This window comes from Pseudomonas sp. AK181, from assembly GCF_051122975.1.
Classification (GTDB): Bacteria; Pseudomonadota; Gammaproteobacteria; order Pseudomonadales; family Pseudomonadaceae; genus Aquipseudomonas; species Aquipseudomonas lactis.
On the sequence record NZ_CP146348.1, the window covers coordinates 3,083,133 to 3,140,463 of the forward strand.

Consider the following 57,331-nt stretch of genomic DNA (forward strand, 5'->3'; position numbering starts at 1 on the left):
GATGTGGGCGGCCTAGTGGGCAACGTGTCCATCGCCAAGGGCGTCACCATCGAGAACGCGTTCGGCGGCGCGGGCAACGACCTGATCATTGGTAACCAAGTCGCCAACACCATCAAGGGCGGGGCCGGCAACGACCTCATCTACGGCGGCGGCGGTGCGGACCAGCTGTGGGGCGGCGCTGGCAGCGACACTTTCGTGTACGGTGCCAGTTCCGACTCCAAACCAGGGGCTGCGGACAAGATCTTCGACTTCACCTCGGGTTCGGACAAGATCGACCTGTCTGGTATCACCAAGGGTGCGGGCGTGACCTTCGTCAACGCCTTTACCGGGCATGCCGGCGATGCTGTACTGAGCTATGCCTCGGGTACCAACCTGGGCACCTTGGCCGTGGACTTTTCCGGGCACGGCGTGGCGGATTTCCTCGTCACCACCGTTGGCCAGGCCGCTGCCAGTGACATCGTAGCCTGATGTAAAACGCGCGGTGCTTCGGCGCCGCGCTCCAGGCTGGAGTTGGATATGCCACGTTTTTCCCATTTGATCGCCTGTGTTGTACAGGTGTTGTTCGTGTCGGCAGGAGCCCACGCAATGGCTAGCAGTCTTGTATTACCCACCGCCGCGCAGCTTGCCGGGCAGTGGGAGCTGAAGCAGCAGGATCAGGTGTGCGCGCTCAAGTTAGTGGAGCAAGCCAACGCCCTGGAGGGCGATATCGCCTGTGCCGAGCAATGGCTGGGCGACAAGCCGCAGACATGGTCACCCACGCCGGATGGTATCTGGCTGTTTAACGCTGAAGGCTCAGGGATCACCCATTTGAATCGCCAGAAAGAGGGCGACTATCAAGCGCGCACTAAAGATGGCGAAGTTGTAACGCTGCAACGTAAGCCTTAATTAAAAGTTATAAGCATATAACTCGAGTTATTAGGTGGCCGTACCCTACTCGGTAGGGGTGACCCTTTTGCGTAATTCGCTGCAAGGAAAAACAATTAATATGGCGAAGTCCCGTGGGGTGGCGCCCTTATTCAGGGCGCTGGGTGAATACAAGAGTATTTTGATCAGCGTTGGCTGTTTCACGGCATTGATTAACCTATTAATGCTGGTGCCCTCGATTTACATGCTGCAAGTGTATGACCGTGTGTTGTCCTCCCAGAATGAAACCACTCTGGTGATGTTGACGCTGATGGTCGTAGGCTTCTTTGCGTTTATTGGCCTGCTGGAAGTGGTGCGCAGCTTTATCGTGATCCGCATTGGTAGCCAGTTGGAGCGACGGTTCAACTTGCGCGTGTACAAAGCCGCGTTCGAGCGCAACCTGCAGCGTGGCCAGGGGCATGCCGGGCAATCCTTGGGCGACCTGACCGCTCTGCGCCAATTCATCACGGGGCCGGCGCTGTTCGCGTTTTTCGATGCGCCGTGGTTCCCGATCTACCTGTTCGTGATTTTCCTGTTCAACGTGTGGCTCGGCGTACTGGCCACGGCGGGCGCGGTGCTGTTGATTGCCCTGGCGTGCCTGAATGAATACCTGACCAAAAAGCCGTTGGGCGAGGCCAGCGGTTATTCGCAGCAGTCCACGCAACTGGCTACCAGCCATTTGCACAACGCCGAAACCATCCAGGCCATGGGCATGCTCGGCGCGCTGCGCCAACGCTGGTTTGGCGTGCATTCGCGGTTCCTGGGCTTGCAGAACCAGGCCAGCGACACCGGTTCGATCATCACCTCCTTAAGCAAATCCCTGCGCCTGTGCCTGCAATCCTTGGTGCTGGGCCTGGGCGCCTACCTGGTGATCAAGGGTGACATGACCGCCGGCATGATGATCGCAGGCTCCATCTTGATGGGCCGCGTACTCAGCCCCATCGACCAATTGATTGCAGTGTGGAAGCAATGGAGCTCGGCCAAGCTGGCCTACCAGCGCCTCGACGAATTGCTGCGCGAATTCCCCCCAGAGGCTGAGCACATGGCTTTGCCGGCGCCCAACGGCCAGGTCAGTTTCGAACAGGTCAGCGCCGGCCCGCCGGGGCGGCGCATGGCGACCCTGCATCAGGTCAGCTTCAACCTGGCGGCCGGTGAAGTGCTGGGCGTGCTCGGCGCGTCGGGCTCCGGCAAGTCCACCCTGGCCCGCGTGTTGGTGGGCGTGTGGCCAACCCTGGCCGGCACCGTGCGCCTGGACGGCGCGGATATTCACCGCTGGAACCGCGACGATCTCGGCCCGCATATCGGCTATCTGCCCCAGGACATCGAGCTGTTCAGCGGCAGCATCGCCGACAACATCGCGCGCTTTCGCGAAGCCGACCCGGAACTGGTGGTCAAGGCCGCGCAACAGGCCGGTGTGCATGAACTGATCCTGCGCCTGCCCCAAGGCTACGACACGGTGCTGGGCGACAACGGCGGTGGTTTGTCCGGCGGCCAGAAACAACGCGTGGCCCTGGCCCGCGCCCTGTACGGCGGGCCGCGCCTGATCGTGCTGGACGAACCCAACTCCAACCTCGACACCGTCGGCGAAGCGGCGTTGGCCAGCGCCATCGTGCAGATGAAAGCCCAGGGCAGCAGCGTGGTGCTGGTGACCCACCGTTCTTCGGCGTTGGCCCAGGCCGACAAGCTGTTGGTACTCAACGACGGGCATCTGCAAGCCTTCGGGCCCAGCCAAGACGTGCTGCGCGCGTTGTCCGGCCAGCAGGAAGCGCCGAAGGAGAAACCCGGCGTGAGTTTCAGTCGTCAGTACCCGGCCGCAAGGAATCCAGGCGCATGAGCAGCCTTACTGTTGAACCTCGTAGCAAAGAACGTGATGCCGGCTTTTTCGTAAAAATGGGCTGGGTGATGACCATTGTCGGGGCCGGTGGGTTTTTCCTCTGGGCCAGCCTGGCACCGTTGGACCAGGGCATCCCGGTACAAGGCACCGTGGTGGTGTCCGGCAAGCGCAAGGCCGTACAAACCTTCAGCCCCGGCGTGGTCAGCCGCATCCTGGTAAAAGAGGGCGAACTGGTCAAGCAAGGCCAGCCGCTGTTTCGTCTCGACCAGACCCAGAACCAGGCCGATGTGCAATCGCTGCAAGCCCAGTACCGCATGGCCTGGGCCAGCGTGGCGCGTTGGCAGAGCGAGCGTGACAACCTCTCCAGCATCACCTTTCCCGCAGAACTGAGCGCCAATCCCGATCCCGCGCTGATGCTGGTGCTGGAAGGCCAGCGCCAACTGTTCAGCAGCCGTCGCGACGCGTTTGCCCGTGAACAAGCCGGGATCCGCGCCAGCATCGAGGGTGCTACCTCGCAGTTGAGCGGCATGCGCCGTGCGCGCAGCGACTTGACCGCCCAGGCCCAATCCCTGCGCGCGCAACTGAGCAACCTTCAACCCTTGGCCGACAACGGCTATATACCGCGCAACCGGCTGATGGACTACCAGCGCCAGTTATCCCAGGTGCAGCAGGACCTGGCGCAAAACGCCGGTGAAAGCGGCCGGATAGAGCAGGGCATTGTCGAGTCGCGGCTCAAATTGCAGCAGCACAGCGAGGAATATCAAAAAGAGGTGCGCAGCCAATTGGCCGACGCGCAACTGCGCAGCCTGACCCTGGAACAGCAACTGACCTCCGCCGGCTTCAACCTGCAACACAGCGAAATCAACGCGCCGGCCGATGGCATCGCCGTCAACCTCAGCGTGCACACCGAGGGCGCCGTGGTGCGTGCCGGTGAAACCCTGCTGGAGATCGTGCCTCAGGGCACACGTCTGGAAGTGGAAGGGCATTTGCCCGTGCACCTGGTGGACAAGGTTGGCACGCACTTGCCGGTCGACATCCTCTTCACTGCCTTCAACCAAAGCCGCACGCCACGGGTGCCGGGTGAAGTCAGTCTGATTTCCGCCGACCAGATGCTCGATGAAAAGACCGGTGCACCGTACTACGTGCTGCGTACCAGCGTCAGCGAAGCGGCGATGGAAAAACTCAACGGCCTGGTGATCAAGCCCGGCATGCCCGCCGAGATGTTCGTGCGCACCGGCGAGCGTTCCTTGCTCAATTACCTGTTCAAGCCGCTGCTGGACCGCGCCGGCTCCGCGTTGACTGAGGAATGAGCATGAAGCCAGTGTTCATTTCGCTGTTGCTGGTGTGTGGCAGTGCCCAGGCGGCCATGGGGCCCTTTGATGTGTACGAGCAGGCGCTGCGCAACGACCCGGTGTTCCTCGGCGCCATCAAGGAACGCGACGCCGGCCTGGAAAACCGCACCATTGGCCGCGCCGGCTTGCTGCCGCGGCTGTCCTACAACTACAACAAGGGCCGCAACAACTCCGAAGCGCACCTGCCTGACGGGCGCGGCGGCAGCTATCGCGACGACCGCAACTACAACAGCTACGGCTCGATCTTCAGCCTGCAACAGCCACTGTTCGACTACGAAGCCTATGCCAACTACCGCAAGGGCGTGGCCCAGGCGCTGTTCGCCGATGAAAGCTTTCGCGACAAGAGCCAGGCGTTGCTGGTGCGGGTGTTGAGCTATTACACCCAGGCACTGTTTGCCCAGGACCAGATCGACATCGCCAGGGCCAAGAAGAAGGCGTTCGAGCAACAGTTCCAGCAGAACCGCCATCTGTTCGAGCAAGGCGAGGGCACTCGCACCGATATCCTTGAAGCCGAGTCGCGCTACGAGCTGGCCACCGCCGAAGAGATCCAGGCCCTGGATGAGCAGGACGCCTCGCTGCGGGAACTGGGCGCGTTGATCGGCGTGCAAAGCGTCAACATCAACGACCTGGCACCGTTGAACCAGAGCTTCGCCGCGTTCACCCTGACCCCGGCCAACTACGACACCTGGCATGAACTGGCGCTGACCAACAACCCGGTGCTGGCCTCGCAGCGCCAGTCCCTGGAAGTGGCGCGCTATGAAGTGGAACGCAACCGCGCCGGGCATTTGCCGCGCATCACCGCGTATGCCACCTCGCGCAAGCAGGAGTCCGACAGCGGCAACACCTACAACCAGCGCTACGACACCAACACCATCGGCGTCGAAGTGAGCATGCCGCTGTATGCCGGTGGCGGTATCTCGGCCTCCACCCGCCAGGCCAGCCGTGCCATGGAGCAGGCGGAGTACGAGCTGGAAGGCAAGACCCGCGAAACCCTGATCGAACTGCGTCGCCAGTTCAGTGCGTGCCTGTCAGGCGTGAGCAAGTTGCGCGCCTATCAGAAAGCGCTGGCATCCGCCGAGGCGCTGGTGGTGTCGACCAAGCAAAGCATTCTCGGCGGCGAGCGCGTCAACCTCGACGCGCTGAACGCCGAACAGCAGCTGTACAGCACCCGCCGCGACCTGGCCCAGGCGCGTTATGACTACTTGATGGCCTGGACCAAATTGCACTACTACGCGGGCAACTTGCGTGACACCGACTTGGCCAAAGTGGACGAAGCCTTCGGCCCGGATGGAAAACTGTAGGAGCGAGCTTGCTCGCGAAAAACGTCAACGATGACGTGGACATCCTGGCTATACGCGTTGCCAGTGAGTTCTTCGCGAGCAAGCTCGCTCCTACAGGGGGAATAACAATAATAGGGAGTGTGCACATGATCACCGATTCACCGCGTTTCAAACCCTTCACCGCTGGTTCCTTGCTGCTGCTGTCCGTTGCGGCACAGGCGCAATACACCGAGACCGGCCAGCCGGGTAACCCTGCCAGTTGGCGCTCGGCCGAGTACCAGAGCGACTGGGGCCTGGGCCGCATGAAAGCCGATGAAGCCTACGCCGCCGGGATCAGCGGCCAAGGCGTAAAAATCGGCGCACTGGACTCAGGGTTCGATGCCAATCACCCCGAAGCTGCCAAAGACCGTTTCCACCCGGTCACCGCCACTGGCACCTATGTCGATGGCAGCGCCTTCAGCACCACCGGCGCGCTCAACCCGAACAACGATTCCCACGGCACCCACGTCACCGGCACCATGGGCGCCGCCCGCGACGGCGTGGGCATGCATGGCGTTGCGTACAACGCGCAAGTCTTTGTGGGCAACACCAACGCCAACGACAGCTTCCTGTTCGGCCCCACGCCAGACCCCAAATACTTCAAGACCGTGTACACCGCCCTGGTGGATTCTGGCGTGCGCGCCATCAACAACAGCTGGGGCAGCCAGCCCAAGGACGTCAGCTACCAGACCCTGGACAACATGCACGCGGCGTACGCCCAGCATTACAACCGCGGCACCTGGCTGGACGCGGCAGCGGACGTGGCCAAGGCTGGTGTGATCAACGTGTTCAGCGCCGGCAACAGCGGCTATGCCAACGCCAGCGTGCGTTCAGCCTTGCCGTATTTCCAGCCGGAATTGGAAGGCCACTGGCTGGCCGTATCCGGGCTGGATAAAGCCAATAACCAGAAATACAACAAGTGCGGCGTCGCCAAGTACTGGTGTATTTCAACGCCCGGCGCGCTGATCAACAGCACCATTCCCGACGGCGGTTATGGGGTGAAATCCGGCACGTCGATGTCGGCGCCCCATGCCACTGGCGCGTTGGCGCTGGTGATGGAACGTTATCCCTACATGACCAACGAGCAAGCCTTGCAGGTGCTGCTGACCACCGCCACCCAGCTCGACGGCTCGATCACCCAGGCGCCCAACGCCATCGTCGGCTGGGGTGTACCTGACCTGGGCCGGGCGCTGCACGGTCCTGGGCAATTGCTCGGGCCCATGGAGGTCAACCTGGCCGCCGGGCAGGGCGATGTGTGGAGCAATGGCATCTCCGACCAGGCGCTCATCCAGCGCCAGGCCGAGGACCGCGCCGAACACACGGCCTGGCAGCAAACCCTGATCGACAAGGGATGGCAAAACGGCGTGGGCGCCTCTGCCAGTCAGCAGGACCAGACCGATTACGCCATCGGCACTGCTCGCGACCAGGCCGCCGCCAACCGCGTGTACGAAGGCAGCCTGATCAAGGCCGGTGCCGGCAGCCTGGTGCTCAGCGGCGACAGCACCTATCGCGGTGCGACCCTGGTCAATGGCGGGCTGTTGGTCGTGAATGGCTCGCTGACCTCGGCGGTGACGGTGAATGACAGCGGCACCCTCGGTGGTTCCGGACGTATCGCCGCGTTGTCGGTGAACAGCGGCGGCCGTGTAGCGCCGGGCAATTCCGTGGGTACCTTGCAAGTGGCAGGGGACGTAAACCTCGGCGCAGGCTCGACCTATGCCGTGGAACTGACGCCCACCAGCAGTGACCGCATTGTTGCCGGCGGCCAGGCGATTCTGGGCGGCGGCACCGTCACGCTGGCGCTGGAAAACAGCCCGACCTTGCTCAGCCAGAGCGAGGCCCAGAGCCTGATTGGCCGCCAGTACTCGATTCTTCAGGCGGCGGGCGGTATCCAGGGCCAGTTCGGGCAAGTGCTGCCCAACTACCTGTTCCTCGGTGGCACCCTGGACTACGCCGCCAATGCCGTGCAACTGAACGTGGGGCGCAACGACGCCAGCTTCGCCAGCGTCGGCGCCACCCGCAACCAGCGCAACGTCGCGACGGCCGCCGAGCAATTGGGCGCCGGCAACCCGGTGTATGAAAGCCTGCTGCAGTCGCAATCGGTTGCCGTGGCCCAGCAGGGCTTGCAGCAACTGTCCGGGGAAATCTACCCGGCTGTGGGCGCGATGCTGATCAACGACAGCCTGCAACTGCGCAATGCCGTGGGCGAGCGCCTGCGCCATGTGCCAGTGACCGGTGAAAGCAACCTGTGGTTCAAGGCGCTGGGCGCCTGGGGCAAGACTGATAGCCGCACTGAAACAGCGGGTTCCACCACCTCTATCGGTGGCCTGTTGGCGGGCGTGGATGGCGCGCTGGATGAGCAGACCCGCGTGGGTGTGGTTGCCGGCTACAGCGACAGCTCCTTGAACATGGGCAGCGGTACCCATTCATCGGCGTCCATCGACAGCTACCACTTTGGCGCGTACGCCGGGCGCGAGCTGGGTGACTGGCGCCTGAGCGTCGGCGGTGCCTACAGCTGGCATCGCGGTGATGTGAAGCGCGACCTGCAATGGGGTGACGTCAGTGGCAAGCAAAAAACCAAGCTGGACGCGACCACGGCGCAAGTCTTCACCGAAGCCGCGTACCGCATCCGCCTGCAAGCGGTGGCCCTGGAGCCGTTCGCCAACCTGGCCTATGTGCATCTGAACAGCGAGTCTTTCCACGAAAAAGGCGATGCCGCGGCCCTGGAACGCGGCAGCGACCGGCGTGATGCGGTGCTCAGCACCCTTGGCGTACGTGCCATCAAAACCCTCGCCCTCAATGACCACCAGCAACTGGACCTGTCCGGTTCGTTGGGCTGGCAACACAGCCTGACCGCGGTGGAATCCGAAGAGCACCTGGCGTTTGTCGCAGGCGGCCCTTCATTTGCGGTGCGCAGTGCGCCATTGCTGCGCGATGCCGCCCTGATGGGCGTGCAGGCCAGCCTGGCGCTGAATGCATCGACGCGGGTCAACCTGGATTACAACGGCCAACTGGGTGGGCGCGCGAAAACCCAGGGCGTGGGTTTGAGCCTGAACTGGCAGTTCTAACCTGATCGTTCCCACGCTCCCCGTGGTAACGCCTCTTGTGACGCTCCGCGTCACGCTTTGGGACGCAGAGCGTCCGGGGCTGCATTCCCACGCGGAGCGTGGGAACGATCAGCGATCTGTGATTTACACACTGGCAATAAGAAAACTAAGGAAGGTCACCGTGAAAAAACGCAAGTCAGGGTTAACTACCGCCATCCACACAGGCCCGGGCTATCCGCTCAAGGCGCTGAGCTGCGTGCCATACGGCGCGTTGCTGTGTTGCCTGGCAAGCCTGGGGACCGCCCAGGCCGCACCCTATGTGGAAACCGGCAAACTGGGCGACGCCGCCAGCTGGCGCAGCAATGAGTTCAAGGCCGACTGGGGCCTGGGTGCCGTGCACGCCGACACCGCCTATGCGGCCGGCTACACCGGCAAGGGCGTCAAGCTGGGGATCTTCGACCAGCCGGTGTACGCCCAGCACCCGGAGTTCGCCAGCCCTGGCAAGGTGGTGACGATTGTCACCGAGGGCATTCGCCAATACACCGACCCGTATATCCCGGTGAAGGCGGGCGACGCGTTCCGCTACGACGGCACGCCGTCCAAAGACTCTAACGGCAAGCTGGGTAACCACGGCACCCACGTCGGCGGCATTGCGGCCGGTAACCGCGATGGCGGGCCGATGCACGGCGTGGCGTTCAACGCACAGATCCTCACCGCCGAAAACGGTGACCCGGGGCCGGAAGACGGGATCATCCTTGGCAACGACGGCGCCGTGTACAAGGCAGGTTGGGATGGGCTGGTCGCCAGTGGCGCGCGCATCATCAACAACAGCTGGGGCATCGGCATCGGTGATCAGTACGCCAAGGGTGGTCGTGATCCGGCGTTCCCCAACTTCACCGTCAACGAGGCCCAGGCGCAGTTCAATACCATCCGGCCGATCCTCGGCACCCTCGCAGGTGGTGCGTACCAAGGCGCCATCGACGCGGCCCGCAGCGGTGTGCTGACCATCTTTGCCGCAGGCAATGACTACAACCTCAACAACCCGGATGCGATTTCGGGCCTGGCGTATTTTGTGCCAGAGATCGCGCCTAACTGGCTGTCCGTCGCGGCCCTCCAGCAGAACCCGAATACCGCCAGCCCCGATCCTTACGTGATCAGTACTTTCTCCTCGCGTTGTGGCTATGCGGCGAGCTTTTGCGTGTCGGCACCCGGCACCAAGATCTACAGTTCGATCATCAACGGTACCGACCTGAGCAACCTCACCACCGATTGGGCCAACAAAAACGGCACTTCAATGGCCGCACCCCACGTGGCAGGCGCCGCAGCGGTGCTGATGGAACGCTTCCAATACATGAGCGGCGACCAGATCTCCACCGTGCTCAAAACCACCGCCACCGACCTCGGCGCGCCGGGCATCGACTCGCTGTACGGCTGGGGCATGATCAACCTGGGCAAGGCGGTCAACGGCCCGGGGATGTTTATCACCGCCGAAGATATCCCGGCCGAATTGCGCATCGACGGCGCCTATGGCAGCGGCCAGTTCGTCGCGGACCTGCCGGGTGTCGGTGCGGTGGTGGATGCCGGCAAACCCACCCAGCGCGTGTGCGATGACCTGCACTGCGGCCGGGATGTGTGGAGCAATGACATCTCGGGCCATGGCGGCCTGACCAAGCAGGGCATCGGTACCTTGGTGCTCACCGGCGCCAATACCTACAGCGGGCCGACGCGGGTCAACCAGGGTTTGCTGGCGATCAACGGTTCGGTCACCTCCGACGTCACTGTGAGCCAGAGCGGCGTGGTCGGGGGTTCGGGGCGTATCGCTTCGCTAAGCGCGAACAGCGGCGGCACCGTGGCGCCGGGTAATTCCATCGGCACCTTGAACGTGGCGGGCAACGTCAACTTTGAACCGGGCTCGACCTACGCGGTAGAGCTGTCGCCCACCAGCAGCGATCGCATCGTCGCGGGCGGCACGGCCACCCTCAACGGCGGCACCGTGACCCTGGCCCTGGAAAACAGCCCGACCTTGTTGAGCGCGACCCAGGCCCAAAGCCTGATCGGCCGTCAGTACAACATCCTGCAAGCGGCAGGTGGCGTCACCGGCAGCTTCGCGGCAGTGGTGCCCAACTACCTGTTTGTCGGCGGCACCTTGAACTACGCCGCCAACGGTGTGCAGCTGGATGTGGCACGCACCAACAGCTTCGCCAGCGTGGCCGCCACGCCGAACCAGCGCGCCGTGGCCGCCGCCGTCGAGCAATTAGGCGCGGGCAATGGTGTGTATGAAAGCTTGCTGCTGGCACCCACGGCCGCTTCGGCCCAGGGCGCGTTCCAGCAACTGAGCGGGGAGGTTTACCCGGCGCTGGAAACCGCACTGGTCAATGACAGCCGCTACGTACGCGAAGCGGTGGGCGAACGCCTGCGCAATGGCGAGATGGGCGCTACCAGCCAAGCCATCGACAGCCGTGGCAACGTGTGGGTCAAGGCACTGGGTGCATGGGGCAAGACCGACAGCCGCAACGACACGGCGGGCTACACCACCTCCATCGGCGGCATGCTCGCCGGTGTGGACGGTGCCCTTGATGAGGCCACACGCATTGGCCTGGTGGCCGGCTACAGCGACACGTCGCTGAATATGGGCAGCGGCACCCACAGCCGCGCCTCGGTCGACAGCTACCATTTCGGCGCCTATGCCGGGCATGAAATCGGCGCCTGGCGCTTGAGTGGCGGCGCGACCTACAGCTGGCACCGCGCCGATGTCAAACGTGACCTGCAATACGGCGACGTCAGCGGCAAGCAAAAGGCCAAGGTCGATGCCCACAGCACCCAGGTGTTCACCGAAGCTGCGTACCGCATCAACCTGCAACCGCTGGCCCTGGAGCCGTTCGCCAACCTGGCCTACGTGCACCTGGCAACTGACAGCTTCAAAGAGAAGGGCGACGCCGCCGCGCTGAAAAGTGGCGACGACAGCCGCGACCTGGTGCTCAGCACCCTGGGTATGCGCGCCTTGAAGACCTTCAATATCAACGACCATCAGCAACTGGAAGTCTCCGGCACCCTGGGCTGGCAGCACAACCTGAGCAGCACCGATTCGGAACAGCATCTGGCGTTTGCCTCGGGCGGCCCGTCGTTCACGGTGGAAAGTGCGCCGATGGTGCGCGATGCCGCGTTGGTAGGGGCCCGGGTCAGCCTGGCCTTGAGCAAGGATGCGCGGGTTAACTTCGATTACAACGGCCTGCTGGCCAGCAAAGAGAAGGTGCACGGCGTCGGCTTGAGCCTGGATTGGGCGTTCTAAAGCTTCAAAAACCCCTGTAGGAGCGAGCTTGCTCGCGAAGATCATCAACGATGACGCGTTCCACCTGAAGGAACGCGGCGCACTTGTGTTTTTCGCGAGCAAGCTCGCTCCTACAGGGGGGTAACGGATAACAGGTGTTTTGGCTTTCTCTACAAATCCAACAACAGAGAGGCACTACCAATGGGTATCTTTGACTATAAAAACCTCGGTACCGAGGACTCCAAGGCGCTGTTCGCCGATGCCATGGCGATCACGTTGTATTCCTACCACAACCTGGATAATGGCTTTGCCGTCGGTTACCAGAACAACGGCCTCGGCCTGGGTTTGCCGGCCACCCTGGTCAGCGCGCTGATTGGTGGCAGCAACGCCCAAGGGGTCATCCCTGGCATCCCCTGGAACCCCGACTCGGAAAAGGCCGCCCTTGAGGCGGTGCAAGCAGCCGGCTGGACGCCTATCAGCGCCAGTACCCTGGGCTACAGCGGCAAGGTCGATGCGCGCGGCACCTTCTTTGGCGAAAAATTCGGCTACGGCACGGCGCAGGCCGAGGTGCTGGGCAAGTACGATGACGCGGGCAAGCTGCTGGAGATCGGCATCAGTTTTCGCGGCACTTCGGGGCCTCGGGAAAGTGTGATCACCGACTCCATCGGCGATGTGATCAGCGACCTGCTCGCCGCCTTCGGGCCCAAGGACTATGCCAAGAACTACGCGGGCGAAGCCTTTGGCGGCTTGCTCAAGAACGTGGCGGACTACGCCACTGCCCAGGGCCTGGGCGGCAACGACGTCGTGGTCAGCGGCCACAGCCTGGGAGGCCTCGCGGTCAACAGCATGGCCGACTTGAGCGACAGTACCTGGTCGGGGTTTTATAAGGACTCCAACTACGTGGCCTACGCGTCGCCGACCCAAAGCGCCGGCGACAAAGTGCTTAACGTCGGCTATGAAAACGACCCGGTGTTCCGCGCCCTGGATGGCTCGTCATTCAACCTGTCGTCCCTGGGCGTACACGACAAACCCCACGAATCGAGCACCGACAACATCGTCAGCTTCAACGACCACTACGCCTCATCCCTGTGGAATGTGCTGCCGTTTTCCATCCTCAACCTGCCCACCTGGGTCTCGCACTTGCCCACCGGTTACGGCGACGGCATGACCCGCATCCTCGACTCGGGCTTCTACGAGCAGATGACCCGCGACTCCACGGTGATCGTCGCCAACCTGTCCGACCCGGCACGGGCCACCACCTGGGTGCAAGACCTCAACCGCAATGCCGAGGCACACAAGGGCAATACCTTCATCATCGGCAGTGACGGTGACGACCTGATCAAGGGCGGCAGGGGCGTTGACTTTATCGAAGGCGGCAAGGGCAATGACACGATCCGCGACAGCAGTGGGCACAACACGTTTTTGTTCAGCGGGCAGTTTGGCAATGACCGGGTGATTGGCTACCAGGCGACGGACAAGCTGGTGTTCAACGACGTGGCGGGCAGCACCGATTACCGCGATCACGCCAAGGTGGTGGGCGGGGATACCGTCATTAGCTTTGGTACGGATTCGGTGACGCTGGTGGGTGTGAGCAGTCTGTCGGGGGAGGGGATAGTGATCAGCTGATGCATTCGGTGTGGGAGCAGGCAAGCCAGCTCCCACATTTGAAGGATGTTGCTAGAGGATCACTTTTCCTTGCGCACCGTGGCCACATCATCGGCCTTGATGCGAATAAGCTTGCCGGCAATATCGGTGAACTCGTAGAAGCCGTCGGCCGTCTTGGCGTTGGGCGTGTCCTTGGTCAAATATTGCGTGCCGTTCTGCAAGGTCACTACGGTTTGCGTGGAGCAACCGGCCAATACCAGAAAAGTGAGTGCAACCAGTGGCAGACCCAAATTCTTCATGTTCATAACCCTTACCTTTAACCCTGAAAAGTCCCGCAGCGTCTGGCTGCGCGGCCATAAATATTACTTGATCAACCCCCTCATCAGATTGTTTTTTTGCAAAAAGTTGCAGGCGCCATTTATCTATTACTGATTGCAACAACCGTTTTGCCCCGGCACTCTGTATGCATAACCAGTATTTGATTGCTTTGCGCCATGGCCAACCCCCTCGAAGACCCCTTGTATTACCTGCATAACTTCCGCCAAGTGCTGGTGTGGTTGGGGCAACGCTATGCCGATTTGCTCGATGCGCACGAACAGCATTTCATTCAGCAATTTGACAGGTTGCCCCAGGCCTCCCAGGCGTTGTTGGTGCGCATGGTGATGCGCAAGGGCGTGCATTTTCGCGCCACTAAACTCCATTACCTGGAAATCGGTTGCCCCCATGCGGCGGCGGGGCCATTGCGTGAGCTGGGATGGGTGGAGGATCAAAGCCTGCTGCCGTTTGCCACCCTCTTCGCGCTGCTGCAAAAGAGTGAACTGCTCGGCGCCTTCAAACCCTGGATCGATCAACCCAAGGGCAACAAGGCCGACTGGCTTGAACCCTTGATGGCGCAATTTACCGAACCGCGCAGCTTTGCCCAGTGGTGTCCCGACGTGGACGATGTGCTCTATAGCCTGACGGTGATGGAGTTGTGTGATCGCCTGCGCCTGATGTTCTTCGGCAACCTGCACCAGGACTGGTCGGAGTTCGTGCTGGCGGACCTGGGTATCTACACCTATGAAAAAGTCGAGTTCTGCGCCGAGTCTCGCGGTTTACGCAGCCGTGACGATGTGCACGGGTTTGTGTTCCTGCACCAGTGCCAGCAAGCCTTTGAAGCCGGTGAGGCATTGGATACGGTGTTGGCGCAGGTCGCCACGCTGTGTATCGACAACCCCTGGCTGGAAAAGCGCCGCGCCAAGCTGCTGTTCCAGATCGGCCAGTATTGCGAACGTTGCGCCGAGCTGGCACTGGCCGAACAGATCTACCGCAATTGCACCCATCCCGGTGCGCGGGCGCGGCTGATCCGCGTACTGGAGCGCCAGGAGGATTACGCCCAAGCCATGGCCTTGGCGAGCGAGGCGCAACAGGCCCCACACAGCGCAGCGGAACAACAACACCTGCTACGGGTGGTGCCGCGCCTGCGGCGCAAACTTGGCGGGCCGGCGCTGCCCAGGGCCAAGCCCCAAGCGGTGGCGCGCCTGGACCTGGCGCTGGTGCAGGAGCCGCTGCTGTCGGTGGAGTCCTGTGTGCTGGCGCACCTGAGTGAACCGGATGCGCCGGTGCATTACGTCGAGAATGGCCTGATCAATTCGCTGTTTGGCTTGCTGTGCTGGGAGGCTATTTTCGCACCGCTGCCAGGGGCGTTCTTCCACCCGTTCCAGCGCGGGCCGGCGGACTTGCACAGCGAGGACTTTTATCCGCGCCGTGAAGCCGTGTTTGCCGCGTGTTTTGCACAACTGGAGGACGGTCGCTACAAGGCCAGCATCCGCCAACGCTACGTGGACAAATGGGGCATTCAGTCGCCGTTCGTGTTCTGGAACCTGCTCAGCGAAGAACTGCTGGAGCAAGCCCTGGCCTGCCTGCCCGCCGAACACTTGCGCCATTGGTTTACGCGCCTGTTGCAGGATATCCGTGCCAACCGGGCCGGGATGCCGGACCTCATCCAGTTCTGGCCGGCGCAAAACACCTATCGCATGATCGAGGTCAAGGGCCCCGGTGACCGCCTGCAAGACAACCAGTTGCGCTGGTTGGCGTTCTGCGGCGAGTACCAGATGCCGGTCACCGTTTGCTACGTGCGCTGGGCGGAGCAACCCGCTTGAGTTACAGCGTGGCCGTGCGGGCGCTGTGTGAGTTCACGGCCAAGGTCGGCGACCTCGACCTGCGCTTTACGCCGTCGCCCAGCGCCCAGGAAGGCATTGTCGGCCATCGTACGGTGGCGTCCCGGCGCAGCGCGCATTATCAGCATGAGGTTGCCCTGGAGGGTGACTACCAGCAGCTCAAGGTGCGGGGCAGGGCGGACGGCTATGACCCGGACGCCAATCGCCTGGAAGAAGTCAAAACCTACCGTGGCGACCTCAGCGCCCAGCCCGCCAACCACCGGCAACTGCACTGGGCCCAGGTCAAGGTGTATGGCTGGCTGATGTGCCAGAAACTCGGGCTTGATCACATTGACCTGGCGCTGGTGTATTTCGATATCGTCGGCGAAGGCGAAACCGTGCTGAACCAGCGATTCGATGCGCCAGGCCTTGAGCAGTTCTTCAATCAGCAATGCGCGCTGTTCCTAAACTGGGCGCGGCAAGAGATGCAGCATCGCGACGCACGCAACGCCGCTGCGCAGAGCCTGGCGTTTCCCCATGCCGACTTTCGTACCGGGCAACGCGACCTGGCCGAGTCGGTCTACAAAGCGGTGAGTACGGGCCGGTGCCTGATGGCCCAGGCGCCCACTGGCATTGGCAAGACCATCGGTACCATTTTCCCGCTGCTCAAGGCCTTGGCGCCGCAACAACTGGACAAGCTGTTCTTCCTTACTGCCAAGACGCCCGGGCGCAAGCTGGCGCTGGATGCCGCCCAGGTGCTGTACGACAGCAGCCCCGAGTTGTCACTGCGCGTGCTTGAGCTGGTGGCACGGGACAAGGCGTGCGAACACCTGGACAAAGCCTGCCACGGTGATTCCTGCCCATTGGCCAAAGGCTTTTACGACCGCCTGCCTGCCGCCCGCCAGGCCGCGTCCCAGGTGCGCCTGCTCGACCAGCGCAGCCTGCGCAACGTGGCGCTGGCCCATCAGGTATGCCCGTACTACCTGAGCCAGGAAATGGCGCGCTGGAGCGACCTGATCGTCGCCGATTACAACTATTATTTCGACTTCGGCGCCATGCTGTTCGGCCTGGCCCAGCTCAACCAATGGCGCGTCGCGGTGCTGGTGGACGAGGCGCACAACCTGGTCGAACGGGCGCGCTCGATGTACAGCGCCAGCCTGGACCAGTACAGCCTCAAGACCTTGCGCGATAGCGCGCCCGAGACACTGAAGAAACCCTTGCAGCGCTTGAACCGCGAGTGGAATGCGTTGCACAAGGACCAACTCGCGCCGTATCAGGCGTACGCGGCCAAACCAGACAAACTGCTCCAGGCCCTGAGCCTGTGCACCAGCGCCATGGGCGACTACTTCAACGACCACCCCGAAGCCCTCAACGGCGACCTGCAAGCCTTCTACTTCGACGCGCTGCAATGGGCCAAAGTGGCCGAGCTGTTCAATGAGCACTTTATCTTCGATATCACCAAGCGCCAGTTCAGCGGCAAGCGCAGCAGCTCGACCCTGTGCCTGCGCAACGTGGTGCCGGCCGAGTTCATTCGGCCCAGGCTGACCGCCGCGCGCAGCAGCGTGCTGTTTTCCGCGACCCTGAGCCCGCGCCATTATTACGCCGACTTGCTGGGCCTGCCGGCGGATACTGCCTGGGTTGATGTGGCGTCACCGTTCAAGGCCGAGCAATTGCAGGTCAGCATCGTTGACCGCATCTCTACGCGGTTTGTGCATCGCCAGGCGTCGCTGGAACCCATTGTGGAACTGCTCGCCCGGCAATTCGCCGCGCAACCGGGTAACTACCTGGCGTTTTTCTCAAGCTTCGATTACCTGCAACAGGTGGCCCAGTTAATGGCCGAACGGCACCCGCAGATTGCGTTGTGGTTGCAGGCGCGGGGCATGGCCGAGGCCGAGCGCCAAGCCTTTTTGGAGCAGTTCACCCACCACAGTCAGGGCATTGGCTTTGCGGTGCTGGGCGGTGCGTTTGGCGAAGGTATCGACCTGCCCGGTGCGCGCCTGATCGGTGCCTTTATCGCCACCCTGGGCTTGCCGCAGCTCAACCCGGTGAATGAACAGATCAAGGCACGCATGGGCGCGGTCTTCGGCGCGGGGTATGACTACACCTACCTGTATCCCGGTATTCAGAAAGTGGTGCAGGCAGCGGGGAGGGTGATCCGCAGCCAGCAGGATCGCGGGGTGGTGATGCTGATCGACGACCGCTTTGGCGAGTCGCGGGTACGCCAGTTGCTCCCACGTTGGTGGGCGATCACCCCCCTGTAGGAGCGAGCTTGCTCGCGAAAAACGTCAACGATCACGCGGGCTTTCTGAATTAACGCGGCGCCGATGAGTTTTTCGCGAGCAAGCTCGCTCCTACAGGTGTGTGTTAGACCACTTCCAGATAGGAGCTTTGTATCTCCCGCGCCAACTCACGCACGGTGTCGATGAATTCTGTCAGCCGAGTGTGCAGCCCATCTTCCAGAATCTCATCAATCCCCGTGTACCGCAGCCGCGCCTCGAACTCCGCCGCCAGGCGTTGCGCCGTGCGCCCGTAACTGCCGGGCAGGTCCGCCAGAATATGGCTCAATTCCTCGATACAGGCATGCAGCGAACGCGGCACATCACTGCGCAACAGCAACAGCTCAGATACCGAACGTGCATTCAAGGCATTCGGATACAGCTCGGTATACGCCTCGAACGATGACAACGCGCGCAGCAGGGCGCTCCACTGGTAATAACCGCGTGCCGACAGGTCGCTGACTTCTTCGGACTCTTCGCCAAACATCTCATAGCGCGCGTCCAACAGGCGCAAGGTGTTGTCCGCACGTTCGACAAAGGTGCCCAGGCGAATGAAGCGGTAGGCGTCATTGCGCATGATGGTGCCCGAGGTTGCGCCACGAAACAGGTGCGAGCGCTGCTTGACCCAATCACAGAAGTGGCTGATGCCGTGTCGCGCCAGGCCACCGGCGGCGATGCTGCGCATTTCCAGCCAGGTGGCGTTGAGGTTTTCCCACATATCGGCGGTAATGCGCCCGCGTACCGCATGGGCATTGCCTCGGGCGGCGCGTAGGCAGTTGTAGATGCTCGCCGGGTTTTCCGCGTCGAGGGCAAAGAAGTGCAACATGCGTTCGGCATCCAGGGTCTGGTGCCGTTCCAGGTAGCTGTCCAGGGTGCCGCTGCTGAGCAACGACATTGCCAGTTCGTCCAGGCCATCGCTGCGCCCGGCCTGGGGCATCAAGGACAGCGAATAGCTGACTTCCAGCATGCGCGCCAGGTTCTCGGCGCGTTCCAGGTAGCGCGACATCCAATACAGATCTGCAGCCGTTCTACTCAGCATACTCAGCCCTCCACCACCCAGGTGTCCTTGGTTCCGCCGCCTTGCGACGAGTTGACGACCAGCGAGCCTTCCTTAAGCGCCACGCGGGTCAAGCCACCGGGCACCAGGCGGGTTTCCTTGCCCGAGAGCACGAAGGGCCGCAGGTCGATGTGCCGGGGTGCGATACCGTTTTCGACAAAGGTCGGGCAGGTGGACAGGCTCAGGGTCGGTTGGGCGATATAGGCATGGGGGCGGGCCTTGATGCGTTGGCGGAAGTCTTCGATCTCGGCGGCCGTCGACGCCGGGCCCACCAGCATGCCGTAGCCGCCGGAGCCCTGGGTTTCCTTGACCACCAACTGCTCGAGGTTGGCCAGCACATGGGACAGTTCATCGGGCTTGCGGCATTGGAAGGTCGGCACGTTTTGCAGGATCGGCTCCTCGTCCAGATAGAAACGGATCATGGCCGGTACGTAGGGGTAGATCGACTTGTCGTCAGCTACCCCGGTGCCGATGGCGTTGGCCAGCACCACATTGCCGGCGCAGTAAGCCGCCACCAGCCCGGGCACGCCGAGCATCGACTCGGGGTTGAACGCCTGGGGGTCGAGGAAAGCGTCGTCGATGCGTCGGTAGATCACGTCCACGGCCTTGGGGCCGTCGGTGGTGCGCATGAACACCTTGAGGTCCTGCACGAACAGGTCGGCGCCTTCCACCAGTTCCACGCCCATTTCCCGGGCAAGGAACGCGTGCTCGAAGAAGGCGCTGTTGAAGCGCCCTGGAGTCAGGACGACCACGTTGGGATTGTCCAGGCGGCTGGAGCTCTTCAAGGTCTTGAGCAGCAGGTTAGGGTAATGATCCACCGGCGCAATGCGCTGCTTGGCGAACACTTCCGGGAACAGGCGCATCATCATCTTGCGGTCTTCGAGCATGTAGCTCACGCCGCTGGGGGTGCGCAGGTTGTCTTCCAGCACGTAGTAGGTACCGTCGCCGTCGCGTACCAGGTCGACGCCGGAGATGTGCGAATAGATGCCACGGTGCAGGTCGAGACCGACCATGGCTTTCTGATAGCCCTCATTGCCCAGGACCTGGTCGGCGGGAATGATCCCGGCCTTGATGATGCGCTGGTCGTGGTAGATGTCGGCGAGGAACATGTTCAATGCATTAACCCGCTGGATACAGCCGCGCTCGATCAGGCTCCATTCACTGGCGGGGATGCTGCGGGGAATGATGTCGAAGGGAATCAGGCGTTCGGTGTCTTGCTCGTCGCCATACAGGGTGAAGGTGATCCCGGCGCGGTGGAACAGCAAATCCGCTTCACGGCGACGCTGGGCCAGCAGTTCCGGCGGCGTGTTGGCCAGCCAGCGAGAGAAGTCCTGATAGTGCGCACGGCATACGCCGTTTGCGTCATTCATTTCATCAAAGAAAGATCGAGCCATTCCAGTACCTTGTCAGTGCCCAGTGTGGCTTTGGGTGGCACTGCCGCTTAAAAAAACGCATGTTTTTATGAGCCCGTGGCTGAAGGTGCCAACAGACCTGGTCCTTACTTTCTTATGGGGGCGGCTCTGGGTCGGGGGGTAACGCATGCTCCTGTTTTCGGGATGGTGAATGGATAAAGCAATGCCTGTGCCGGAATGCCAATAATTCTCTGTAGGAGCGAGCTTGCTCGCGAAAAACTCACCGGCACCGCGTTTATTCAGGAAGCGCGCGTTATTGTTGACGTTTTTCGCGAGCAAGCTCGCTCCTACAGGGGGCAGTGGTCGCCCTGAATTGGTGCGCGAACCTACTTGAACTTCACAAGGCCCCGATTCTTCTAAGGAGTTTCGTCACCTTGTGGAGCACCGTCGTGTCCAGAATCATCTCCCCCCACACTCCGGAAGCGGCCCTAAACGACCACAGCGAACACAACGCAAAGATCTTCGGCTCGCCCAAGGACCGCCTCGACTTTTACCGGCGCGAGATCCAGTACGAAACCAGCATCCTGGCCAACCGCACCGACGCCTACCTGACCGCGCAGTCCTTCCTGGTGATTGCCTTTGTTTCCGGCATGGGCAACCTCAACCCGGAATGGGGCAAATTGTTCACGCTGGTGGTGCCGATCTTCCTGGTTTCGTTGGGTATTCTCAGTTCGCTGAATGCCTGGCCAGGGATCCGTGCGGCGTATGAAATCATCGACCACTGGCACTACAAGCAAAGCGAATTGCTGCGCAGCGAGCCGGTGATGGGCATGGCCTACGATGAATCGCCGCTGTTTTCCGAAGTGGAGTCGAGCCACAAGGGCTATCGCAAGTCGCTGTTGTTTTCCATGCGTGCGCCATGGCTGTTCATGGTGTTCTGGCTGGTGTTGGGCATTTATGCGTTCTATATCCAGGTGGACAACCCGCTGCGCTGAGCAAGCGAACGGAACTTCAGCCGTGGCGATGACGCCTTACCTCTATGCGGTACAGATTTTTCACCGGCCTGCAAAGAGGTGCCTCATGACCCAACCTAACGATCCACAGACTAGCAATCGCAACGACCCCGCGATCGACGGCGGCGAGCCTGCCCCTGGCACCGCCGCCGATGCGCCCAAGGATCCAACGCCTGCGAGCGACCCCAAGGCCAAGGAAAACGACTACAGTCCAGACTTCAGGCCCGAGCGCGAGCACAAGCCTGAAACCGATGCCGATATCGATACCCAAGGCGGTTAGAGGAGACGCTCATGTCAAAAGAACTGGACGAAGAACCCAACGACCCGGGCAACGAAGACCCGGGTTCGCAGATGGACGATGCCGAAGTGCCGCTGAACGACCTGGATGAGGCGGCAGACGTCGGCAACACTGAAAATCAGGACTGATCCGGCGGCGGGCCCGAGGGGTTACTGAGCTTGAAGTAGACGTCTTCCTCGGCTCCGCCGTCCAGCGATACCTCCTGGCCCACCACGCGGTTATCGATCAGCGTCTGCGCCTGGTCGCGGCTGATATTGACCACCGTGCTGCGCTTGCCGGTGATCACATACACCACATCCACTCCATGTTCGGCCAAGGCTGCCAGGTAGTCGGCATGGGGCAGGTCTTCGCCCATTTCATATTGACGTTGCTCGCGTGTGGTCACGCCGCCTGCCTGCGCCAGGTATTGCTGCGAATATCCCAGGCGTTGGCGTTCCTCAAGCAATCGTTGGGCGATCTTTTTCATTGGCTGGCTCGTACTGTGGGTCCTGACTGTTTGAAACCCCGGCGCGGTGCAGGATTCAATTTTTTTGCGCAGCCTGACGCTCATACCACGCCAGCATCGGCTGAGTACTCAGGCCATGGACCAGGATGCTCAACGCGATGACCGACAGCGTCAGGTTGACCGCCACCTCGCTGCTGGTGCCCACCAGCCCATGGTTGAGCGCATAGAACAGGTAGTAAATGCTGCCGATCCCACGAATGCCAAACCAACTGACCAGGCTGCGTTGCCGTCGGTCCAGCAGGCGGCCCCATGGCATGGCGAATACGCTGGCGGGGCGAATTACACAGAACAGCAGCGGCGCTACCGCCAACGCGGCCCACTCCCAGTGGCTGATCAGCACGATGCCCAAAACGGTTACCAGGAACACCTCCATGGCCCGCTCCACCAGGCTACCGAAGGCCAGCATGTCGCCCATCATCACGCCTGCCGCGATCTGGGTGTCTTTCAGGTGGCTGACGTCGCCATGCAAGGCTTGTTCGGGCTCGATTTCAAGGTGGCCCACCACCGGCTGCGCCAGGTGCTCGGCGGGGGTCTGGGCGTTACCGGTGGACTTCACCTCGGCCTGACGCAACCCCAGGCCCGCCGCGAATACCGACAGGAAGCCATAGCCGCCCACGGCTTCGGCGCTCACATAGGCGAGGGCGATCAATGCCAGTGTCAGGTAATCATTGGGCGACAGGGTGCTGTCGGCATTGATCAGGCGCAGGCGCAACGTTACACGGCCGATACCTCGGCCCATCCAGTAGCCGATCAATAGCCCGACCGGCACCGCCCACACCAGGTTTTTCAGCACCCAACCGCCGACCCAGTCGCCATCGAAACCGCCGTGTTGCATGAACAGCAGGCCGAAGATCACAAACGGAAAGGCGCTGCCATCGTTCAGCCCCGCTTCGCCAGACAGACCGAAGCGCAGCGCGTCGTAGTCCTGGGCATTGTTGACCTGAACCAGGCCCGCCAGCACCGGGTCGGTCGGCGCCAGAATCGCGCCCACCAGCAAAGACACGCCCCACGACAGATCCAGCAGGTAATGCAGCAACAGGCCGGTGCCGAGGATGGTCAGCAGCATGACCGGGCCGGCCAGGCCAAAGGCGATGCGCCAGGTGCGATGCCTGAGCGGCAGGCGCAGTTTCAAACCGCTGACGAACAGCGAAAACAGCACCGCCACTTCGGTCAGGTGCTCCATCCAGCGCGCCGAGCCCTTGATGTCCAGGTGCAGCAGGTCCACACCGAGGGGGCCGATGGCGATACCGAGCAACAGGCACACCGCCGAAGTGGTGACCGGCATCCAGCGCAGGTAGGAGGAGGTGAGGGCGAGCGTGAGCAGCACCGCGCCCAATACGGCCAACCATAGAATGAATGTCATTGTGCGTGTACCCGGCCGTGGTTCATTCAGGTTGGAGGGCCGTGGCCAAGTGCGGGTTCAAACAATCACCGGCTTGAAGTGGCTTCTGTGGGAGCGGGCTTGCTCGCGAATGCGGCGTGTCAGCCACTGAATCCTTAACCGAATCACCGCTTTCGCAGGCAAGCCAGCTCCCACACTGGTTATGCATTGCCCACAGAATCAGCGCCCGGCGCAGATCCCCTGTGGGAGCGGGCTTGCCCGCGAATGCGGTATACCCGTCAACATAGTCGGTGACTGACACCCTGTATTCGCGAGCAAGCCCGCTCCCACATAGGACTGTGTTTGGCCATGACACGCCCTTGACATGGCACCTTAGCGGTCCCCCAGCGGCGGCAGTCGCCGTTTCACCGGGGTTTTCTTCACGATCGCCGTGTTGGTTTCGGCATAGCCATTGATCCGGTCCAGCAGGCTGTCCAACTGGTCCATGGTGCGCACATGCAGGCGGGCGATGAAGCAGTCCTCGCCGGTGACCTTGTCGCATTCGGTGAACTCGGGGATCGCCTGGATCTGGCGCTCCACTTCCTGCAGCTTGCCGGGCAGGGGGCGGATGCGCACGATGGCTTGCAGCAGGTAGCCGAAGTGCTTGGGGTCGATGTCGACGGTGTAGTGGGTCAGCACGCCGCGTTCTTCCAGGCGGCGCAGGCGTTCGCTGACGCTGGGCGAGGACAGCCCGGTGATGCCTGCCAGGGCTTTGAGGGACAGCCGCGAGTCGTCCATCAAGGCGGCGATCAATTGCTGGTCGATGGTGTCGATCATGGTCTGTGCCTAATAAGAAAAGGTGAATTCGGAGTTTTGCCTTTTTTAGACGCTGTAGCCGTCGCGGACAGATTGCCATACTGGAGCTTCACTTGAGGAGCTTCAATCATGGATTCATCCATCCGTCGCGGGTCGTGGGAAATGGTCGCCGCCATGCTGATCTCGGGCAGCATTGGCTGGTTTGTGCTGGTGTCTGGCGTGTCGGTGATCGAGGTGGTGTTCTGGCGCTGCGTGATCGGCGCGCTGACACTGTTACTGGTGTGTGCCTGGCTGGGTTACCTGCGTGTAGACCTGCTCAGTTGGGCAAAACTGGGGCTGGCCGTGCTCAGCGGCGTGGCCATTGTCGGCAACTGGCTGTTGCTGTTCGAATCCTATTCCCGGGCATCCATCGCTATCAGCACGGCGGTGTACAACGTGCAGCCGTTTATGTTGGTGATGCTGGCGGCGGTGTTTCTTGGTGAGAAGATCACCGTGCAGAAACTGGCGTGGCTGAGCGTGGCATTCCTGGGCATGTTGGCGATTGTCACCGCCCATGGCGAGCAAACCGGTGGCGGTGATTACCTAGTAGGCATCGCGCTGGCCCTGGGGGCGGCATTTTTGTATGCGATCGCTGCGCTGATCATCAAGCGCCTCAAGGAAATACCGCCACATTTGATGGCATTGATTCAGGTGGCCACTGGCGCGGTACTCCTGGCGCCGTTGGTACCCTGGAATGGCTTGCCTGCGTCAACAAATGCCTGGGCTGCGCTGCTGACCTTGGGGGTCGTGCATACCGGGTTGATGTATGTGCTGCTGTATGGCGCGATCCAGAAATTGCCGACCGCCATTACTGGCGCACTGTCGTTCATCTACCCGATTGCGGCGATCTTCGTGGATTGGATTGCGTTCGGGCATCGCCTTGGGTGGCTGCAATGGCTGGGTGTGGCGGCGATTCTGTTGGCAGCGGCGGGGTTGCAGCGGGGCTGGTGGTGGCCCCGCAACCTCGGTAGGAGCGAGCTTGCTCGCGAAGAAGGTTAACGATGACGCAGCGCATCGGGTTGAAACGCGGCGTCAGATGAGGGTCAGTGCGTGCCTTGGTAGATAAGGTTTTCCGGGTTGAAATGCTCCACCGCGCTGCCGGGCTGCGGCAGGCCGAGGATATGCCCCTTGATCTTGCCTACCACGTGCATCTCACAAGGTTTGCAGTCGAATTTCAGGGTCAGCACTTCGTCGCCGTGGATCAACTGCATCGGCGCCACCTTGGTCTTCACCCCGGTCACGCCCTTGGCCTGTTTAGGGCACAGGTTGAACGAGAAACGCAGGCAGTGCTTGGTGATCATCACCGGCACCTCGCCGGTTTCTTCGTGGGCTTCAAAGGCCGCGTCGATCAGCTTCACACCGTGACGATGGTAGAAGTCCCGGGCCTTCTGGTTGTAGACGTTGGCAAGGAACGACAGGTGCGCCTCAGGGTAAACCGGCGGCGGCGAGGTTTCAGCCTTGCGCCCGCCCCGTGGGTGCGCGGCGACGCGTGCGGCAGTCAGCGCTTCGATCACTTCACGGCGCAAGGCCTTGAGCTGCGAGTTGGGGATGAAGAACGCCTGCGGCGCATCCAGCTCGATGCGGGTGGCATGGTATTCGGTGGTGCCGAGCTGGCCCAGCAGGTCGCGCAGGGTGTCCAGCGCCTGTTCCGGCTTGTTGGCCACGCCAAACGGGCCGGGCAGGGTGACACTGGCGCTGATGCCTTCTTCGCTGGTCGCGGTGATTTGCAGCTGCTCTTCACGCAGGCGCGCGACCCATGACAAGCCGATACGGCGCTCGGCCGAGGTCTTGAGCAGGGCCTGCTGCCAGTTATGGTCCAAGTTGCGGTTGAGCGGGTGATGCGGGCGCAGTTGGTGCAGGCCGGCCGGCATTTCGTTGGGCTCGACGCGGTAGCGGTAGCGCTTCTCACCGTCTTCCTCGAACTCACCCTTAGGCTCGGCGATGTTGGCGCGAAAGCCCACCACTTCACGCTTGATCAGCACATTGAGGCCGTCGCCGTTGGACAGCGGCTCATGGGTGACCACCTGCAAGTCGCGCTTGCCGGCTTTTTCCACGGTGCCCACGGGCAGGCCGGTGAAGGTCGGGGTGTCAAAGGCGCCGATGTCGATCTTGCGGTCGCTGACAAAGTAATCGGTGCTGCCACGGTGGAAGGTTTTTTCCGGGTCGGGCAGGAAGAAGTGCGCGGTACGGCCGCTGGAAGCGCGGGCCAGGTCCGGGCGGTCTTCGAGGATCTCGTCGAGGCGCTGGCGGTAGTAGGCGGTGATGTTCTTCACATAGCCCATGTCCTTGTAGCGGCCTTCGATCTTGAACGAACGCACGCCCGCTTCGACCAGGGCGCGCAGGTTGGCGCTCTGGTTATTGTCTTTCATCGACAGCAGGTGCTTTTCAAAGGCCACAACGCGGCCTTGGTCATCTTTCAAGGTGTACGGCAGGCGGCAGGCCTGGGAGCAGTCGCCACGGTTGGCGCTGCGGCCATTTTGCGCGTGGGAGATATTGCACTGGCCGGAGAAGGCTACGCACAGGGCGCCGTGGATAAAGAACTCGATGGCCGCATCGGTCTCATCGGCAATGGCGCGGATCTCTTGCAGGTTCAACTCGCGGGCCAATACCAACTGCGAGAACCCGGCCTGGTCGAGAAACTTGGCTCGGCCCAGGGTGCGGATGTCGGTCTGGGTGCTGGCGTGCAGCTCGATCGGCGGAATATCCAGCTCCATCACGCCCAGGTCTTGCACGATCAGCGCATCGACACCGGCATCGTAGAGCTGATGGATCAGCTTGCGTGCGGGCTCCAGCTCGTTGTCATGCAAGATGGTGTTGATGGTGGTGAAGACGCGGGCGTGGTAACGGCGGGCGAATTCCACCAGTTGAGCGATATCGCTCACCTCGTTACACGCATTATGGCGGGCGCCGAAGCTCGGCCCGCCGATATAAACGGCGTCGGCGCCGTGCAAGATAGCCTCGCGCGCAATGGCGACATCGCGGGCAGGGCTGAGCAATTCCAGGTGATGCTTGGGCAAGGACATAGTTTTTTTAGTCAGGCTTGTCACGGTTGAGGCGCGCATTGTAGCCGTGAAATGCCTGGGCGGCATCTACCGCAGGGCTGTCGGGCCTAATGCGAGTCCGTTTAAGCGAACGCATTGCTCAACACAACGAAGCCCCAATGTGGGAGCTGGCTTGCCTGCGATGACGGCCTGCCAGCCGACGCCAATCTAGCTGACACCGCACGATCCAACTGTGGGAGCGGGCTTGCTCGCGAAGGCGGCCTGACGGTCAACACAGTTGGACCGGGTATATATCCGTTATTTAGGTAACGGCCACTTAGGGTTCCGCCCTGACGGCGGGTCACTTTGGAAAAGCCCCAAAGTAACCAAAGGGCTCTTGCCCCACCACTCGGCACCTCGCTGGGGCTCGGTGTGCCCGTAATCCGCCAGTGATTTGGGGGGCCGCCGCCACGCGCCATCCATGGCGCGGGGCGGCTAAACCGGCATCCCTGCCGGTTTACCCCCCAAATCCCTGTCGAATTCCGGCCAGCGTGGTTTAACGGGGCGCCTGAGATCAAAAGCAGATCAAGAGCAAGATCAAGGGCGGCTCGCTTCGCATCGTGGTTACGGTCTGCTGCTACAGCCCAAAAGTTGTGTAGATACCTATGGCTATCGCAGGCAAGCCAGCTTCCAGCTTTCTGACCGAGTTCGACAGTCCGATCAGTTCGGTTCTAAAGACGTCACAGATTCAAGCCTTGGCAGCCATCGCCGTCACTTCCACGCGCATGCCTTCCACCGCCAAAGCCGCAACGCCCACTGCGGCCCGCACTGGCCAGGGCTTGGCGAAAAAGCGCTTGTAGACCTCGTTGAACGCGGCACGGTCGGCCATGTCGGTGAGGTAAATGGTCAGGTGCATAACCCGGTCCATCGAGCTGCCGGCTTTTTCCAGCGCAACTTTCAGCGCTTGCAGGGTGCACTCGCTTTGCTGGGTGATATCGCCCAACTCCAGGCTGCCATCGGCACGGGTAGGAATCTGGGTGGAGACCAGGATGCCGTTGAAGCCGATCACGTCAGAGGAGATGGAATCAGCGTCTGGGTCAGGGGTATAGGACAGGTCGTGGTTGGCCATGGGCACCTCGTGTTGGCAGGAACAGAAAGGCGCCATGGTCGGTGAAATTCACCCCTGGGGCAAACCCTGGCTCATCTCCAGCGTCGGAACAGCACGCTGGCGTTCACGCCGCCAAAGCCGAAGCCATTGGACAGCGCATATTCAATCGCCATGGGCCGCGCCTCACCACGCACCATGTCCAGGCCGTCGGCGAGGGTGTCCGGGTTTTCCAGGTTGAGTGTTATTGGCGCGATCTGGTCACGCAGGGCAAGCACGGTGAAGACCGCTTCGATGCCCCCCGCAGCACCGAGCAAGTGGCCGGTGGCGGATTTCGTCGAACTGATCGCCGGGCTGCCGCCGGTACCAAATACCGTCTTGATCGCCGCCAGCTCGCCTTTGTCGCCCACAGGTGTGGAGGTTGCGTGGGCATTCAGGTACTGCACCTGCGACGCCTCGATGCCCGCCTGGCGCAACGCTTGGGTCATTGCCCGGCGCGCACCGTCACCGTCTTCAGGCCCTGCGGTCATGTGATAGGCGTCTGCGCTGGTGCCATAGCCCACCAGTTCAGCAATCGGCTGCGCGCCCCGCGCCAGGGCATGCTCCAGTTCTTCAATCACCAGAATGCCGGCGCCTTCGCCCATCACAAAGCCGTCGCGCGCCTGATCGAAGGGTCGCGAAGCACGCTGCGGGCTGTCATTGAAATCGCTGGACAGCGCTCGCGCTGCGGCGAAGCCGGCAAGGCTGACCCGATGAATTGCCGCTTCGGCACCGCCGCATACCGCGACGTCGACTTCTCCGGCGCGGATCATTCGCGCTGCGTCGCCGATAGCCTGAACCCCGGCAGCACACGCAGTGACAGGCGCACCCAGAGGGCCTTTCAAGCCATAGTTGATCGACACATGCCCGGCAGCCATGTTGCTCAGAAACGACGGAATGGTGAAGGGTGACAAACGACGTGGGCCCTTGCTGTCGGTGGTGCGCACCGCATCGGCAATGGCCGGGAAACCACCGACGCCGGAGGCGATGATGGTCGCCGTGCGTTCCTGCTCCTCAGGTGTTTTGGGTGCCCAATTGGCCTGCTTCAAGGCTTCATCCGCGGCCGCCAGGGCGAACAGGATAAAGCGGTCCATCTTGCGCTGTTCCTTGGCGGCCAGCAGTCGATCAGGATCAAACCCCGCTTCGGGGTCTTGCAGCACACTTTGCACCTGGCCGCCTATGCTGACCGCCAGATCACCGATCAATTCTTGCGGCAACCGGCGGATGCCCGACTGCCCGTCCAGCAAGCGCTGCCAAGTGGATTCCACGCTCGACCCCAGCGGCGTCAGCGCGCCCAGGCCCGTCACGACGATACGTTTACTCATGTTCAATCGACTCCTGTTGCTTGAAGGATACACAGCGTATGGACGTCACTATCATCATGAAAGTAACATGGCATCCTTCAAGTTTGTACTCGCACACAGGAATACTTATGCAGCGCAAATCCCTCATCAGTGCCGAATGCCCCATCGCCCGTAGCCTTGAACGGGTAGGGGAGTGGTGGAGCATGCTGATCATGCGCGACGCCTTGCACGGCCTGCGCCGTTTCGACGAGTTTTCGCGCAGCCTGGGCATCGCGCCCAACATGTTGACGCGCCGCCTTAATGGCTTGGTGGAAGCGGGGATGCTGGAGCGCCGCGCCTACAGCGAGCGCCCGCCACGCTACGAATACGTGCCGACGGCCAGGGGCGAAGACTTTCGTATGGTGCTGATGGCGTTGGTGGCGTGGGGCAACCGGCATTACGCCGAGGAGGGAATCAGTGTCGAGGTGGTGGAACGCGAGACGGGGCTACCGGTGCAGCCGGTGATGGCGACGGCTGAAGGTGCGTTGGTGGCGATGGATCAGTGCGAGGTACAGCCCGGCCCGGCCGCCAGCGCAGGGATGCGCCAACGGCTGAACCGTGAGTGATTGATTACTCTTTTACATCCATGAACTCTTCAGCCCACGCCACATAGCTCTCAGGCAAGGTGTAGGTGTGGGTCAATTCCGTAGCACTGAGGTTCGAGGTGCTGTGGGTCAGCTGACGCTGGGCACGCAGGCTGTCGTAAGTAGCCTTGATCGCGGCGAAGTAGGCGCCATGCCCGGCCACCACGATGCGCACGCCCAGGCTTGCCAGGCGCTCGCTGTCGTGCAGTTGCGGGTTGCCGTAGGTCACCAGCATCAGCGGAACGCTGAGGTTCTCTGCGATCTGCTCCAGGTGGTCGAAGTCCTTGACGCCGACCATGCAGATGCCGTCAGCACCGGCCTTTTCGTAGGCCTTGGTTCGCGCAATCACGTCGCTGGTGGGCAGCACGCCGGCGTTGGTGCGGGCAATGATCGACAGCGCCGGGTCGACACGCGCCTCCAGGGCAGCCTTGACCTTGCCGATGCCTTCTTCAACGGAAATCAGGTCCGTGGATTTACGCCCGAATTGCGCGGGCAAGAGCGTGTCTTCGATGGTCAGCGCCGCGACGCCGGCGCGTTCCAGTTCTTCGACGGTGCGCATCACGTTCAGGGCGTTGCCGTAGCCGTGGTCGGCGTCGGCAATGAACGGCAACTGGGCAACACGGCCGATACGGGTAGCTTGCTCGACGAACTCACTCAGGGTAATCAACGCAAAATCGGGGGCCGCCAGCACCTGCAGGGAGGCGACTGAACCGCCCAGGATTCCCACTTCAAACCCCAGGTCGGCCGCGATGCGGGCAGACATGGGGTCGAATACGGAGGCGGTTTCAACGCAGATGGGCGTTGCCAGCAGGTCACGGAAGTTACGGCGTAGCGCTGAGTGAGAAATCTTGGGCATGGTCTTTCCTGGCTTTGGTCATCGTCAAGTGACGATCAATGTCTATTCGTGGTGCCGGGAGATTACCACGCAGATGCCCCTGTGATTATGACGTTTGAGCAGGCGCGCTAACGAGCGCCGGTGCTGAATGCCGGGCCGGCCTGTTCGTTCGGGTTGTCGTAAGAGCATTCGATGTGCAACTGGCCATGGGTCATGATCCAGTGGACAAGCTCGGCGATGGGTATGGAGTGGGCGTACTCGACCCAGCGCCCGGCGTCGGGGCTGTAGTGCTCGAAGTAACGACGCAGCACGATACGGTCCAGGCCCGCATTCAGTCCCAGGCAGGATTCCTGGAACAGCATCGGGCTATCCTGAGCGGGGGAAGAGGTGCGTTGGCTCAGCACCAATGGCCGTACGTCGCCCGCTGCCTGCTCGGTGTACCTGCTGCTCGAAACTTTCATAGGCGTCTCCTTGAGTGGAAGAGCTGCAGAATGCCCGACAGGTTTTGCCCAAAGATGTCCGGGTTGTGTCCGTGGCGAAGGAATGTTGCTCGATTGAAATAAATGACCGAGGCGCCGGAATGGTTTTAGATGTCTCCATTTTTGGCCTGGGAATCTGTAAACGTGAGCAGACTGCTGATCGTCGATGACGACATGGAAGTGCTGGCATTGCTGAAGAAGTTCTTCGTCCAGCACGCCTATGAAGTCGACGTGGCCGCCGACGGCGAGGCCATGTGGGCGGCCATCGCGCAGCAGCGGCCGGACACGATCATCCTCGACCTCATGTTGCCCGGCGAAGGCGGCCTCAGCCTGTGCCAGAAAGTGCGGGCGCAGTTTGGCATTCCTATCATCATGCTCACGGCCATGGGCGAGTTGAGCGACCGCATTGTTGGCCTGGAACTGGGCGCCGACGATTACCTGACCAAACCCTTCGCCCCGCGCGAATTGCTGGCCCGCCTGCGTGCCGTGCAACGGCGTGCGGGACAGTCGGTCAGTGCGGCCGACGAGCGCTCACGCCCGGTGATTGCGTTTGCCGGTTGGCACCTGGATATCACCTGTCGCGAACTGCGTTCGCCCGAGGGCGTCATGATCCCGCTGTCCGGTGGCGAGTTCGACCTGCTGGTAGTGTTTCTCGAACACCCCCAGCGCATCCTCACCCGCGACCAATTGATCGACCTGACCCACGGCCAGGGCCACGACGCCTTCGACCGCAGTATCGATGTGCAGGTCAGCCGGCTGCGCCGCAAGATCGAGCCCGACTGCAAGCGCCCGGACCTGATCCGCACCGTGCGCAATGGCGGCTATCTGTTTACCGCCCCGGTGACCCGCTTATGATCCACCGCCTGTTGCGCCGCGACACCCTGAACCGGCGCATCGCCCTGACCATCCTCGCCGCGATGCTCGCCTCACTGGCCCTTAACGCCTTGTTCGTGCAGGTAGCCGGGGTGTGGGCGCGTCCGCCCATCGACCGCACGGGGTTGCTGGAACAAATGGCCGCGACGTTGAAAGTGATCGAGGCCGCGCCTGCGCCGTTGCGCTTGCACCTGGCGGCAGCGGCCAGCGATACCCGGTTGCAGGTGACGTGGCATACCGACCCCGTGGATTTCGGCCTGCCCAGCGGCGGCAACGTGCTACAAGCCGGCGAAGTCCCCGGGATACAGGCATTGTTTGGCACGGGGCGCACCATTCAGGTGTACAGCCCGGACGATTGGCCGCGTGGCAGCCCCGACGCACATTATGTGGCGCTGGTGCAGTTACTTGATGGCAGCTGGTTGTCTTTCATCCCGCCCGAACGCAGTTGGGGCCTGAGCGCACCCACGCGGATTGCGGTGATCATCATCCTGGGGCTGATCGCTACCTTGCTGGTCGCTTGGGTCGCCACCCGGCAATTGGCCAAGCCGTTGCAGCGTTTCGCCAGCGCTGCCAGACGCTTCGGTGGCGATCTGCGCGCACCGCCCATCGACATCGAAGGCCCCGACGAAATACGCCAGGCCACTATCGCCTTCAACACCATGCAGGCGCAGATCCAGCACTTCATCGGCGAACGCACCCAGATGCTGGCAGCCATTTCCCATGACTTGCGCGCGCCTTTGACGCGGATACGCCTGCGCTGTGAGTTCATGGAAGACCTGGACCATCAGCACAAGCTGATTCGCGATGTCGAGGAAATGCAGTCGATGATCAACGCTGCGCTGGCGTTCTTCCGCGACGATACGGTGCTGGAGCACAGCACGGCATTCGATCTGTCTGAACTGCTGCAAACCATCATCGACGACTACCGCGACCAGCAGTTGGTGGTCGATTTTCGAGGGCCGCCCCACCTGGTCTATCACGGCCGGCCACTGGGGCTTAAACGGGTGGTGGTCAACCTGCTGGAAAATGCTGCCAAGTACGCCCGGCACCCCAGCATTGCACTGAGTGTTAACGACCAGAGTGTGTGCATCGAGGTCTGCGACGAGGGCCCTGGGATTCCTGAAGCGGACCTGGAGCGTGTGTTCGATCCGTTCTTTCGTCTCGAGACCTCACGCAACCGCAATACCGGTGGGGTGGGGCTTGGGCTTTCGGCGGCGCGGGCGATTGTGCGCGAGCAGGGCGGTGAGCTGAGCCTGGGCAATCGACGCGGTTCGGGGTTGGTGGCCCGGGTTGAATTGCCGCGCTAGCGTGATGCGATATGCGCATTATTATTGAATTAGGTTATGCGTTATCAGTATTTTACATCCCGCCTTAAGCCCCGCCAAAATAGCCCTAACACCCAATAGCCACAGACAAAACCTTTTAAACCGAGACCGTACGCGCGGATCGACTTGAATGCCCCACACGGCATCTGGAGACGAACGTGCGTTACCTTAAAACCCTGGCGGCCGGGTTGGCCGCCTCTTTGCTGTGCCTGACGGCGCAGGCGCAAACCCTGGTGGTCGGCGACCAGAGCTACAACGCCCAGGCCGTGATGGAAGCGGCGGGGGTGCTGGATGATCTGCCTTACACGCTGGACTGGAAACAGTTCACGGCCGGGTCACCGGTGGCCGAAGCGCTCAACGTCGGCAGCCTGGACCTGGGCCTGCTCGGGGATGCGCCGGTGTTGTTCCTGGGCGCCTTGGGTGCACCGATCAAGGTGATCGCCGTGAGCCGGCAGAATCTCGACGGCGTGGCCATCCTGGTGAAAAAAGATTCGTCGATCCACAGCCTGGCCGATCTGGCAGGCAAGCGCGCTGCGATCTGGAAAGGTTCCTGGAGCCAGCAACTGTTGCTGACCGCGCTGGACAAGGCCGGGGTTGCGCGAGATTCGCTGCAATGGCGCTACCTCAGCGCCCTGGATGCCTCCCACGCGCTGGAAGGCGGTGCGGTTGACGTGATCGCCACCTGGGAGCCCTACGTCACGCAGCAGGAACGCCAAGGTGCGCGGGTGCTGGCAACCGCTGAAGACTTGATTCCGGCCCAGAGTTTTATTGCCGCCAATGCCAGTGCTGTCGAGGCCAAGCGTGAACCCATCAGCGACTTTCTCCAGCGCCTGAAAAAAGCCCGCGACTGGGCCCGCCAAAGCCCGGCCAACGCCAACGCATATGCCGATGCCTGGGCCAAGCGCACCCGCGCGGATGCCGACATTGCCCGCGTCTGGTTTGCCCGTGCGCGCACCACCGTCGAGCCGCTGACGCCGCAGGCGCCCGTTGAGGCGCAAAAGACCGTGGACTTTTTTGCCGGTCTGGGCCTGGTCAAGTCTTACTCGGCCGCCACGTTGTTCGACCCTTCATTCGCGGCCGCCTTGCAGCCCGCCGTCGCCATCACCCAGCCCTGAACGCTTGAAGGACTACTGCGCAATGACTAAAAGACAGCTCAAACTGGGCGCCCTTACCATGGGCTGCGGTGGGCCGGGCCGCCATAACCTGTGGCTTGACCCGCAATTGCCGGCCGATGCCAGCGTCAACGTCGACTGGTACATCCAGATAGCACGCCAGGCCGAGGCGGCGCTGTTCGACCTGATGTTTATCGTCGACAGCCAGTTCATCACCGAAGGCTCGCCGTCCCATTACCTCAATCGCCTGGAGCCGCTGACGTTGCTGTCTGCGCTGGCCGTGAGCACGCGGCATATCGGCCTGGTCGGTACGCTGACTACCTCGTATAACTCGCCGTATAACGTCGCCCGGCGCCTGGCCTCCCTGGACCTGATCAGCAAAGGCCGCGCCGGCTGGAACGTGGTGACCAGTGGCGATGCCGGTACCGCCGGCAATTACAGCCGCGACGAACATTACGACTACGCCACCCGCTATGGTCGCGCCGCCGAACATGTTCAGGTGGTACAGGGGTTGTGGAACTCCTACGAAGACGATGCGTTTGTGCGCAACCGTGCCACTGGGCAGTTTCTCGACCCAAGCAAGCTGCACAGCCTGAATCACCAGGGCGAACATTTCTCGGTGGTGGGCCCGCTGAATATCCAGCGCTCGCCCCAGGGCCAGCCGGTGATTTTCCAGGCCGGTGACTCCGAACAAGGCCGCGACCTGGGTGCCGCCACCGCCGATGTGATCTTCACCCACGCGGCCAGTATCGAGCAGGGCCAGGCGTTTTACCGGGATATCAAGGGCAGGGCGGCACAACGGGGGCGTGATCCTGAGCAGTTATTGATCATGCCCGGTGCGGAAATCTATGTGGGCGACACCGATGCCCATGCCCGGGAAATCGAGCAGCACTACCATCAGGTGGACCATAGTTTTGCGTTGGCACTCAAGGAGTTCGGGCGCAATTTTGGCTGGCATGATTTCAGCCAATACGACCTGGACGCGCCGTTCCCGCAAGAGAGCCTGGAGGCCGCGCGCAGCAGTTTTTTCACCGCAGCCAAACGCATCGCCGACCAGGCCCGGGAAAAGGGCTTTACCCTACGCCAGGCCGTCGAATTTGGCCGGCAATTGCGCCCAGGCGCGTTCGTCGGCAGCGCCGCCACGGTGGCGCAGAAGATGGCGGATTGGTTCGAGGCCCGGGCCGTGGATGGGTTCAATATCTACATCGGGCACCCTGGGCAATTTGATCGTTTTACTCAGGAGGTGATTCCGTTGCTGCAAGAGCGCGGTGTTTATCGCACGGCCTACGAGGGCTCGACCTTGCGTGAAAGCCTGGGCTTGGCGATTCCGAGGCTCCAGCGCCACCCCTCATCCTAAGGGCTGGTTTTGCGGGGTTGCGTTAACTGCCCCATTTCGCATAACTGCTGTGCCGTCACAGGCATTAATCGGCCAGCGCGCAATGCCTATAGTCCACTCACCACATGCCGCGCGTTCAAACGCGCTGCGCGATCCAGCCCCAGACTGAGGTGAGCCTGATGAACCGTGAATTCGACCCCACACTGACGGATATCAACCAAGTCGACGCCGAGTACTTCGAGTACAGCAAGGCGGCGAACCCCATCAGTGCCAATCTGATTTCCCGCATTCCCTACCACAGCTTTCCCGCCTCGCTATATGACAGTGGCCCCTCGCGCGTGGTACCGCTGGACCTCAGCGACGCCTTGGGCTGCGAAGGCCCCGCCACAGGCCCAGGGTTGTGCGCGAATTTCATGCGCCTTAACCGTGGCGATACGTTAACGCTGCAGCCCAACGCCACCTCCCAGGTGTTCTACGTGATCGCCGGGGAGGGCAGCGTGGTTCAGGGCGAGTATGAGATTCAATGGTCCAAGGGCTGCTTTATTGCCCTGCCTGGGTTACAGCAGGCGCACTTCAGTGCCCGCGAGGATGCGCGTCTTTACTATGTGCACGATGAGCCGTTGCTGCGTTACCTGGGGGTGACACCCAGTGCCGACCGCTTTGCGCCAACCCTGTACCCGGCAGCACTGGCCAACGCGAAGTTGCGTGAAGCAGCCGATGACCCCAGGGCCCAAGACCGCAGCCGCATCAGTATCCTGCTGGGTAACCGCCACTTTCCGCAGACGCGCACGGTGACCCACGTGCTGTGGGCCATGTACGGGATTCTGCCGGCGGGATCGGTGCAGAAACCCCATCGGCATCAGTCGATTGCACTGGACTTCATTATCGATTGCCCCAAGGGCTGTTATTCCCTGGTGGGCACTGAGCTTGAGGCGGATGGGCAAATCCGTAACCCGCAACGGGTCGACTGGTCGCCCGGCCTGGCGTTTGTCACGCCACCGGGTTATTGGCATGCGCATTTCAATGAATCAGATAGCGAGGCGTTCCTGATCCCGATTCAGGATGCCGGGCTGCAAACCTACTTGCGCGCGTTGGATATTCGCTTCAGTTGAGTCATTTCCAGTCCGGGGTCTCGCCCAGTCGTTCAACGATAAAGTCGATAAAACACCGGACCTTGGACGACACAATGCGCTTGGGCGGGTAGACAAACCACACCGCAAACGCCCGCTCCACGCCTTGGATGTGCCACTCCGGTAGCCACACTACCAAGTCGCCGGCCTCGATACTTCGCGCCACCAGCCAGTCCGGCAAGAGCGCAAAGCCCAGGCCTTGGCGCACGGCGATCAGTTGCGCGTCCAGGTCATTGATGCGAATAACGCTGTCATGCAGCAACGGGAACGCGCGGCCGGCGGATACAAAACTGATATCGCCGGTGGTAGCCGTGCCCAGCACCGCTGGCACACCGGCCAGGTCCGTGGGCGTGGACGGAGGAGGGTGCTGCATGCCAAACGCCGGGCTGACCACCAGGCTATAGTGGCCATCGCTGAGCTTGCGCGCCTTGAGCGTCGAATCGGCCAGCTCGCCAATGCGGATGGCTAGATCGACTCCGGCATGAATCAGATTGACCTGGGTGTTATCCAGCACCAGTTCCACGCTGATTTGTGGGTAGCGCACCAGAAAGTCATTCAACGCCGGCAGGATGTGATGCCGGGCAAACGCCGGTGGCAGGTTGAGTTTCAACACGCCCCGGGGATGCTGGTTCAGCGCAGACGTGGCGGCCTTGGCGTGTTCCAGCTCATCCAACACCCTGCGTGCGTGTATCAGGAAGGTCTGGCCGCCTTCGGTCAGGTGCAGCGTGCGTGTGGAGCGGTTGAACAGCGCTATGCCCAGGTCCTGCTCAAGATCCTTCACGTAGCGTGAAACCGTTGAGGCCTTGATGCCCAAGCGCTCGGCGGCGCGAGAGAAATTGTTGCCTTCGGCGGCTTCAATAAAGGCGGTGAGGGCGGTGAAATAGTCCAAGGGCAGCCTCAGGGCAGGGCGATGAGAGGTGCAGGTTGTTGAGTTTTGCCGGGGGCTGTCAACTGCACGACCGTAGAGCCACGATGCAGCCCCCGTTTTCATAATGAGTTTCAGTGATCAAGGCGATATGGGATCGCTCGCGGGAAAGGTTTCTTCGATCGCCTCATCGAGCTGGCTATCGCTGACGGCGCGGTCTTGCACCTTCACATTCGACTCGCAATGGCAATCGGCACTGGGGCACGCTTGACCCTGTGGGTGCAAGTCGGCGCATGCCTGGCTGCAGTAGGCTTTGCCGTTGCGTTGATGACGTGTGTCATCGGCCGCCTGGCAGGTGCAGCCTGGGCAGGCGCAGGGCAAACCTTGAGTTGTCGGGTTCATAAGTCCTCCGAATATGCAGTGATGGGTGAACGGTGAGCGCTTTTCTGATACGCGAATCAGGGCTGCTGGTAGTGCCCTGGCACGTCATGGCCTTCATCCGCGGGCTTGTTGCGTTTTTGCACCTGGACGTCGCTCAATTTCGCGTCCTTGAGCTCTGCAAAGCGCTGCCTGAGCAAGGACTCGGCCCATTGCGGGTCCAGCGTGTCTGCATCGTGCTCAAGCGTGCGGCTTTGCGGCTGGTTGTCGAGGATGAAGCTGATGAGGTAATGCGCTTTCTCGAACATGAACGTGGCTCCGTTACGGTTAACAAGGCGTCCCCGAGCAGGGCATGTTCGTTTGATGAGTTGACTGCGTGGTGATTCAGAAAAAATAGGCCGCTTTCATCTATTGATCTCGATCAGGTTGGGGGGCTGGCTCGCTCTATAACCTTGGGCGCTTATCGATGGCCAGGGACGGCTCAACGAGCAGCTCTGGTCGCACATTCTCAAGGAAGAGTCAGCCATGCGATCACTCAAGATCCTGTTGTTATCATCGGCATTCAACGGTTTAACCCAACGGGCCTGGCTGGATCTGCGCCAGGCGGGCCACGACCCCAGCGTTGTGGTGTTCACCGATGACGCCAGCGTGTGCCAGCAGGTGGAGGCGTCCGGCGCCGACCTGGTGATCTGCCCGTTTCTGAAAGACCGTGTGCCGCACCAACTGTGGGGCCATCCCCAGCGCCCGGTGGTGATCATCCATCCGGGCATCGTCGGCGACCGCGGCGCCAGTGCGCTGGATTGGGCGATCACCCAGCAGGCCAGCCGTTGGGGCGTCACCGCCTTGCAAGCGGTGGAGGAAATGGACGCCGGGCCAATCTGGTCGACCTGTGAATTCGACATGCCCGCCCAGGTGCGCAAATCCGAGCTGTACAACGGCCTGGTGAGCGACGCCGCGATGGTTTGCATTCGTGACGTCGTGGCGAAATTCGCCAAGGGCTTTGTCCCGACACCGCTCGATTACACCCAACCCAGCGTCATCGGGCGCTTGCAGCCGAACATGACCCAGGCTGACCGCACCTTCAGTTGGTTCGATTGCGCAGGCTTTATCAAGCGCAGCATCGATGCTGCCGATGGCCAGCCCGGCGTGTTGGCGAGCCTGTTGGGCGGTCAGTATTACGTCTACGACGCGCACTTGGACGCCCGCCAGGGCACCCCGGGAGAAATCCTCGCGGTACAGGACGACGCCGTGTTGGTGGCGGCTGGAGATCACAGCCTGTGGATCGGCTCGCTCAAGCCCAAAGGCCCAGAGACCTTCAAGCTGCCGGCACGGCATGTTCTGGCTGAGCAGTTGTCCGGCGTGCCGGTGCTGGACAGTTCAATCGCCTACCAGGCGTTCAACGAGCGGGTCTATCAACCGATTCGCTACCAAGAGTTCGGCCACATCGGCGAACTGACGTTCGAGTTCTACAACGGCGCCATGAGCACCGAACAATGCCAGCGCCTGGTGGCTGCATTGCGCTGGGCCAAGGCGCGAGATACCCACGTGTTGCTGATCAAGGGCGGGCGCGGCAGCTTTTCCAATGGCGTTCACCTTAACGTCATCCAGGCCGCCGACGTGCCGGGGCTGGAAGCCTGGGCCAACATTCAAGCCATCGACGATGTATGCCTGGAGCTGCTCACCGCCAGGCAACTGGTGATCAGCGGCCTGACCGGCAGCGCAGGCGCAGGCGGCGTGATGCTGGCGCTGGCCGCCGATATCGTATTGGCCCGCGAAGGTGTGGTGCTCAACCCGCACTACAAGACCATGGGGCTCTACGGCTCCGAATACTGGACCTACAGCCTGCCACGGGCCGTGGGCAGTGAAATCGCGCATAAACTCACTGAAGAATGCCTGCCCATCAGTGCTGTCGAGGCTCTGCAGTACGGCATGGTTCAGGCCATCGGACCGCGTTGCCCACAGGCATTTGGCTCGTGGCTTTTGCAACAGGCCGACAGTGCGCTGACCGATGATAAGTACCTTAACGCACTCACACGTAAAGCCACGTTGGATACTCAGCAAATTGAACGCTGTCGCGAGCAGGAACTGGCACAGATGCGTTTGGATATGGTGGAAAATCGCCAGCAGTTTGCAGAGAAGTGTCGCAACTTCGTGTTTAAACGCAAAACCTGTCAGAGCCCGCAGCGGTTGATTGCGCCGTGGGCGTTGAGGTATGAGGCCGGCGTGCCGCAAAGCCGGATGCTGAATGACTGACCGTCAACGCGGGGAGGGCGCGTCAGCCAGTCCAGCCTCGCATTGGGCAATAGGGTTGCCCATAATGGAGGCCCACTCGCCCAAACGCACAGATCCCGAGGCCCCATGGAACTGCACAACCTGAACGATAACGCAGCGCTCGTATGACTCGTGCGCTGTTTATTTCGTTGGATGGGCCCAAGGGCACCGGCAAAACCACGCTGTTGGAGGCCGTTACGACAGCGTTGAGGGCCGACAATAAAAAGGTCGTCCGACTGTGCGAGCGCAAGAGCGATCCCTATCGAGCGCAAACGATGGCGCTGGTTAACAAATTCGCCAGAGACCCCAGCCGGGATCTGGAACTTGAGGTGTGTGAGCGCTTTGCTGACAGCCGCAGCTGGATTACCCAGCACGTACTGGCCGCACAGCCACCTGACAGCATCATCCTGATGGATCGCTGGTACCCGTCTGATGCCGCGTTTCGTCGATTGATACCGTTCGCAGACATTCTTGAGCTGAACATTGATCGACAGGTGCAAGTGCCGGATCTGCATGTGGGGGTTGTCACCGCGGCGCAAATATCCTGGGCGCGGGCGGCAGCACGACGGCGCGGGCTGAGCAGTACGGTGATGTCTAAGCTGGAGGAGCAAGTTGCGTGTACTGAGGCGTTTGAGCGAGCGGCTGTGGGGCAGGGGTGGGTGATGTGTCGCAATGAAGGGACGATTGAAGAGGCGATGAGACGGGTGGTTTTGCAGATATATAAAGTCCTTTGATCTAATTTGATCTGGACCAAGTGAGGTTCATCAATTTGAACTAATCACTAAGCCTGTCCACCTAACGCATTGCACGTTGCCTCAAGCCCAGGTTTTCCTGGGCTACCCAATGACACACGAAGGTTTGGTTAATCATGAAGAGCGAACAGGTAGAAGGCGTTGTTGAAAAGGTTGCTGGCAAAGCGCAGAGCGCAGTGGGGAAGCTTTTTGGTGATTCGAAGTTGGAAGCTGAGGGCGCTGGACGCCAGGCTGCCGGTCAGCTGACGCAAACTTATGGCGACGCACTGGACAGCGTTTCTACATTCGTTAAAGAGAAGCCGGTTGCTGCACTGGCAATCGGAGCGGTTGCTCTATTGGTGCTGAAGAAATTGCTTAGTCGCTGAACATCAGTAGCTTCAATAAGATTTGCCTCGTACTCCTTGGAGTTCCGCGCCGGGAGGTACGAGGGGGGTAAGCCGTAACCCTTAAACCAAAGCCCTTATATTTTTAATGTCCCAGAAAAGCCAATGCCCCGACAAATCGGGGCATTGGCTTTTTTATGAGCGAGTGGTCGGTTTGTATCGTTTTGTATCTGCGCTTTGGATAGATACACAGCGATTCCTTTAAGTCGGTTGATGACACATACGGGATACCTGCGGGGCTTTAAATAAACCCATCGAGAAGGCGCAAACCTTTTGGCACAAGCCCTCGGCGGCACCCTGACCTTGAGAAATCGCGAAGGCGGTGGACTGTGTGCTGAACTTAGATTACCGACGCGCTTATCGTAGGAGGAGCGAATCATGCAGCAGCGGTCGCGCCGCTGCACTGAGCTTTTGCCGGTCCTCTTCGAGTACAAGCGCAGTGTTTGCGTGCTTGAGCAGTCGTTCTGCGTGCAGGGTACAGGCTCCCCTGAACATCGCCGGGTTTATCTGTGCCAGGCTTACAAGGGCCTTCATCATGCGCAGGTCGACTTCCACTAGACCCGCGCCATCTCTGGCAATCGGTGCGAAGAAGTCATCGAACAGGTCATCTACTGTCAAGCCGCGCAGGTAAACGTGCTGGCAATCAGCGTCGGTTTTCGCGGTGGGTTCTTTGGGTGTACCCCAGCATGTCAAGCTTCTGACGCCGCGCCCAATCACGTCAATGGCGGTGCCGGGGTCATTGACGGCCGGCGACAAGGCGCGGGAGGCGATCTCTGACAACACTGACAAGCCGAACCGGGGGTCGTGTTCGAACGTTCGTCGCGCTCCCATAGCCAGGGTTGCGATGATTTTTTCGTTGCTCGACGTCAGTTCCTCACCGCGTGCGTTGTTCAAGCTGACGGTTCTTGCGAGTGGCATGCCTACATGGACGAAGCTTCCCGGCAGGACATCCATAAATATCTGTATCTCATCTGCTTTGGCGATCGCGCCTAACGCCTGAACGTCAATGTGCTGGACGTACCCCGTGCGCTGGCTTGTGATGATCAGCGCCGAACCGGGGATCACTGACTCGCAAGGGTAGGGGGACGCCCCCAAATGCGGCCATTGGACTCGATGGTTAATGGCATCAATGGCTGCCTGCTCGACACGGTCAATGGTTTCTCCCACCCGCCCAAGCTTGGACAAATGATCGATCCAGCGCAGCAGCGTGTAGACAATCAGAATGACCACTGCGATGGTTACCGCAAATAGCAAAACCCTCCCTTGTGTACCGTAGGCGCCGGTACTCAAAGCAATGATCCCAACCAGGCTGAACAGAAATGAGCCGATAAAGGTGGCCAGGGCATTTTGTGTCGTAGTGTCTTCCATCACCAAGGTCGTGGCACGGGGCGTCACGCCGCTGCTCGCCGCACTGTAGGCGCTGACCATGGTGCTTAAAGAAAAGGTCGTCACCGCGAGCATGCTTGAGGCAATGATGCCCAGTATCTTATCGACGGCGTCGGCACCGATGCGGGCGGGCAACGACTCGGGAATGTAGTCCTTGAAGACAACGGCGAGTAACGCGGTCGCAATACCCAGCAAGGAAAACAGACTCGCCCTGAACCACAGCCGTTTGGTCAATTGGTGTAGCACCCAGCGCCAGCGTGCGAGCATTTTTTATACCTTCTGCAAATAACACGACGGAACCCACCGCAAGGATTCAGGGAAACGAAGGCGGTGAGTTGATTATCCTTATGGAGTCTTTGGTCTGGCCGAGGGTTCATCCAGCGTCTTTGGTTGCCGCACACGGAATGACTCGCTTGACCCATTTACTGATCGACATGCCTTTCTGACATAATATATGATTTAACATAATATACATTATGCGAACCTATCTATACGAAGCTGTGGGGCTCTGGAGGCTGCTTTTCACCAAGTGATCAGCGTCAAGGCGTTGCTACTAGCAACACACGTTCAGAACGATGACTCCTGGGCTCGGCCATCTGCCTCGATACGAATCTTGGCGCGTGTAACAACGGCCATTGCTTCGGCAATGAAAGCCGCGTCACCGGTGTCGTGTGCATCAGCCAAAAATACAGCTACAGCCTCTGAATCAACCAGCGAGTCTGCTGGGTCATAATCATAAATTGGCTCTGTCATCTGATCACCTGAAGAAAATAATGCACCCGAAGCCCAATGCTAAAAATACGAGCTGGAAAGCCAAATGTCAGGATGTCGCTGATGGCGCTGGCGATTTAATAATACCGCTGACTGACGAACTCCTGTCAGCCATCAAGTTGGCCAGCGGCGACTAACTCGACCTGAAGGTGAAACCTAACGGAACGATAATCCTGACTCCAGTTCTTGCATAGGATCCATTCACGCGGCTGATGGCTGCAGCGCAAAAAGCACATAGGTTTTTACCGATTAAACGTGATGTCACTGAGTGCTAATTTCCTTTCCTTGAGATATATAGCATTCAAATTTTGGAAGATAACGAGCAAAGATGAGCTACCCTCCTCTTTATTAATAACTATTTAGAATAACTATGCTAAATGACTATTTAGTTGAGTTATAATGCGTTATCTCAAATCAAAGCCTAAACCGATCCACCGACTGCGAAAGCTCCCCCGCCAAACTCGACAGTTCATCCGTCGTCGACGCCGTCTCGCCAATCACCCGACTGTTACTTTCCGACATCCCCGCAATCCTCTCCACCTGATGGGCAATCTCATTACTGGCCAGGCTCTGCTCGCTAATAGTGCGGGAAATATCGTTGACCAACTCAGTGGTGCTCAGCGTCGCCTGGAGAATCTCCCGAATGGCGCGTTCCACTTCGGCAGTCACTGCCATGCCCTTATCCACTTGAGCAACGCCCTCCTCCATGCTGATTACCGCTGCACGGGTGTTTTGCTGGATGCTCCCGACCATGCTGGCGATTTCCTGGGTGGAGGCGCTGGTGCGTCCGGCCAGGCTGCGCACTTCGTCGGCCACGACCGCAAAGCCGCGGCCTTGTTCACCGGCGCGGGCGGCTTCGATGGCGGCGTTCAGGGCCAGCAGGTTGGTCTGGTCGGCAATCCCCTTGATCACCTGGATAATGCTGTAGATCGCTTCGGACTCCTTGTCCAGTGTGCGGATCACTTGGGCTGACTGTTGGGCTGAACGGGCTATGCCGTCCATGTCGCTGACCACCTGGTGAATGACGCGGCCGCCGTCCTTGGCCAGGGTTTCAGCCTGACTGGCCATGTCCAGGGCACGTTGGGCGTGACGGGTGATTTCTTCGATACTCGCGGTCATTTCGCTCGCGGCGGCGGCCATGGTGCTGGCGGCGACGCTTTGTTGCTGGCTGCTGCCTGCCACTTCATGGCAACCCTGGCTGAGGCGCTCGCTCATGCCATTCACGCCATGGGCATTGCTGCGAACCACTTCGATCATGCCGCGCAAATCCCGCTGCATCGTCGCCAGGCTGCGAATCAGTGCACTGGCTTCGTCCTGGTTCTTGGGTTCGGCAATCGGCTCGCTCAGGTTGCCATGGGCAATGCTCTGGGCAATACGGCTGGCGGTGCGCAACGGCCCCATGATGCTCAGGGTCACCCAACGTCCTTGTGCCAGCAGCAACAGCAGGCTCGCGCCCAATACGATGGCCAAGGTCCAGTTGGCGTTACTGATGGTTTGCCGGGTACCGGTGCTGGTGAGTTGGGTATTGTTTTCGATCAGTTCGCTCAACGCCGCCATTTGTTCTTCCAACTGGCTGAACGCGGCATTGAAGGTCTGCAGTTCCCCTCGTGCGGCCTCAGGATTGTCCAGGGCCAGGGCGACGATGCGCTCGCCGGCACTGATGTAGGTATCCAGGCTGGGTTTGATTTTTTCCAGGCTGGCCTTGATCGAGGCGTCCAGCGGCAGCTTGAGGTTTTCCGCCAGCACCTCGCGGAAGTGCTCGGCATGCTCCTTGATCGAGCTGTTCACCTCGGCCGGCGTACTGGTGCTTTTGCCCAGCCCGACCAACATGGCCGACAGCACATCCGCACGCAGCGCGTCGTGCATCATGTCGGCTTCCATGTGGTTACGCAGCACCATCATGCTGACGTCGTTGTCCTGCACCGCATCGGCCATCCGCGTATTACCCAGGTAACCGGCCAGGCTCATGATCAAGGCGGTGAGCAACCCGGTCGCAATCAACAGCACCAAGCGTAATTTGATCGTCATAGTGGTACCCCGTGCCAGGACCGCCGGTTGGGAACCCAACCGTTTCAATGTCGCTGCTAGCTGTATCGGCAGCTGTTGCTTGTTAGTGAAGCCTAAGTTTGCGTATCTGCGCGGTTCCCTTAAGCTGACCGTCCGTTGCTCTGCCTGGATCCGCCAAATGCCTCAACGTATTGCCCGTCTCGCCCTGTTGCTGGGCTTGATTACCGCCGTCGGCCCGTTTGCCATCGACATCTATCTGCCAGCGTTGCCCACCCTGGGCGCCAGCCTCCAGGCCTCGCCGGCGGCGGTGCAGATGAGTTTGACGGTGTTCTTCATGATTATCGGCGTGTGCCAGTTGTTCTACGGCCCCCTCAGCGATGTGTTCGGGCGTAAACCACCGATTTACGCGGGCTTGGTGATCTTTGCCATTGGCAGCGTCGGCTGCGCGCTGGCACCGACCATTGAAGTCTTGATCGGCTTTCGTGCGGTGCAGGCGTTCGGTGCCTGTGCGGGGATGGTGATCCCACGGGCCATCGTCCGCGACCTGTACACCGGCCATGAAGCGGCGCGTCTTATGGCCTTGTTGATGCTGGTGATGAGTGTTTCACCGATCCTCGCGCCACTGGCCGGTAGCCTGGTGATTTCGATCTGGAGCTGGCGCGAAGTGTTTGCCGTGTTGGCGGTGGTGGCCGTGCTGTGTCTGCTGATGACCGCCGTACAACTGCCAGAAACCCACCCGGCCGAGCGCCGCCTGGGCAAGACCCTGGGCCAGGCGTTCGGCAGCTATGGCGCCCTCCTGCGCGACCCGGTCTTCACGGGGTTGTCGGTGGTGTGCGGGTTTGGCCTGGCCACTTTCTTCGTGTTCATCGGCAGCGCGCCTTTCGTGTACATCGAGTTTTTTGGCCTGACACCAACCCAGTTCAGCCTGTGCTTTGCCCTCAACGCAGCTTCGTTTTTTGCCATGAGCCAACTGACCGCACGCCTCAGCGCGCGCTTTGGCCTGGCGCCGTTGATTCGCTGGTCGGTGGTGGGCGTGGCGGCGGTCATGAGCTTGCTGGCGGCGACTACGCTGTGGGGTGACAGCCTGGCCTTGATGATGGGGCTGTTGTTTATTGGTTTTGGTTTTCTGGGCCTGCTATTGCCGGCGGCCGGGGTGTTGTCGTTAGAGGATCACGGTTTAGTGGCCGGTTCTGCGTCTGCACTGCTGGGCGCGATCCAGATGGTCACGGCGGCTGTGGCGATGACCTTGGTGGGCGTGTTTGCCGACCATACCCCGGCGCCGATGTTGATCGGTATCGCGCTGTGTGCGCTTGCGGCGATGTTGACCACGTGGTGGACCTTGCGACGTTTGCCTGCTCACTTGGCGTCAAGCGCCCCGCCCTCCTCCTGAGAATGGTTGCAGCCGACGGTAACCACGATGCGAAGCGAGTCGCTCTTGATCTTGATCTCAGGCGCCCCGTTAAACCACGCTGGCCGAACGCAGGCGAATAACAGTGTCGACTGTGAGGCCGCCTTCACGAGCAAGCCCGCTCCCACAGTTGGATCGTTGGGGTTTCAGGTAGATAGGCGTCGGCTGGCAGGCCGTCATCGCAGGCAAGCCAGCTCCCACATGTCCCCGCCGCCTACAAATCAAACCGATCCACCGCCCGCCGCCGCTCATTGTCGTCACGCACGTCATAGCTGGCAGTGGTCTGGATATTGGTGTGATGCGCCAGCTTCTGCGCAATCGACAAATCATGCTCCTCGATCACCCGCGTGATAAACGAACGACGGAAATCATGGGGCATGATCTTGACCCCCACCTGATCGCCACGCTGACGCGCGATGTAGTAAATCGCATGCTTGGTGATCCGCTCACGGGTGATATGGCTGCCTCGGCGAATGCGGTTGAACAGGAAGCTATCATCCTGCTCACCTTCCTTGAGCTGCTCGCGACGAAACGCCAGCCAGGCCTGAAGTTTGGCAAACGCCCAGTCCGGCGCGTACTTGACCAACTCTTTGTTGCCCTTGCCGATCACGCGCAAGCTGCGCTCGTCAAAGTTGATCTGCGCCAGGTCCAGGTTGACCGACTCCGACTTGCGCATGCCCGAGCCATATAACAGCCCGATCACCGCGGCATCCCGCAGGCCCTGGGGCCGAGGGTCGGCGGCGCAGACGTCGAGCATCTCGCGGATCAAGGTGCGGCGCAGGTTGCGGCCCTGGCCCAGGCGCGTGCCGGGTGTGGCCTTGACCGAGCGCATCTTCAACAGGTGGTCCTGGCTGATCAAGCTCATGCGCCACGCTTCATTCATCACCCCGCGCACCGCATTCACATACAGCGACGAGGTGTTCGGCGCAAAGCCGTCCTCGCGCAACGCAGCCACCAGTGCGATAACGTGTTCGGGCTGCAGCAGGTGCCAGTCAATCTCTTCGAGGTTGAGGTCTTCGAAACCCAGGCGGTCGGCGGCATCCTGCAGCACGTAGCGCATGGTCAGTTGGCTGGAAGGCGCCAGGCGGGTGAGATAAAGGGTCAGCGGGTTGCAAATGGACTCGGTCAAGGTAGATCAGCCTTTGGATTAAATACACCGACCAACTATTTGATTAATCGATGTATTTAGTGGATTGGCGAAGGCCGAGTCTAACCCAGGACCGGCCCTGGCACAAAATCACGGGGCTGTATCGTCGTCCTCGCTGGCTGCCTGGGGTTGGACCTGGGACTGACTCCAGTCGGCGTCCTGGTGCTGCATCAGCGCGAACCACTGCTGGCGCATAAAGGCGAGGTAACTGTCCGGCGCCTTGGAGAAGTCCTTCTCGTCGCCATAGCAGCCCGGCAGTGGCAGTTCGGTGCCCTGCTCCTTGTACTGGCTGACCAACGCTTGCTGCGCCGCGACGCTGCAGTCAGTGGGCAGTGGCATGCCGCGTAAGGCGCCAGCGTCTTCATCCCACCAACTGGCGCCCACGCGGTCAAGGCCACGCAGACGATACTTCTCGGACTTGCCGACATGCATGATCAGCTTAAATTCGTTGGGGCTGACGTCACTGGTGCAGGCGCGTGAATAACCGACCGTAGCCTGGGTATTGCCGTCGCCCAGCAGGTCCGTGACCTTGGTGGCAGCCCGGTCAAAGCGCAGCCCGGCGTCGAACTCGCAGTGCTGCACATCGTCGTACAGCATCCACACGCGCTTGGGGCGATCGCCACCCAGCACGTACTGCGCTGCGTAGACAAAGGCCGACTGAGTACCATCGTCATCGCGCTCACCGACTTGCTCGGCGAGTACCAGCAGGTTTTTGCCCTGGCGGTCATCCCAGGTATACGCGGCGACTTGCTTGCCGCGCACTTCCACCCCTTCCGGCATCTGGTCCAGAGCCGTCAGCGCGACGCCCTGCTCGGCCCGCACGCTGGTGACACAGGCCACCGTCATCAACAATCCCATCAGCACAGGCCGCAATGGGCCGCGCAAAAGCTGCACGCTATTCATCCGAGTACCCTGGCAAGAGAGGGCTTACTTTACCGGCACTTGAGCGCCAATGCAGAGAAGATTGTTGAAGGGCGCGCCTTCGCCCGAGTGCCTCGCTCAAATTGAACCAAGCGCCCTGCACGAAGCTCCGATATCGCCCTGCCAGGCTTACCTGTAACGCCTTGATTACTTAGCTGAACCCTAGCTGTCTGCCTGTCAAATAAACGAGTTTTTCATCCGCCTTTCATATTCGTTGCACATTTTTGCGCTTAACCTTGTAGGCAACACTTAATAGCAAACCGTGGATTATCGACTAACCTATTGAAAACGCATCATCTTTAGCCCCGTTTTGTAACCTGCGGGCTGTAGTTTTGCCCAATGAACGCTGCTGTTTTCACGCTTGAAGTCGCTTTAGCCCGAGGTCATGAATCTTTGAAACCCTACCCTATTCATTGCGTGTCGATCGTTATCCCGGTCTACAACGAACAAGAAAGCCTGCCTGAGTTGCTGCGTCGCACCACGGCAGCCTGCAAACAACTGGCTTACGAATACGAAATCATCCTGGTGGATGACGGTAGCCGCGACAATTCGGCCCAACTGCTCGAAGACGCCGCCGCCGAAGACGGCAGCAACGTGGTGGCGGTGATCCTTAACCGCAACTACGGCCAGCACGCGGCGATCATGGCCGGCTTCGAACAGTGCCGTGGCGAAGTGGTGATCACCCTCGACGCCGACCTGCAGAACCCGCCGGAAGAAATCCCGCGCCTGGTCGAGCAAGCTGCATTGGGCTACGACGTGGTTGCAACTGTGCGCAATAACCGCCAGGACTCGGCCTTCCGCCGCTGGCCGTCGCGCTTGATCAACCTCGCCGTGCAACGTTCTACCGGCGTGGCCATGACCGACTACGGCTGCATGTTGCGCGCCTACCGCCGCACTATCGTCGACGCCATGCTCGCCTGCCGTGAGCGCAGCACGTTCATTCCTATCCTGGCCAACGGCTTTGCCCGCCACACCACGGAAATCCTCGTGCACCACGCCGAACGTGAGCACGGCGAATCCAAATACAGCGCCATGCGCCTGATCAGCCTGATGTTCGACCTGCTGACCTGCATGACCACCACGCCCTTGCGCCTGCTGTCCATCGTCGGCTTCAGCCTGGCGGCGCTGGGCGTGCTGTTTGCCTTTGCCCTGATCGTCATGCGCCTGGCGTTCGGCGCCGACTGGGCCGGTGATGGCCTGTTCGTGCTGTTTGCGGTGCTGTTCGTGTTCACCGGTGGCCAGTTCATCGGCATGGGCCTTTTGGGCGAATACCTGGGCCGCATGTACAGCGATGTGCGCGCCCGCCCACGCTTCTTTATTGAAAAAGTGCTGCGCAACCAACCGGCAGCACCGGCTCCAGTCGTCGTGGTTGACGGCCTGGTGTCTTCCCATACTTCTACTTCTTCTTCTTCGGATCAGGTCCAGTCATGAGTTCAAAAGCTGTTGTATTCGCCTACCACGATATTGGCTGCGCAGGCATTGAAGCGCTGCTCAGCACCGGTTACGACATTGCCGCCGTGTTCACCCATGCCGATGACCCCAAGGAAAACAACTTCTACGGCTCCGTCGCCCAACTCTGCGCCCGCAACGGCATCCCGGTACATGCTCCGGAAGACGCCAACCACCCGCTGTGGATCGAACGCATTGCCAAGCTGAACCCGGAGTACATCTTCTCGTTCTACTACCGCAACCTGCTGAGCGAACCGCTGTTGGCCACCGCCCGCAAAGGCGCGTTCAACCTGCACGGCTCATTGCTGCCAAAATACCGTGGCCGCGCCCCGGCCAACTGGGTGTTGGTCAACGGCGAAACCGAAACCGGCGTGACCCTGCATCGCATGGTCAAGCGTGCCGATGCCGGCGCCATCCTGGCCCAGCAAAAAGTCACCATCGAGCGCAGCGATACCGGCCTGAGCCTGCACGCCAAGCTGCGTGATGCGGCCGCTGCCCTGCTGCGCGATGCCCTGCCACAGCTGGCCCAGGGCAAGCTGAGCGAAACCGCCCAAGACGAGAGCAAAGCCACCTATTTCGGTCGTCGCACCGCCGCCGATGGCAAGCTGGACTGGAAACAGCCCGCCGAGCAACTGTTCAACCTGGTACGTGCGGTGACCCAGCCGTACCCGGGCGCCTTCTGCGCCGTGGGCGAGCACAAGCTGATCGTGTGGCAAGCCGACGTGGTCAAGGGCAACGAAGGTCTGGCGCCTGGCCGTGTGATCAGCGTCAACCCGCTGCGCATTGCCTGCGGTGAAGATTCCCTGGTGGTCAAGTTCGGCCAGCGCAACGAAAACGGCCTGTACCTGGCGGGCCCGTCCCTGGCCGATGAATTGGGCCTGGTGGATGGCTCCGTACTGCGCGGCGCCGAGTCAGGCCGCAAGCCACGCCGCACTCGCGTGCTGATCCTGGGCGTCAACGGTTTTATCGGTAACCACCTGTCCGAGCGCCTGCTGCGTGACGACCGCTACGAAGTCTACGGCCTGGACATCGGCTCCGACGCTATCGAACGCCTGCGCAGCCACCCGAATTTCCATTACGTGGAAGGCGATATCAGCATCCACACCGAGTGGATCGAGTATCACATCAAGAAGTGCGACGTGGTGCTGCCGCTGGTGGCCATCGCCACGCCGATCGAATACACCCGTAACCCGCTGCGTGTGTTTGAACTGGACTTCGAAGAAAACCTCAAGCTGGTGCGCTACTGCGTCAAGTACAACAAGCGCGTGATTTTCCCGTCGACCTCCGAAGTCTACGGCATGTGCCAAGACCAGTACTTCGACGAAGACACCTCCAACCTGGTGGTGGGCCCGGTCAACAAGCAGCGCTGGATCTACTCCGTCTCCAAGCAACTGCTGGACCGTGTGATCTGGGCCTACGGCGACAAGGGCCTGAAATTCACCCTGTTCCGTCCGTTCAACTGGATGGGCCCCCGCCTGGACCGCCTGGACTCGGCGCGCATCGGCAGCTCCCGCGCCATTACCCAACTGATCCTGAACCTGGTGGAAGGCACGCCGATCCGTCTGTTCGACGGTGGTGAGCAAAAGCGTTGCTTCACCGACATTGCCGACGGCATCGAAGCCCTGGCACGCATCATTGATAACGACAATGGCGTGTGCGACGGGCAGATCATCAACATCGGCAACCCCGAAAACGAAGCCAGCATCCGCCAGTTGGGCGAAGAGCTGCTGCGTCAGTTCGAGGCCCACCCGCTGCGCCACAACTTCCCGCCGTTCGCTGGTTTCCGCGACGTCGAGAGCAAGGCGTTCTACGGCACGGGCTACCAGGACGTGGCGCACCGCAAGCCAAGCATCGAGAACGCCAAGCGCCTGCTGAACTGGGAGCCGAGCGTGCAGATGAGCGAAACCATCGGCAACACCCTGGATTTCTTCCTGCGTGAAGCCATGCTTGAAATTGCGGATAAAAAGTAATGCAGGCAGGTCTTCGCATCGACGTCGACACCTACCGCGGCACCCGTGAAGGTGTGCCACGGTTGCTCGACTCCCTGGCCGAAGCTGGGGTCAAAGCGACGTTCTTCTTCAGTGTCGGGCCGGACAACATGGGGCGTCACTTGTGGCGCCTGATCCGCCCGCAGTTCCTGTGGAAGATGCTGCGCTCCAACGCTGCCGGCCTGTATGGCTGGGATATCTTGCTGGCCGGCACCGCCTGGCCAGGCAAGCCGATTGGCCGAGACCTGGGGCATTTGATGCGCCAGGCCAAGGCCGCCGGGCATGAAGTCGGCCTGCACGCCTGGGACCACCATGGCTGGCAGGCCAATGCCGGGCGTTGGAGCGAGGCACAGCTGGTCGAGCAGATTCGGCGCGGCGTAGACACCTTGAGCGACATCCTCGGCGAGCGCGTCGACTGTTCAGCGGCCGCCGGTTGGCGTGCCGATGAGCGCGTGGTGCAAGCCAAGCAAAGCTTCAACTTTCGCTACAACAGCGATTGCCGGGGCACCAGCCTGTTTCGACCAACCCTGGCCGATGGCAGCGCGGGCACCCCACAAATTCCGGTAGACCTGCCGACCTTCGACGAAGTCGTCGGGCCGGTGGTGGCTGCCAACGATTTCAACCGCTTCATTCTTGATCGGTTCAGCGCGTCAAAGCTGAACGTCTATACGATCCACGCAGAAGTAGAAGGGATTCTGATGGCCAATGATTTTCGCCAGTTGCTCGCCCAGGCCGGGCAGCGCGGCATTGATTTCAAACCCTTGGGCGAGCTGTTGCCTGCGGATGTGACCACCCTGCCCCAGCAACAGCTGGTGCGCGGCGCCTTGAGCGGCCGCGAGGGTTGGCTGGGAGTGCAGCAGGCATGATCCGCCGCTGGGCGTTGCCCCTGCTCCTGCTGGCGTTTGCCGTGTTCTACCTGCTGCCGTTGGCCACTCACGGTCTGTGGATTCCCGATGAAACCCGCTATGCGCAAATCAGCCAGGAAATGCTGCTGACCGGCAAATGGGCTGCGCCGCACTTCATGGGCATTCGCTACTTCGAGAAGCCCGCCGCAGGCTATTGGATGATCGCGCTGGGCCAGGCGATTTTCGGGCAGAACCTGTTTGGCGTACGGTTTGCCTCGGCCTTGAGTACTGGCTTGAGCATTCTGCTGGTGTATCTGGTCTCTCGCCGGTTGTGGAACGACCCGCAAAAGAGCCTGGTCAGCACGCTGCTCTACATGAGCTTCGTCAGCGTGGCCGCGCTGGGCGGCTATGCCAACCTGGACCCGCAGTTCACCTTCTGGGTCAACCTGACGGGCGTGGCCTTGTGGTTTTGTTTCGACAGCACCACGCGGCGTGCGCGCTTGTGGTCCTGGGCTTTGCTGGGCCTGGCGTGCGGCATGGGCTTCATGACCAAGGGCTTCCTGGCCTGGTTGCTGCCGGTGCTGGTCGCCCTGCCCTACGCCGTCTGGCAAAAACGTTTTGGCGAGTTGTGCAAGTTTGGCCCTGTTGCCGTGGTGGTGGCGATTGCCGTCAGCCTGCCGTGGGCGCTGGCCGTGCACTTGCAAGAGCCGGACTACTGGCATTTCTTCTTCTGGCACGAGCACATTCAACGCTTTGCCGGTGAAGACGCCCAGCACGCCGAACCCTTCTGGTATTACCTGCCGCTGCTGGTGGGGTTCGCGCTGCCGTGGGTCGCCGTTCTGCCGTCCGCGTTCAAGCAGGCCTGGCTGCAACGGCGCGTGCCGAAAACCGCGTTCCTGCTGCTGTGGTTGTTGATGCCCCTGGCCTTTTTCAGCCTGGCCAAAGGCAAGCTGCCCTCCTACATCATGCCGTGCATGTTGCCCCTGGCCTTGCTGATGGGCTCGGCCCTGAGTGACAAACTGGCTCAAGGCCGCGGCCGCGTGCTGCGCATCAATGGTTGGTTGAACCTGGCGATCGGTGTGCTGGTATTGCTGGCCCTCAGCTGGTTCCAGTTGAAGAAGCCGGTATACGAACCGGGTGAAGAGACCCTCAGCCTGGTGCTGGTGTTTATCTTTTTGTTCGGTTGGATCGTGGCCAATCTGCTGCAAGCGGCACGCCCCTTGAAATTGTGGGCCGCTCCCTTGATCGGCAGTGGCTTACTGGTGCTACTGGTGCCTGCGGCGTTGCCCCATTCGGTGGTTTATAACAAGACCCCGGACCAGTTCATCATCGATCACATCGACGAATTGCAGCCCAGCGTTGCCCTGCTGAGCAACGACCTGGGCGCCGCTTCGGCGCTGTCCTGGCGCCTCAAGCGCCCCGACATCACGCTGTACAACACCTCGGGTGAGGTGAAGTACGGCCTGGCTTACGAGGACACGGCGCCGCGTCTGGTCGACCGCAACCGCATCCAGTCATGGATGGCCGAAACCCGTCGTACCGGCGCGGTGGGCGTGGTGATGCGCGTCAATAGCACTGGCGAAAAAGAAGAACTCGCGCTGCTGCCCGCCGACGGCAAACGGTACGCGCAGGGCAAGATCGTGATCCTGATTTTCCCGCAGGTCGCGCCATGATCACCCTGCTGCTACTGCTCACGGCCTGCCTGCTCACGTGCATGGGCCAGGTCTCGCAAAAATTCGCCGTGGAGAGCTGGCGCGGTATGCCGAATGGCTGGGCCTTGAAACTGCGCTCGCCGTGGTTGTGGTCGGCGCTGGTGTGCCTGGGCCTGGGCTTGCTGGTGTGGCTGCTGGTGTTGCAGCGCCTGGAAGTCGGCATTGCCTACCCCATGCTCAGCCTGAATTTTGTGCTGGTCACGCTGATGGCGCGCTTTGTGTTCCATGAGCCCATTGATGGCCGTCACTGGCTGGGGGTGGGGTTGGTGATTGCTGGCGTGGTCTTGCTGGGGCGTCAGGTATGAGCCGCGTGCGGGGTTTCGCCCTGGCCCTGGGCAGTGTCGGCCTGGTGAGTGGTGCCCAACTGGGCATGCGCTGGAGCATGACGCGCCTGCCGCTCCCCGCTGAGTGGCTGGCCGCCTTCACCGATAACAGCATCGACCTGGGCGCCCTGGGCGTGGTGATCCTGGCGATCATCGCCTATGCGCTGTCGATGCTGTGCTGGCTCGGCGCGCTGAAGCACTTACCCCTGGGCCGTGCTTATTCGCTGCTCAGCATCAGTTACGCGCTGGTGTATTTGCTGGCCGCTAGCCTGCCAGTGTTCAACGAAGATTTTTCGCTTTCAAAAACCCTGGGGGTGGCCTTGGTCATCCTCGGTGTACTGGTTATCAACTCTCGTCGTGCTAGCACCTCAAGTCCCAGGAATACCCCATGAAAATCAGTGTATTTGGTAGTGGTTACGTTGGCCTGGTCCAGGCCACTGTATTAGCCGAAGTCGGTCACGATGTCATTTGCATGGACGTTGACAAGAGCAAGGTCGAATCGCTGCAGAAGGGTCATGTGACCATCTTCGAGCCGGGCCTGGCAGCCATGGTCAAGGACAACCTGGAAAGCGGACGCCTGCGCTTTACCCACGATGAGAAACTCGCCGTCGAACACGGTGAAGTGCTGTTTATTGCCGTGGGCACGCCGTCGGATGAAGACGGTTCGGCCGACCTGAAATACGTGCTGTCGGTGGGTGATGCGGTTGCCCGCCATCGCGTGGCGCCGGTAATCCTGGTGGAGAAATCCACGGTGCCGGTCGGTACCGGCGACACCTTGCGCGACCACATTCTCAACAATCTGCGTGCCGCCGGCCGTGAGCTGCAGTTCGATATCGTCTCCAACCCGGAATTCCTCAAGGAAGGCTCCGCCGTTGCCGACTGCCGCCGCCCGGACCGGATCATCATCGGCTGTGAGCGTGAAGAAGTGCGTGACGTAATGCGCGACCTCTACGCGCCGTTCAACCGCAACCACGACCGCATCATCTTCATGGACCTGCGCAGCGCCGAACTGACCAAGTACGCCGCCAACTGCATGCTGGCCACCAAGATCAGCTTCATCAACCAGATTGCCGAGCTGGCCGAACACCTGGGCGCCGACATTGAGTCGGTGCGCCTGGGCATCGGTGCCGACTCGCGCATCGGCTACCACTTTATCTACCCCGGCTGCGGTTATGGCGGCTCGTGCTTCCCCAAAGACATGCGCGCCCTGATCCACAGTGCCAAGCAGGCCAACTGCTCCAGCGACCTGCTCGAAGCCGTGGAGGCCATCAACCAGCGTCAGAAGAGCAAGCTGTTCGAGCGCATCAACGCGTTCTTCCAGGGCAACCTGAAGGGCAAGACGTTCGCCCTGTGGGGCCTGGCCTTCAAGCCCAACACCGATGACATGCGTGACGCCCCCAGCCGTGTGCTGATGGAAGCGCTATGGGCTGCCGGTGCCAATGT

50 protein-coding genes and 1 pseudogene (2 of these 51 only partly in view) are annotated in these 57,331 nt (G+C 61.1%); 31 read left to right on the plus strand and 20 right to left on the minus strand.

Annotated features, from left to right (window positions below):
* The 8 genes from V8689_RS14140 to V8689_RS14175 all read left to right on the plus strand — a co-directional run.
* Window positions 1-468, plus strand: the end of a protein-coding gene (locus V8689_RS14140; RefSeq protein ID WP_056785523.1) for a serralysin family metalloprotease. Its footprint begins 966 nt before the window's first position; 468 of the gene's 1,434 nt are visible here — the last part of the coding sequence; its start codon lies beyond the left edge, outside the window; the stop codon is at window positions 466-468.
* A 48-nt stretch (window positions 469-516) separates the two neighbouring features.
* Window positions 517-885: a protease inhibitor Inh/omp19 family protein gene (locus V8689_RS14145; protein WP_056785521.1), complete on the plus strand. Its 369-nt coding sequence runs from the start codon at window positions 517-519 to the stop codon at window positions 883-885.
* 100 nt (window positions 886-985) lie between these two features.
* Window positions 986-2,737, plus strand: coding sequence for a type I secretion system permease/ATPase (locus V8689_RS14150; RefSeq protein ID WP_056785518.1), 1,752 nt, complete (start codon window positions 986-988; stop codon window positions 2,735-2,737).
* Window positions 2,734-4,047 (plus strand): HlyD family type I secretion periplasmic adaptor subunit, encoded by a 1,314-nt coding sequence (locus V8689_RS14155; protein ID WP_032897414.1) that lies wholly within the window; start codon window positions 2,734-2,736, stop codon window positions 4,045-4,047. The genes V8689_RS14150 and V8689_RS14155 overlap by 4 nt, the downstream gene beginning before the upstream one ends.
* Window positions 4,048-4,049: 2 nt before the next feature.
* Window positions 4,050-5,390, plus strand: a complete 1,341-nt coding sequence (locus V8689_RS14160; protein WP_056785515.1) for a TolC family outer membrane protein — start codon at window positions 4,050-4,052, stop codon at window positions 5,388-5,390.
* 125 nt (window positions 5,391-5,515) lie between these two features.
* Window positions 5,516-8,473: an autotransporter serine protease gene (locus tag V8689_RS14165; RefSeq protein WP_056785512.1), complete on the plus strand. Its 2,958-nt coding sequence runs from the start codon at window positions 5,516-5,518 to the stop codon at window positions 8,471-8,473.
* A gap of 160 nt (window positions 8,474-8,633) precedes the next feature.
* Window positions 8,634-11,741 (plus strand): autotransporter outer membrane beta-barrel domain-containing protein, encoded by a 3,108-nt coding sequence (locus V8689_RS14170; RefSeq protein ID WP_434520727.1) that lies wholly within the window; start codon window positions 8,634-8,636, stop codon window positions 11,739-11,741.
* 180 nt (window positions 11,742-11,921) lie between these two features.
* Window positions 11,922-13,346: a polyurethane esterase gene (locus tag V8689_RS14175; RefSeq protein ID WP_056785508.1), complete on the plus strand. Its 1,425-nt coding sequence runs from the start codon at window positions 11,922-11,924 to the stop codon at window positions 13,344-13,346.
* 59 nt (window positions 13,347-13,405) lie between these two features.
* Here V8689_RS14175 and V8689_RS14180 read toward each other — a convergent pair whose 3' ends face one another.
* Entirely contained in the window at window positions 13,406-13,630 is a 225-nt protein-coding gene (locus tag V8689_RS14180; RefSeq protein WP_056785504.1) for a YgdI/YgdR family lipoprotein, read from the minus strand.
* A 189-nt stretch (window positions 13,631-13,819) separates the two neighbouring features.
* Here V8689_RS14180 and V8689_RS14185 point away from each other — a divergent pair, with 189 nt between their 5' ends.
* Both V8689_RS14185 and V8689_RS14190 read left to right on the plus strand, forming a co-directional pair.
* Window positions 13,820-15,466, plus strand: coding sequence for a VRR-NUC domain-containing protein (locus V8689_RS14185; RefSeq protein WP_056785502.1), 1,647 nt, complete (start codon window positions 13,820-13,822; stop codon window positions 15,464-15,466).
* Complete coding sequence (locus V8689_RS14190) at window positions 15,463-17,724, plus strand: ATP-dependent DNA helicase (protein WP_056785499.1); 2,262 nt, start codon at window positions 15,463-15,465, stop codon at window positions 17,722-17,724. The genes V8689_RS14185 and V8689_RS14190 overlap by 4 nt, the downstream gene beginning before the upstream one ends.
* Before the next feature lie 103 nt (window positions 17,725-17,827).
* Here the strand turns inward: V8689_RS14190 and V8689_RS14195 are convergent, their stop codons facing one another.
* Together V8689_RS14195 and V8689_RS14200 are read right to left on the minus strand one after the other, a co-directional pair.
* Complete coding sequence (locus V8689_RS14195) at window positions 17,828-18,778, minus strand: alpha-E domain-containing protein (protein ID WP_003191166.1); 951 nt, start codon at window positions 18,776-18,778, stop codon at window positions 17,828-17,830.
* 2 nt (window positions 18,779-18,780) lie between these two features.
* A complete protein-coding gene (locus V8689_RS14200) occupies window positions 18,781-20,190 on the minus strand; it encodes a circularly permuted type 2 ATP-grasp protein (RefSeq protein ID WP_032897394.1) in 1,410 nt (469 codons plus the stop codon).
* Window positions 20,191-20,597: 407 nt separating this feature from the next.
* Here V8689_RS14200 and V8689_RS14205 point away from each other — a divergent pair, with 407 nt between their 5' ends.
* The 3 genes from V8689_RS14205 (at window position 20,598) to V8689_RS14215 (ending at window position 21,587) form a co-directional block, all read left to right on the plus strand.
* Window positions 20,598-21,143, plus strand: coding sequence for a hypothetical protein (locus tag V8689_RS14205; protein ID WP_014718415.1), 546 nt, complete (start codon window positions 20,598-20,600; stop codon window positions 21,141-21,143).
* 85 nt (window positions 21,144-21,228) lie between these two features.
* Window positions 21,229-21,441 (plus strand): hypothetical protein, encoded by a 213-nt coding sequence (locus V8689_RS14210; RefSeq protein WP_056785497.1) that lies wholly within the window; start codon window positions 21,229-21,231, stop codon window positions 21,439-21,441.
* Between the two features lie 11 nt (window positions 21,442-21,452).
* Window positions 21,453-21,587, plus strand: a complete 135-nt coding sequence (locus V8689_RS14215) for a hypothetical protein (RefSeq protein WP_263398746.1) — start codon at window positions 21,453-21,455, stop codon at window positions 21,585-21,587.
* Here V8689_RS14215 and V8689_RS14220 read toward each other — a convergent pair.
* From V8689_RS14220 to V8689_RS14230, 3 genes are all read right to left on the minus strand, one after another.
* A complete protein-coding gene (locus V8689_RS14220) occupies window positions 21,578-21,925 on the minus strand; it encodes a helix-turn-helix domain-containing protein (protein ID WP_056785495.1) in 348 nt (115 codons plus the stop codon). The genes V8689_RS14215 and V8689_RS14220 overlap by 10 nt on opposite strands.
* 55 nt (window positions 21,926-21,980) lie before the next feature.
* Complete coding sequence (locus V8689_RS14225; protein WP_056785491.1) at window positions 21,981-23,327, minus strand: cation:proton antiporter; 1,347 nt, start codon at window positions 23,325-23,327, stop codon at window positions 21,981-21,983.
* A gap of 351 nt (window positions 23,328-23,678) precedes the next feature.
* Window positions 23,679-24,122 carry an Lrp/AsnC family transcriptional regulator gene (locus V8689_RS14230; protein WP_032897385.1) on the minus strand — a complete coding sequence of 148 codons (444 nt, stop codon included), beginning with the start codon at window positions 24,120-24,122 and terminating at the stop codon, window positions 23,679-23,681.
* 108 nt (window positions 24,123-24,230) lie between these two features.
* On the opposite strand from V8689_RS14230, the gene V8689_RS14235 reads away from it, so the two are divergent.
* Window positions 24,231-25,139 (plus strand): DMT family transporter, encoded by a 909-nt coding sequence (locus tag V8689_RS14235; RefSeq protein ID WP_056785488.1) that lies wholly within the window; start codon window positions 24,231-24,233, stop codon window positions 25,137-25,139.
* A 44-nt stretch (window positions 25,140-25,183) separates the two neighbouring features.
* Here the strand turns inward: V8689_RS14235 and V8689_RS14240 are convergent, their stop codons facing one another.
* The 3 genes from V8689_RS14240 to fabF all read right to left on the minus strand — a co-directional run bounded on the left by V8689_RS14240 (window position 25,184) and on the right by fabF (window position 29,590).
* Entirely contained in the window at window positions 25,184-27,163 is a 1,980-nt protein-coding gene (locus tag V8689_RS14240) for a peptidase U32 family protein (protein ID WP_078467322.1), read from the minus strand.
* 706 nt (window positions 27,164-27,869) lie between these two features.
* On the minus strand, window positions 27,870-28,250 hold the full coding sequence (locus tag V8689_RS14245) for a RidA family protein (protein ID WP_003191178.1): 381 nt from the start codon (window positions 28,248-28,250) through the stop codon (window positions 27,870-27,872).
* 71 nt (window positions 28,251-28,321) lie between these two features.
* Entirely contained in the window at window positions 28,322-29,590 is a 1,269-nt protein-coding gene (gene fabF, locus V8689_RS14250) for a beta-ketoacyl-ACP synthase II (RefSeq protein ID WP_056785482.1), read from the minus strand.
* Between the two features lie 107 nt (window positions 29,591-29,697).
* Here fabF and V8689_RS14255 point away from each other — a divergent pair, with 107 nt between their 5' ends.
* Window positions 29,698-30,174 carry a winged helix-turn-helix transcriptional regulator gene (locus V8689_RS14255; protein WP_056785480.1) on the plus strand — a complete coding sequence of 159 codons (477 nt, stop codon included), beginning with the start codon at window positions 29,698-29,700 and terminating at the stop codon, window positions 30,172-30,174.
* A gap of 4 nt (window positions 30,175-30,178) precedes the next feature.
* Here V8689_RS14255 and V8689_RS14260 read toward each other — a convergent pair whose 3' ends face one another.
* Together V8689_RS14260 and V8689_RS14265 are read right to left on the minus strand one after the other, a co-directional pair.
* Window positions 30,179-31,048 carry an isocitrate lyase/PEP mutase family protein gene (locus tag V8689_RS14260; RefSeq protein WP_003191182.1) on the minus strand — a complete coding sequence of 290 codons (870 nt, stop codon included), beginning with the start codon at window positions 31,046-31,048 and terminating at the stop codon, window positions 30,179-30,181.
* A gap of 107 nt (window positions 31,049-31,155) precedes the next feature.
* A complete protein-coding gene (locus V8689_RS14265) occupies window positions 31,156-31,488 on the minus strand; it encodes a hypothetical protein (RefSeq protein WP_056785476.1) in 333 nt (110 codons plus the stop codon).
* A 129-nt stretch (window positions 31,489-31,617) separates the two neighbouring features.
* Here V8689_RS14265 and V8689_RS14270 point away from each other — a divergent pair, with 129 nt between their 5' ends.
* The 5 genes from V8689_RS14270 to V8689_RS14290 all read left to right on the plus strand — a co-directional run bounded on the left by V8689_RS14270 (window position 31,618) and on the right by V8689_RS14290 (window position 37,264).
* Entirely contained in the window at window positions 31,618-32,361 is a 744-nt protein-coding gene (locus V8689_RS14270; protein WP_056785473.1) for a response regulator, read from the plus strand.
* The gene (locus V8689_RS14275; protein ID WP_056785471.1) at window positions 32,358-33,686 is read left to right on the plus strand and encodes an ATP-binding protein; all 1,329 of its coding nucleotides are present in this window, start codon (window positions 32,358-32,360) and stop codon (window positions 33,684-33,686) included. The genes V8689_RS14270 and V8689_RS14275 overlap by 4 nt, the downstream gene beginning before the upstream one ends.
* Before the next feature lie 176 nt (window positions 33,687-33,862).
* Complete coding sequence (locus V8689_RS14280; RefSeq protein WP_056785466.1) at window positions 33,863-34,819, plus strand: ABC transporter substrate-binding protein; 957 nt, start codon at window positions 33,863-33,865, stop codon at window positions 34,817-34,819.
* A 22-nt stretch (window positions 34,820-34,841) separates the two neighbouring features.
* On the plus strand, window positions 34,842-36,173 hold the full coding sequence (locus V8689_RS14285) for an LLM class flavin-dependent oxidoreductase (protein WP_056785463.1): 1,332 nt from the start codon (window positions 34,842-34,844) through the stop codon (window positions 36,171-36,173).
* A 158-nt stretch (window positions 36,174-36,331) separates the two neighbouring features.
* A complete protein-coding gene (locus V8689_RS14290) occupies window positions 36,332-37,264 on the plus strand; it encodes a cupin (RefSeq protein WP_056785462.1) in 933 nt (310 codons plus the stop codon).
* A gap of 1 nt (window position 37,265) precedes the next feature.
* Here V8689_RS14290 and V8689_RS14295 read toward each other — a convergent pair whose 3' ends face one another.
* From V8689_RS14295 to V8689_RS14305, 3 genes are all read right to left on the minus strand, one after another.
* Entirely contained in the window at window positions 37,266-38,171 is a 906-nt protein-coding gene (locus tag V8689_RS14295; protein WP_056785459.1) for a LysR family transcriptional regulator, read from the minus strand.
* Window positions 38,172-38,288: 117 nt separating this feature from the next.
* On the minus strand, window positions 38,289-38,549 hold the full coding sequence (locus V8689_RS14300; RefSeq protein WP_056785457.1) for a metallothionein family protein: 261 nt from the start codon (window positions 38,547-38,549) through the stop codon (window positions 38,289-38,291).
* Window positions 38,550-38,605: 56 nt separating this feature from the next.
* Window positions 38,606-38,833, minus strand: coding sequence for a hypothetical protein (locus V8689_RS14305; protein ID WP_056785454.1), 228 nt, complete (start codon window positions 38,831-38,833; stop codon window positions 38,606-38,608).
* A 217-nt stretch (window positions 38,834-39,050) separates the two neighbouring features.
* Here V8689_RS14305 and V8689_RS14310 point away from each other — a divergent pair, with 217 nt between their 5' ends.
* The 3 genes from V8689_RS14310 (at window position 39,051) to V8689_RS14320 (ending at window position 41,913) form a co-directional block, all read left to right on the plus strand.
* Window positions 39,051-40,778 carry a hydrogenase maturation protein gene (locus V8689_RS14310; protein ID WP_056785452.1) on the plus strand — a complete coding sequence of 576 codons (1,728 nt, stop codon included), beginning with the start codon at window positions 39,051-39,053 and terminating at the stop codon, window positions 40,776-40,778.
* 143 nt (window positions 40,779-40,921) lie between these two features.
* Complete coding sequence (locus V8689_RS14315) at window positions 40,922-41,530, plus strand: dTMP kinase (RefSeq protein WP_056785450.1); 609 nt, start codon at window positions 40,922-40,924, stop codon at window positions 41,528-41,530.
* 134 nt (window positions 41,531-41,664) lie between these two features.
* Window positions 41,665-41,913 (plus strand): CsbD family protein, encoded by a 249-nt coding sequence (locus V8689_RS14320; protein ID WP_032897344.1) that lies wholly within the window; start codon window positions 41,665-41,667, stop codon window positions 41,911-41,913.
* A 375-nt stretch (window positions 41,914-42,288) separates the two neighbouring features.
* Here the strand turns inward: V8689_RS14320 and V8689_RS14325 are convergent, their stop codons facing one another.
* The 4 genes and pseudogenes from V8689_RS14325 to V8689_RS14340 all read right to left on the minus strand — a co-directional run.
* Window positions 42,289-43,584: a DUF2254 domain-containing protein gene (locus tag V8689_RS14325; RefSeq protein ID WP_056785445.1), complete on the minus strand. Its 1,296-nt coding sequence runs from the start codon at window positions 43,582-43,584 to the stop codon at window positions 42,289-42,291.
* 300 nt (window positions 43,585-43,884) lie between these two features.
* The gene (locus tag V8689_RS14330) at window positions 43,885-44,070 is read right to left on the minus strand and encodes a hypothetical protein (RefSeq protein ID WP_056785442.1); all 186 of its coding nucleotides are present in this window, start codon (window positions 44,068-44,070) and stop codon (window positions 43,885-43,887) included.
* A gap of 432 nt (window positions 44,071-44,502) precedes the next feature.
* On the minus strand, window positions 44,503-45,366 hold the full coding sequence (locus V8689_RS14335; RefSeq protein WP_419555207.1) for a methyl-accepting chemotaxis protein: 864 nt from the start codon (window positions 45,364-45,366) through the stop codon (window positions 44,503-44,505).
* Window positions 45,367-45,408: 42 nt separating this feature from the next.
* Window positions 45,409-46,116 (minus strand): annotated as a pseudogene (locus V8689_RS14340) (MCP four helix bundle domain-containing protein); the annotation flags it as partial.
* Between the two features lie 157 nt (window positions 46,117-46,273).
* On the opposite strand from V8689_RS14340, the gene V8689_RS14345 reads away from it, so the two are divergent.
* Window positions 46,274-47,485 carry a multidrug effflux MFS transporter gene (locus tag V8689_RS14345; protein WP_056785436.1) on the plus strand — a complete coding sequence of 404 codons (1,212 nt, stop codon included), beginning with the start codon at window positions 46,274-46,276 and terminating at the stop codon, window positions 47,483-47,485.
* 232 nt (window positions 47,486-47,717) lie between these two features.
* On the opposite strand, the gene V8689_RS14350 is transcribed toward V8689_RS14345, so the two are convergent.
* Together V8689_RS14350 and V8689_RS14355 are read right to left on the minus strand one after the other, a co-directional pair.
* On the minus strand, window positions 47,718-48,632 hold the full coding sequence (locus tag V8689_RS14350; RefSeq protein ID WP_056783188.1) for a site-specific integrase: 915 nt from the start codon (window positions 48,630-48,632) through the stop codon (window positions 47,718-47,720).
* A gap of 108 nt (window positions 48,633-48,740) precedes the next feature.
* Window positions 48,741-49,553 carry a M949_RS01915 family surface polysaccharide biosynthesis protein gene (locus V8689_RS14355; protein ID WP_056783190.1) on the minus strand — a complete coding sequence of 271 codons (813 nt, stop codon included), beginning with the start codon at window positions 49,551-49,553 and terminating at the stop codon, window positions 48,741-48,743.
* 411 nt (window positions 49,554-49,964) lie between these two features.
* Here V8689_RS14355 and arnC point away from each other — a divergent pair, with 411 nt between their 5' ends.
* The 7 genes in view from arnC to V8689_RS14390 are tightly spaced (each overlapping or abutting the next) and all read left to right on the plus strand, a layout consistent with a single transcriptional unit that may run on beyond the window.
* Entirely contained in the window at window positions 49,965-51,002 is a 1,038-nt protein-coding gene (gene arnC / locus V8689_RS14360) for an undecaprenyl-phosphate 4-deoxy-4-formamido-L-arabinose transferase (RefSeq protein WP_056783192.1), read from the plus strand.
* On the plus strand, window positions 50,999-52,990 hold the full coding sequence (arnA, locus tag V8689_RS14365) for a bifunctional UDP-4-amino-4-deoxy-L-arabinose formyltransferase/UDP-glucuronic acid oxidase ArnA (RefSeq protein WP_056783194.1): 1,992 nt from the start codon (window positions 50,999-51,001) through the stop codon (window positions 52,988-52,990). Before arnC ends, arnA begins: the two co-directional genes overlap by 4 nt.
* Window positions 52,990-53,874, plus strand: a complete 885-nt coding sequence (arnD, locus tag V8689_RS14370) for a 4-deoxy-4-formamido-L-arabinose-phosphoundecaprenol deformylase (RefSeq protein ID WP_056783196.1) — start codon at window positions 52,990-52,992, stop codon at window positions 53,872-53,874. Before arnA ends, arnD begins: the two co-directional genes overlap by 1 nt.
* The gene (gene arnT, locus V8689_RS14375; RefSeq protein ID WP_056783199.1) at window positions 53,871-55,526 is read left to right on the plus strand and encodes a lipid IV(A) 4-amino-4-deoxy-L-arabinosyltransferase; all 1,656 of its coding nucleotides are present in this window, start codon (window positions 53,871-53,873) and stop codon (window positions 55,524-55,526) included. Before arnD ends, arnT begins: the two co-directional genes overlap by 4 nt.
* Window positions 55,523-55,870 carry a 4-amino-4-deoxy-L-arabinose-phosphoundecaprenol flippase subunit ArnE gene (gene arnE, locus V8689_RS14380; RefSeq protein WP_056783201.1) on the plus strand — a complete coding sequence of 116 codons (348 nt, stop codon included), beginning with the start codon at window positions 55,523-55,525 and terminating at the stop codon, window positions 55,868-55,870. The genes arnT and arnE overlap by 4 nt, the downstream gene beginning before the upstream one ends.
* Entirely contained in the window at window positions 55,867-56,280 is a 414-nt protein-coding gene (gene arnF, locus V8689_RS14385; RefSeq protein ID WP_056783202.1) for a 4-amino-4-deoxy-L-arabinose-phosphoundecaprenol flippase subunit ArnF, read from the plus strand. The genes arnE and arnF overlap by 4 nt, the downstream gene beginning before the upstream one ends.
* Window positions 56,277-57,331 carry the 5' portion of a UDP-glucose dehydrogenase family protein gene (locus V8689_RS14390; RefSeq protein WP_056783204.1) on the plus strand. It continues 328 nt past the right edge of the window, so only the first 1,055 of its 1,383 coding nucleotides appear in the window; its start codon is at window positions 56,277-56,279; its stop codon lies beyond the right edge, outside the window. The genes arnF and V8689_RS14390 overlap by 4 nt, the downstream gene beginning before the upstream one ends.

Excerpts from the sequence above, each read along its gene's own strand:
- V8689_RS14260 (WP_003191182.1), bottom strand. The coding sequence starts at position 31,048 with ATGCCCAAGATTTCTCACTCAGCGCTACGCCGTAACTTCCGTGACCTG.
- V8689_RS14355 (WP_056783190.1), bottom strand. The coding sequence starts at position 49,553 with ATGAATAGCGTGCAGCTTTTGCGCGGCCCATTGCGGCCTGTGCTGATG.
- V8689_RS14335 (WP_419555207.1), bottom strand. The coding sequence starts at position 45,366 with ATGCAGCGGGATTTGCGCGGCATGATCGAAGTGGTTCGCAGCAATGCC.
- V8689_RS14315 (WP_056785450.1), top strand. The coding sequence starts at position 40,922 with ATGACTCGTGCGCTGTTTATTTCGTTGGATGGGCCCAAGGGCACCGGC.
- V8689_RS14265 (WP_056785476.1), bottom strand. The coding sequence starts at position 31,488 with ATGAAAGTTTCGAGCAGCAGGTACACCGAGCAGGCAGCGGGCGACGTA.
- V8689_RS14150 (WP_056785518.1), top strand. The coding sequence starts at position 986 with ATGGCGAAGTCCCGTGGGGTGGCGCCCTTATTCAGGGCGCTGGGTGAA.
- V8689_RS14305 (WP_056785454.1), bottom strand. The coding sequence starts at position 38,833 with ATGTTCGAGAAAGCGCATTACCTCATCAGCTTCATCCTCGACAACCAG.
- V8689_RS14255 (WP_056785480.1), top strand. The coding sequence starts at position 29,698 with ATGCAGCGCAAATCCCTCATCAGTGCCGAATGCCCCATCGCCCGTAGC.
- V8689_RS14290 (WP_056785462.1), top strand. The coding sequence starts at position 36,332 with ATGAACCGTGAATTCGACCCCACACTGACGGATATCAACCAAGTCGAC.
- V8689_RS14285 (WP_056785463.1), top strand. The coding sequence starts at position 34,842 with ATGACTAAAAGACAGCTCAAACTGGGCGCCCTTACCATGGGCTGCGGT.
- V8689_RS14310 (WP_056785452.1), top strand. The coding sequence starts at position 39,051 with ATGCGATCACTCAAGATCCTGTTGTTATCATCGGCATTCAACGGTTTA.
- V8689_RS14185 (WP_056785502.1), top strand. The coding sequence starts at position 13,820 with ATGGCCAACCCCCTCGAAGACCCCTTGTATTACCTGCATAACTTCCGC.
- V8689_RS14270 (WP_056785473.1), top strand. The coding sequence starts at position 31,618 with ATGTCTCCATTTTTGGCCTGGGAATCTGTAAACGTGAGCAGACTGCTG.
- V8689_RS14300 (WP_056785457.1), bottom strand. The coding sequence starts at position 38,549 with ATGAACCCGACAACTCAAGGTTTGCCCTGCGCCTGCCCAGGCTGCACC.
- arnF (WP_056783202.1), top strand. The coding sequence starts at position 55,867 with ATGAGCCGCGTGCGGGGTTTCGCCCTGGCCCTGGGCAGTGTCGGCCTG.
- arnA (WP_056783194.1), top strand. The coding sequence starts at position 50,999 with ATGAGTTCAAAAGCTGTTGTATTCGCCTACCACGATATTGGCTGCGCA.
- V8689_RS14210 (WP_056785497.1), top strand. The coding sequence starts at position 21,229 with ATGACCCAACCTAACGATCCACAGACTAGCAATCGCAACGACCCCGCG.
- V8689_RS14155 (WP_032897414.1), top strand. The coding sequence starts at position 2,734 with ATGAGCAGCCTTACTGTTGAACCTCGTAGCAAAGAACGTGATGCCGGC.
- fabF (WP_056785482.1), bottom strand. The coding sequence starts at position 29,590 with ATGAGTAAACGTATCGTCGTGACGGGCCTGGGCGCGCTGACGCCGCTG.
- V8689_RS14200 (WP_032897394.1), bottom strand. The coding sequence starts at position 20,190 with ATGGCTCGATCTTTCTTTGATGAAATGAATGACGCAAACGGCGTATGC.
- V8689_RS14245 (WP_003191178.1), bottom strand. The coding sequence starts at position 28,250 with ATGGCCAACCACGACCTGTCCTATACCCCTGACCCAGACGCTGATTCC.
- V8689_RS14220 (WP_056785495.1), bottom strand. The coding sequence starts at position 21,925 with ATGAAAAAGATCGCCCAACGATTGCTTGAGGAACGCCAACGCCTGGGA.
- V8689_RS14215 (WP_263398746.1), top strand. The coding sequence starts at position 21,453 with ATGTCAAAAGAACTGGACGAAGAACCCAACGACCCGGGCAACGAAGAC.
- V8689_RS14230 (WP_032897385.1), bottom strand. The coding sequence starts at position 24,122 with ATGATCGACACCATCGACCAGCAATTGATCGCCGCCTTGATGGACGAC.
- V8689_RS14175 (WP_056785508.1), top strand. The coding sequence starts at position 11,922 with ATGGGTATCTTTGACTATAAAAACCTCGGTACCGAGGACTCCAAGGCG.
- arnT (WP_056783199.1), top strand. The coding sequence starts at position 53,871 with ATGATCCGCCGCTGGGCGTTGCCCCTGCTCCTGCTGGCGTTTGCCGTG.
- V8689_RS14165 (WP_056785512.1), top strand. The coding sequence starts at position 5,516 with ATGATCACCGATTCACCGCGTTTCAAACCCTTCACCGCTGGTTCCTTG.
- V8689_RS14275 (WP_056785471.1), top strand. The coding sequence starts at position 32,358 with ATGATCCACCGCCTGTTGCGCCGCGACACCCTGAACCGGCGCATCGCC.
- V8689_RS14160 (WP_056785515.1), top strand. The coding sequence starts at position 4,050 with ATGAAGCCAGTGTTCATTTCGCTGTTGCTGGTGTGTGGCAGTGCCCAG.
- V8689_RS14325 (WP_056785445.1), bottom strand. The coding sequence starts at position 43,584 with ATGCTCGCACGCTGGCGCTGGGTGCTACACCAATTGACCAAACGGCTG.
- V8689_RS14330 (WP_056785442.1), bottom strand. The coding sequence starts at position 44,070 with ATGACAGAGCCAATTTATGATTATGACCCAGCAGACTCGCTGGTTGAT.
- V8689_RS14180 (WP_056785504.1), bottom strand. The coding sequence starts at position 13,630 with ATGAACATGAAGAATTTGGGTCTGCCACTGGTTGCACTCACTTTTCTG.
- V8689_RS14320 (WP_032897344.1), top strand. The coding sequence starts at position 41,665 with ATGAAGAGCGAACAGGTAGAAGGCGTTGTTGAAAAGGTTGCTGGCAAA.
- V8689_RS14345 (WP_056785436.1), top strand. The coding sequence starts at position 46,274 with ATGCCTCAACGTATTGCCCGTCTCGCCCTGTTGCTGGGCTTGATTACC.
- V8689_RS14240 (WP_078467322.1), bottom strand. The coding sequence starts at position 27,163 with ATGTCCTTGCCCAAGCATCACCTGGAATTGCTCAGCCCTGCCCGCGAT.
- arnD (WP_056783196.1), top strand. The coding sequence starts at position 52,990 with ATGCAGGCAGGTCTTCGCATCGACGTCGACACCTACCGCGGCACCCGT.
- V8689_RS14145 (WP_056785521.1), top strand. The coding sequence starts at position 517 with ATGCCACGTTTTTCCCATTTGATCGCCTGTGTTGTACAGGTGTTGTTC.
- V8689_RS14235 (WP_056785488.1), top strand. The coding sequence starts at position 24,231 with ATGGATTCATCCATCCGTCGCGGGTCGTGGGAAATGGTCGCCGCCATG.
- V8689_RS14195 (WP_003191166.1), bottom strand. The coding sequence starts at position 18,778 with ATGCTGAGTAGAACGGCTGCAGATCTGTATTGGATGTCGCGCTACCTG.
- V8689_RS14225 (WP_056785491.1), bottom strand. The coding sequence starts at position 23,327 with ATGACATTCATTCTATGGTTGGCCGTATTGGGCGCGGTGCTGCTCACG.
- arnE (WP_056783201.1), top strand. The coding sequence starts at position 55,523 with ATGATCACCCTGCTGCTACTGCTCACGGCCTGCCTGCTCACGTGCATG.